The sequence below is a fragment of the Pantoea sp. ME81 genome, from assembly GCF_903970985.1.
Taxonomy (GTDB): domain Bacteria; phylum Pseudomonadota; class Gammaproteobacteria; order Enterobacterales; family Enterobacteriaceae; genus Pantoea; species Pantoea communis.
In genome coordinates this window covers 1-43,697 of the sequence record NZ_CAJCKS010000030.1, presented here as the reverse complement: position 1 = coordinate 43,697, position 43,697 = coordinate 1, and the positions used below count along the sequence as shown (strand labels likewise).

The window sequence follows — 43,697 nt, the reverse complement described above, 5'->3', positions numbered from 1 at the left end:
GGCGTGGCGCGTGGCGTGTGCGTTGGTATTCTGGTGACGGCGATTTCGCTGTTCTTTGTGCCGTTCCACGTGCACTCGTGGTCAATGGTGGCCCTGACGCTGCTGCTGACTGCGATTCTGTTCTCGCTGGCTGGCCTGCTGAATGCGGTGTTTGCGCGTACCTTTGACGATATCAGCTTGATCCCCACCTTCGTGCTGACACCGTTAACCTATTTGGGGGGCGTGTTCTATTCGCTGACGCTGCTGCCGCCGTTCTGGCAGGCAGTGTCGAAGCTGAACCCGGTGGTGTATATGATCAGCGGCTTCCGCTACGGTTTCCTCGGCATCAATGATGTGCCGCTGGTGTTTACCCTGTCAGTGCTGATTGCCTTTATCGTGGTGTTTTACGTACTGGTGTATGCGTTGATTCAGCGCGGTCGCGGATTGCGGACTTAAGTTTTACGGGGGCGGCCGAATGGCCGCCCTCGTTGTATCAAGCCACCTGAACCGGCAACGCTTTAGCGATGCGTTTCATCTCGTTGTCGCCTTCGAAATAAGCGACTTTGGGCTGCCAGCTACGGGCGACTTCATCTTCCACCTGCACATAAGAGCAGATGATCATGATATCACCTTCACAGGCACAACGGGCGGCGGCACCATTGACGGAGATGATCTTCGAGCCACGCTCAGCGGCAATCGCGTAGGTGGAGAAACGCTGACCGTTGGTGACGTTATAAATGTCGATGGCTTCGTATTGCAGAATGCCGGATGCATCAAGAAAATCCTGGTCGATGGCGCAGGAACCTTCGTAGTGCAAATCTGCCTGCGTAACTTTCACGCGGTGCAGTTTGCCCTGAAGTACGGTACGAATCATAACGGGATAACCTTATTAAGCTGCGATTAAACGACGGAGGTTACTCCGTCAGATCCACTTGCTGATTATCGATCAGGCGCGCATTCCCCAACCAGGCGGCCATCAGAATCACGGCGCGCTGGCTATCCACCGTCAGCGGCTGCAAATTGTCGGCATCGCAAATGGCCAGTCCATCAGGGCGGAAGCCTTTCTCACGCAATGCGGCCTCGGCCGTTTCGATAATCTCTTCAACATGGCGTTCGCCGTTGTTCAGACGCTCGGCCATGCTGTTCATCACCTGGCTCAGACCCGCAGCGATCGCGCGCTCTTCGCTGGTGAGATAACCGTTACGTGAGCTCAACGCCAAACCATCTTCCGCGCGTACAGTTGGCACGCCGACAATCTCGATATCGAAGCCCATGTCGGCCACCATCTTGCGGATAATGGCTAACTGCTGGAAATCTTTCTCACCAAAACAGGCAATATCGGGCTGCACCAGGTTAAACAGTTTGCTCACAATAGTGGACACACCGCGGAAGTGACCGGGACGACTGGCACCTTCCAGCAGTGATGATAACCCGGGGACTTCAACGAAGGTCTGGCTATCCAGCCCTTTGGGATACACATCCGCTGGCGCAGGGGCAAACACCAAATCGACGCTGTGACGATTGAGCTTCTCGCAATCGTCCTGCAAGGTACGGGGATAACGCGCCAGGTCATCGGCGCGTTCAAACTGCATCGGGTTGACGAAAATCGAAACCACCACGATATCGGCCCGCTCGCGCGCTTCATCCACCAACGTCAGGTGGCCGTCATGCAGGTTGCCCATGGTGGGCACCAGCGCGATACGTTTGCCTTCCTGCCGCCAGCGACGAATTTCTCGTCGCAGCATCGGCAGCGATTCAATAATCAGCACTGCAAATCTCCTGATTTACTGGAAACTGTGTTCGGCGGCAGGGTAGATGCCCGCCTCAACGTCGGCAATATACTGGCGAATTGCCGCGCGAATGTCGCCGGTTTCCGCGAGGAAATTTTTGGCAAATTTAGGAATATGACCGCCGGTAATGCCAAAGGCATCGTGCATCACCAGAATCTGTCCATCGGTGACGTTACCCGCACCAATACCGATGACCGGAATGCTCAACGCTTTGGTGATACGCTCTGCCAGCGCCACCGGCACACACTCCAGCACCATCAATTGTGCTCCTGCGGCTTCCAGCGCCAGTGCATCGGCCAGCAAACGCTCCGCGCCCGCTTCATCACGGCCCTGCACCTTGTAGCCACCAAAGATGTTCACTGACTGTGGCGTCAGGCCTAGATGACCACAGACCGGCACGGCGCGCTCGGTAAGCATACGCACGGTGTCTGCCAGCCATTCACCGCCTTCCAGCTTCACCATGTTGGCACCGGCACGCATCAGTTCAGCGGCGTTATCGAAGGTTTGCTGCGGTGTGGCGTAACTCATGAACGGCAGGTCGGCCATCACCAACGCATTCGGCGCGCCTCGGCGCACGGCCGCGGTGTGATAAGCGATATCCGCTACAGTGACAGGTAATGTGGATTCATGGCCTTGCACGGTCATGCCAAGGGAGTCGCCAATCAGCATCACCTGAATGCCTTCATCGGCAAACAGGCGGGCAAAGCTAAAGTCGTAGGCCGTCAGGGTGGCAAATTTGCGGCCACTGGCTTTGAGCTGGCGTAAATGGGAGATGGTTGTCGGTTTCATCGCACACTCCAGAGTTTTCTGATGCGCGCAGTGTACTGGATTGATTGAAAAGGCGATACGACCGTAGTGCGATTATTGCAGCCTACTCAGACCACAAGCTGATGGTGCTGCGATCCAGCGTGGCGAGGATGCCGGTCAGCGGCTGACCGTTGGGCAAGCGCAGGCCTGGCGCGATCTCTAACAACGGCACCAGCATAAACGCACGGTTCTGCATGTCGTAGTGTGGCACGGTGAGACGTGGGGTGTGAATCGTCTGCTGGCCAAACAGCATGATGTCGATATCGAGGGTGCGCGGACCCCAGCGCTCTGCTTTGCGCACTCGTCCGTGTTCCAGCTCGATACGCTGGGTATGATCGAGCAGCGCTTCAGCTTCCAGCGTGGTGTCCAGCGCGACCACCGCATTCAGGTAATCAGGCTGGTCTGGCGGGCCGTACGGTGGCGTGCGGTACAGTGAAGAGGTGGCGACGCGCGAGGTGTGCGGTATCGCATCAATCGCGGCCAGCGCTGCATCAACCTGATGCAGCGGGTCGGCCAGATTACTGCCTAAGGCGAGGTAAACGCGAATCATGATGCGCTATTGGTATCGCGGCGTGGGCCGGTTGGACGACGGCGCGGACGACGCGGTTTGCGGCGCGGTGCCACCGGATCATCCCCCAGCGTGTTCATCATGGTTTTCTGCTCGACCGGCGCCGCAGCCTGGAACTCACCCCACCAATGGGTCAGGCTTTGCAGTTCGCGGTTGTTTTCCACATCGGCACGCAGCGCCAGCAGATCATATGCAGCACGGAATTTTGGATGCTCCATCAGCTTCCATGCGCGCTTGCCATGACGACGCGACATGCGCAACTGCAGCTGCCAGATATCGCGAATCAGGGTGGTGATACGCTTAGGAATCGCCAGCGCACGGCAGGCTTCATCCAGCGTTTCGTTCATCGACAGCGCAAAGGCGTCGTAATAGGTCAGTCCGCTTTCCTGCGCAATGCGTTGGGCCGATTCCAGCTGCGGATACCAGAACATCGCGGCAAACAGGAAGGCCGGATTGACGCGCATATCGTTCTGAATGCGGTTGTCGGTGTTCTTCAGCACCTGAGCCAGCATTTTCTCCATCAGACTGTCGCTTTCGGCGGTGAAGCCACGCGTCAGGGTAGGGAACAGCGGCTGGAACAGATGGTACTCACGCATCATCTGATAGGTACGGAATCCGTAACCGGCTTGCAGCAATTTAAGGGATTCTTCAAACAGACGCGCAGGCGGAATGTCATTCAGCAGCGTGGCCAGGCGCGGAATCGGCTCGGCAGTTTCCGCGGCAATGCGCATCTCCAGCTTGGCGGCAAAACGCACCACGCGCAGCATACGTACCGGATCTTCGCGATAACGGGTTTCCGGATCGCCAATCAAACGGATCACGCCGTCTTCCAGATCCTGCAAACCGCCGACGTAATCACGTACGGAGAAATCCGCCACGCTGTAATACAGGCTGTTGATGGTGAGATCGCGGCGCTGGGCATCATCTTCGATGCTGCCAAAAATGTTATCACGCAGCAGCATGCCGTTCTGGCCGCGCTGGGAGTTGTTGCGATCGTCTTCAGCTTCTTCCTGGTGATGACCACGGAAAGTCGCGACTTCGATCACTTCAGGACCGAACATCACATGTGCCAGACGGAAACGACGACCGACGAGACGGCAGTTGCGGAACAATTTGCGCATCTGCTCAGGCGTGGCGTTGGTGGTGATATCAAAGTCTTTTGGCTTCTTACCCAGCAGCAAATCGCGCACGCCGCCGCCTACCAGGTAAGCTTCGAAACCGGCTTTATTCAGGCGATACAGCACTTTAAGGGCGTTTTCGCTGATATCTTTGCGTGAGATGTTATGGCTTTCACGGGGAATGACGGTCATCAGACTTTCAGTTTCCACCTCTTCAGGCGCCTCCTCGTCACGCTTGAGGACTCTCCGGCAAAAATTTGCGACTCGGGTAAAAATGGGACACCTCGACAGTGATAAAAGGGTGTTAATAAATCAGCGGCTAATCATAGCCTGTTGCGAACCATTTAGGAATGGCGATGTCGCCTCATCCGTGATTCGCGCGTTCTGTTGTGGGATCAGTTGGATACTCCACTGTGCCACCGCGTTATCGAGCAGTTGCTCCACTGTGGCATCTTGCCAACTCTCCAAAACCGATTGCCCCAGCAAGTGCAACGCGCATATCAGCAATGGGCGCGCATCCCCATCAGGTAGAGCGGGCGCATGATTCTGTTTAGAGAGCTTATTGCCATCGTCATTGATGGCCAGAGGCAGGTGCAGATACGCAGGCACCGGCCAGCCGAACTGCTGGTAGAGCGCGATTTGACGCACCGTGGGTTCAATCAAATCTGCCCCGCGTACGATTTCCGTCACACCCTGAAAATGGTCATCTACTACCACCGCCAGGTTGTAAGCAAACAAACCATCCCGGCGATGGATAATAAAATCTTCTTCTGCCAGCGAGCGCTCGGCCGCTAAATGACCGCGCAGGCGATCGTCAAAGCCATAAACCGGTGCATGCTGACGCAGGCGCAGCGCGGCGTTCTCTGCAGGGAGATGTAATTCCCGACAGTGACCGTCGTAGAACCCCCCAAGCTGCTGAATACGGCTGCGCGTGCAGGTACAAAAGTAGCTTTGACGGTGCTGTTGCAGCCAGCTCAGTGCTTCCCGGTAGGCATCATGACGCTGCGACTGCCACAACACGTCGCCATCCCACTGCAGGCCATAATGCTCCAGCTGTTTCAGGATGCGTGTCGCTGCGCCAGCCACTTCTCGCGGCGGATCGATATCTTCAATACGCACCAGCCAGCGGCCTTGTTGCGCACGCGCGCTCAGGTAGCTGCCTAAGGCGGCTATCAGCGAACCAAAATGCAGATCACCAGAAGGAGAGGGAGCGAAACGCCCGACGCAGGAAGAGGTTGAAGAGTTCATTTTGAGGTGCACCGCACGTCGGGAAAACAGTGGTTTTCCCGGCAGTGCGGCGACAGTCTGCTCACGGCCATTAGCCTGCCATCTGCTTCTCGCGGATTTCAGCCAGCGTTTTGCAGTCGATGCAGAGATCGGCGGTCGGACGCGCTTCAAGGCGACGAATACCAATTTCTACACCACAAGAATCACAGTAGCCGAAATCGTCGTCATCCACTTTCTTCAGCGTTTTTTCGATCTTTTTGATCAGTTTACGCTCACGATCGCGGTTACGTAATTCCAGACTGAACTCTTCTTCCTGTGCGGCACGGTCTACCGGATCCGGGAAGTTCGCAGCTTCGTCCTGCATATGCGACACAGTGCGGTCTACTTCATCCCGAAGTTGGTTGCGCCAGGCTTCCAGAATCTTGCGGAAATGGCTCAGTTGGGCGTCGTTCATATACTCTTCGCCCGGTTTCACCTGATACGGCTCCACACCAGCGATGGCGAGGATACTCAGGGACGATGTTTTACGGTTTTGCCCTTCTTGCATGTTGTTTCTCCTGGATAACACGCCCTTCCCGTCATACTTCAGGTTGCATGTGCATTGGCTAAATTGACCACCGACTGCCTGCAACGCGAATTATTAAGGGGTATATCGATTCCCATCAGGGAAAAAACAGGCCGCTATAAATAGCAGAAGCAGTCAAGGTTGGCAATTATTCATATTCGCACCTTGACAAGCCTGTGAGGAACAGCGTATTTAGCGCACCGCCCAGAACATTCCTATCACAGCAAATTGCTATAAATATTACAACTCTGCGTTAATCGTCACGGCGACGGGCTGAGTGAGTAACATTTGAGCAGGTGAAATCTGAGCCTGATACGCCAACACTTCCACTCCACAGCGTTGAGCCTGTCCCAGTAGTTCTGCGTAGTGTGCGTCGATATGGCGCGCCGGGGAGACGTCCTCAATCCCCGTATGCAGAACGGCGAACAACAAAACAGCTCGATGACCCTCTGCCGCGATAGCACTGAGTTCGCGCAGATGCTTCTGTCCTCGAGCCGTCACCGCATCCGGAAAAAAGCCTTTACCCTGCTGTAAAAGGGTGACGGACTTGACTTCAATATAGCAGTTTGATCTGCCCTCCGCTTGCAGCAGGAAGTCAATTCGGCTTTTTTCCGTACCGTATTTCACTTCAGGTTGGCAGTGGCTGTAAGCGGACAATTCTGGAATGGCGTCAAGGGTTAAGGCTTCACGCACCAGTTGATTGGCTCTGAGGGTGTTCACGCAGATCCAGTGGCCTTGTTGTGTCTCGGTCAGTTCCCAGCTATGCGGATACTTGCGCGTGGTGCTGTCTGACGTGGAATACCACACGGTATCCCCCGGCGTGGCGCAGCCGGTCATTGCCCCGGTATTGGCGCAGTGAATGGTCAGTGTCTCCCCCTCTGGTGTCACGACATCGGCAAGAAAGCGCTTATAGCGCGCGATAAGACGAGCGGGTTTTAGCGGTGGATCAAACTGCATTCAGGCTCCTGACGAAGAGGGCAATGGCCAGCGCGCCAGCCGCCGATAGCGGGTGCGTCCCTGGCTAAAGGTCGATGAGAACAGCGCAAAGTCACTGACATCGTACTGCCAGTGAAAGCCGCGCGGGGGTAAGGCCACTTTTTGCGTGGCGTGGCGCAACAAAGTGATATGCGGGTGAAAAGGCTGTGCACTCTGGGCGCAGCCATGGCGTGCCGCCTGAGCACGCAGCAGGCTCGCTAACTGCAACAAGCCGCGTGGTGCACGTTGGCAGCCAAGCCACACGACACCGGGGCGCGGCCAGTGTCCCGCATCATCCAAATCCAGGCTAAAACCGGGCTGAACAATGCGCGAAGCTAACTGCTGTAACTGCTGCGAGGTCTCGGCACTGACATCCCCCAGAAACGCCAGCGTCAGATGCAGATTGGCGGCGGCCACCGGTTTTCCTGCCCCTTCTGCAAAGTGATCTGCGCGCCACTGTACCAGCTGTTGCTGGAGTGGCGCGGGCAGTTCGAGGGCAAAAAACAGACGTTGTATCGACATGGTGACGTGGCCGTTGAGTGCTACAATGCGCGCCATGTTAGCACAGGCAGAGTGGGAGTTAAGTGTGAGTGAATTACCGGTAAGTGAGGTGCTGCCTGCATTGCTCGACGCATTGTCTCAGTCATCACAAGTTTTACTGGCGGCACCCACCGGCGCGGGAAAATCGACCTGGCTGCCGCTGCAACTGCTACAGCAGTCGGTGCTGCCGGGGCGCATCATTATGCTTGAGCCGCGTCGTCTGGCGGCGCGTAATGTGGCGCAGCGCCTGGCGGATCAGTTGGGGGAACAGCCCGGTGGTACCGTGGGATATCGCATGCGCGGTGAAAACTGCTGCGGCCCCCATACGCGACTGGAAGTGGTGACCGAAGGCATTCTGACGCGCATGTTGCAGCGCGATCCGATGCTCGAAGGTGTGTCGCTGGTGATCCTCGATGAGTTTCATGAGCGCAGCCTACAGGCTGATTTGGCGCTGGCGCTGCTGCTGGATGTGCAACAAGGGCTGCGCGATGACCTGAAAATTCTGCTGATGTCCGCAACGCTGGATAACGATCGGTTGCGTCAGCTGCTGCCTGCTGCGCCTTTTATTGTCTCTGAAGGACGTAGCTTCCCGGTGACGCGCCGTTATGCCTCGCTCAATCCGCAACAGCGTTTTGACGAAGCGGTGGCACGAGAAGTGGCGCAATTGCTGCGCGACGAAACGGGTTCGCTGCTGCTGTTCCTGCCGGGCGTCGCGGAGATTGAACGCGTGAAGCGCGAGCTGGAATCCCGCGTCGGCGATGACGTGGATCTCTCTCCTTTATATGGCGCGCTGTCTCTGGATGCGCAGCGTCGCGCGATTCTGCCTGCGCCCGCCGGTCGTCGCAAGGTGGTGTTGGCGACCAATATCGCCGAAACCAGTCTGACCATTGAAGGCATCCGTCTGGTAGTGGATAGCGCGCTGGAACGCTCAGCGCAGTTTGATGTACGCAGTGGCGTAACACGGTTGCAAACCCAGCGTATCAGCCAGGCATCAATGACGCAGCGAGCAGGTCGTGCGGGTCGTCTTGAACCCGGTATCTGTTTGCATCTGCTACCCCAGGAACAAGCGATGCGCGCGGTGGCACAGAGTGAGCCGGAAATCCTCAACAGCGATCTCTCTTCACTGCAAATCGATTTATTGCAGTGGGGTTGCCAGGAGGCGTCACAGCTTAGCTGGCTGGATGTGCCACGCGCGCGCAGCTTACGCGCGGCAAATGATTTACTGACCCGTTTGGGGGCGCTGGAAGGCGAGAAGCTGAATGCGCGTGGGCGGCAAATGGCGGCGCTGGGCAGCGATCCCCGCCTCACGGCCATCTTGTGCGCGGCACAGGATAAGGATGCGATCGCCAGTGCCGCCTTACTGGTGGCGATTCTGGAAGATCCGCCACGTAGCGGTAGCGCAGATCTGCGTGATGCACTCAACCGGCCTCAGCCTCACTGGCAACGCCGCGCCCGTCAGTGGCAGCAGCGACTCAATGCCAGCGGCGGCAGCGTCAATCCCGATCTGTTCCCCTCTTTACTGGCTGCGGGGTTTGCCGATCGGCTGGCACAGCGACGCGGCGAGAGTGCGCGCTATCAGCTGGCCAATGGGATTGGCGCCATGCTGGATGAGCAGGATGGCTTGAGCCGTTATGAATGGCTGATTGCGCCGACCTTATTACAAGGTGCCAGCGCGGCCGAAGCGCGCATGCTCTTAGCGCTGCCGGTGGAAATCGGCGAGTTACGCCAGCAATGTCCTGAACTGGTGTCGCAGCGCATTGATGTGGAATGGGATGAGGAGAAAGGGACATTGCGCGCCTGGAAACGGGAACTCGTGGGTGCGCTGGTCCTAAAAGCACAGCCGCAGGCGCGACCGGAACCGGAGATTTTACACCCGGCGATGTTGCGCTGGATCCGCGAAAAAGGGCTCTCGGTACTCGGCTGGACCCCCGAAGCGGAACAGCTGCGTTTGCGTTTGCATTGTGCCGCCGAGTGGCTGCCGGAAGAGGCGTGGCCGCCATTGGACGATGAGAGCCTGCTCGACTCGCTGGAGCGTTGGCTGTTACCCGAGATGGGTTCCGTGCGCGATCTCAGGAGCCTGCAGGCCGTCAATCTTGTCAGCGCATTATTACATTTGCTGACATGGTCACAACGTCAGCGGCTGGATACTGTGCTGCCAACTCATTACACTGTGCCGACCGGAAGTCGCCTGCCTATTCGTTACGATGCTGAAAAGCCTCCGGCGTTGGCAGTGCGTATGCAGGAGATGTTTGGGGAAGCGCAAAATCCCGCGGTGGCCGAAGGCCGCATTCCGCTGGTGCTGGAGTTGCTCTCACCCGCGCACCGGCCGTTGCAGATCACCCGTGATCTCACTGCGTTCTGGCGCGGAGCCTATCCTGAAGTGCAGAAAGAGATGAAAGGGCGCTATCCCAAACATCCCTGGCCCGACGATCCGGCAAACGCCTTACCGACAAGGCGCACCAAGAAATTTTCATCGTGACACTCTGTGGATCGAATTCAGAGGGTTCTGCCATGCGCAGCACGAGAAAGCAGTTAGAGTAACGGCCGTAGCCGTAGCTATGCCTGGAGAATAAAAGCATGTCTGGGAACGATCGCGAACCTATTGGGCGTAAAGGAAAAGCGCCAAAGCCGCCGCGCAGCACTGCGCGCCGGGGTCGCCGCAGGGAGCTTGATGATGATATCGATCAGGACGATTTTGACGAAGACGATGAGGAGAGCACACCGGTGCCACCAAAAGGTAAAGGGAAAGGAAAACGTCCGCCACGCGGCAAACGTCGTTGGTTAGGCTGGTTAATTAAGCTTTTCCTGGTCTTTGTGGTCGTGATGGTGGCCTGGGGCATCTATCTCGACTCTGAAATTCGCAGCCGCATCGACGGTAAAGTGTGGCAGTTGCCTGCCGCTGTTTACGGCCGCATGGTGAGCCTTGAGCCGGGGATGTCGTACGACAAAAAAGAGATGATTGCGCTGCTGGAAGGCACGCAGTATCGCGAAGTGTCGCGCATTACCCGTCCGGGCGAATTTAGCGTCAAAGGCAACACCATCGATCTGCTGCGTCGTCCGTTTGACTTCCCGGACAGCAAAGAGGGGCAGATCAACGCCCGTCTGACGTTCAGCAACAACGAACTGAGCGAGATTAAAAACCTCGATACCGGACGTGATTTTGGCTTCTTCCGCCTCGATCCACGTTTGATCACCATGCTGCAATCGCCGAACGGTGAGCAGCGGCTGTTCGTGCCGCGTGCGGGCTTCCCGGATCTGCTGGTCAGTACGCTGATCGCGACCGAAGACCGCCATTTCTACGAACACGACGGCATTAGCCCGTATTCGATTGGTCGTGCATTCCTTGCCAATATCACCGCCGGTAAAGCGGTGCAGGGCGGCAGTACCCTGACCCAGCAGCTTGTGAAAAACCTGTTCCTGACCAACGAGCGTTCACTGTGGCGTAAAGCACGTGAAGCTTACATGGCGGTGATCATGGATGCGCGCTATAGCAAAGATCGTATCCTTGAGCTGTATCTCAATGAGGTGTACCTCGGTCAGGCGGGCAACGATCAGATCCGTGGCTTCCCGCTGGCGAGTTTGTATTACTTCGGTCGTCCCGTCGATGAGCTGAGCCTCGATCAGCAGGCGATGCTGGTCGGCATGGTGAAAGGTGCTTCGCTGTATAACCCGTGGCGCAACCCGAAACTGGCGCTGGAGCGTCGTAATCTGGTGCTGCGTTTACTGCAGCAGCAGAACGTCATCGATCAGGAGCTGTATGACATGCTCTCGGCGCGTCCGCTGGGTGTGCAGCCGAAAGGGGGCGTGATCACGCCGCAGCCTGCCTTTATGCAGATGGTACGTAACGAGTTGCAGGCCAAACTGGGCGACAAGATTAAAGATCTGTCTGGCGTGAAGATTTTCACCACGCTCGATCCTATCTCTCAGGATGCGGCGGAAAAAGCGGTTGAAGATGGCATCCCGGCGCTGAAAAAACAGCGTGGTTTGAAGGATCTGGAAACCGCGATGGTGGTGGTGGATCGCTTCAGTGGTGAAGTGCGTGCCATGGTAGGCGGTGCCGATCCGCAGTTCGCGGGCTATAACCGTGCGCTGCAGGCGCGTCGTTCTATCGGTTCACTGGCTAAACCGGCGACCTATCTCACCGCATTGAGCCAGCCGAATACCTATCGTCTGAACACCTGGCTGGCGGATGAGCCGATTGCGCTGAAACAGCCGAACGGTTCCATCTGGAAACCGATGAACGACGACAAGCGTTTCAGCGGCAAAGTGATGCTGGTGGATGCCTTAACCAACTCCATGAACGTGCCTACCGTAAATCTGGGGATGACATTGGGTCTGCCTTCGGTGGTGGATACCTGGACGAAGCTGGGCGTGCCGAAAGATCAGCTGAATCCGGTGCCAGCGATGTTACTGGGAGCACTTAACCTGACACCGATCGAAGCGGCACAGGCGTTCCAGTCGATCGCCAGCGGCGGTAACCGCGCCGACCTGTCGGCGGTACGTTCGGTGATTGCTGAAGATGGCACGGTGTTGTACCAGAGCTTCCCGCAGGCGCAACGCGTTGAGCCGGCGCAGGCTGCTTATATGACCTTGTACACCATGCAGCAAGTTGCCGATCACGGCACCGCCCGTGCGCTGGGCGCGCGTTACCCGAATGCTCATCTGGCGGGTAAAACCGGTACCACCAATGATTTGATCGATAGCTGGTTTGCGGGTATTGATGGCAAAGAGGTCGCGATCACCTGGGTTGGCCGCGACAACAACCAGACGTCGAAGCTGTACGGTGCAAGCGGTGCGATGCAGATTTATCGCCGTTATCTCGACAACCAGGCGCCAATGCCGCTGGTGCTGACACCGCCAGAAGATATTACGCAGATGAACGTCGACTCTGCCGGTAACTTCGTGTGTGGTTCTGGCAGCAGCACCTGGCGTTCACTGCCGGTATGGACGTTGGATCCCAACGCGCTGTGCCAGCAACAGCAGCAACAGATCCAGCAACAGCAGCAGATCCAACAGCAGCAAGAGTCGCAACCTCAGCAGCAGTCACCTCAGCAGCAGCAGGGTGAGCAGAAAGATGCTGACGGCGTGGCGGGCTGGATTAAGGATATGTTTGGCAGCAAATAGTTAGCTGCAGAAAGCACAGGGCGCTTCGGCGCCCTTTTTTACGTCTGCACGATTGTTATTCGCGATCATGGATATGCACGATCTGGTCGCAAACGCACCGCCATCAGGCATTACATCTTGCGGATCTCGCCAAACTTCGCCTAAAATCCGTGCGTCTAATAATCATTCTCGTTTTCATTCGCCTGCATCGTTTCCTTTCGAGAGATCCTTTTTTATGAATGCGCGAAATTCTAATCCTTGTTCTGCACGTGCTGCGACCTCCCGTCGTCCGCTCGCTTTAATGATTTCTTTAACACTGGGTACGCTGAGCGCACAGGCGCTGGCAGAAGATACCGTGGTGGTGACCGCCAATGGCGGCAACACCGTCGCGCAGGAAAGCGCATGGGGTCCGGCTCCTACCATTGCCGCGAAACATAGTGCTACCGGCACCAAAACCGATACGCCGATTGAGAAAAACCCACAGTCGGTTTCGGTGGTGACGCAGGAAGAGATGGCGATGCACGCTGTAACCAGCGTAAAAGGTGCGTTTAACTACACGGCTGGCGTGCTGACGGGTAACCGCGGCAGCTCAAGCGTAATCGATGCGCTGTCGATTCGTGGCTTTAGCGAAACCAACACTAACCAATATCTTGATGGCCTGAAGCTGCAGGGGGATAACTACTCTGAGTTCGCCATTGATCCTTACTTCCTTGAGCGTGCGGAACTGCTGCGTGGCCCGGTGTCGGTGCTGTACGGCAAAAGCAACCCAGGCGGCGTGGTGTCGCTGGTGAGCAAGCGCCCGACGCAGGAAACACTGCGTGAAGTGCAGTTCCAGATGGGCACTGATAACCTGTTCTCTACCGGCTTCGATTTCGGCGGATCGCTGGATGATGACGGCGTGTACAGCTATCGCCTGACGGGTCTGGCTCGCAGCGCTGATGCGCAACAGGAGATGAACAAAGAGAAGCGCTATACCATCGCGCCTTCGTTCAGCTGGCGTCCTGATGCCAATACCCGCTTTGATTTGCTGACCTATTTCCAGAATGAGCCGGAAACCGGTTATTACGGCTGGTTGCCGCGTCAGGGCACCGTGGTGGGCATTACCCGCCCGGACGGTAGCAGCTACAAACTGCCAACCAACTTTGATGAAGGCGAAGACAGCAACAAGATTTCGCGCAACACCAAGATGGTGGGCTACAACTTCGAGCACAGCTTCAACGATACCTGGACGGTGCGCCAGAATCTGCGTTATGCGGACATGCGTACCGGATATCGCAGTATTTACGGTAATGGCTTTAGCGCGGCGACCAATGAAATTACCCGTGGTTCTGCAGTTTCAGATGAGAAGTTGAATGAGTTCGCCGTAGATACCCAAGCGCAGGCGAAATTCGCGACGGGTGCACTGGATCACACCTTGCTGATGGGTGTGGATTATCAGCAGATGCGTAATGATGTTAATGCGCAGTTTGGCTCAGCCAGCAATTTGAGTGCCATCAACCCGCAGTATGGCGACGATTTGGTCACGCCGTTTGACTCTCCTTATCAGCACCTGAATAAACAGCGTCAAACGGGTCTGTATGCACAGGACCAAATGGAGTGGGATCGCTGGGTACTGACCTTAGGGGGTCGCTACGACTACGCGATGACCTCGGTGTATGACCGTGTCGCCAGTTCACTGGATCGTCAAAACGATCAAGCCTTTACCTGGCGTGGCGGCCTGAACTATGTGTTCGATAACGGCATCGCACCTTATTTCAGTTACAGCGAAGCCTTTATTCCAAACTCAGGTTCAACGTTTGAAGGGCAGGCTTTCGATCCTTCGCGCGCCAAACAGTATGAAGCGGGCGTGAAGTACGTACCGAAAGATCGTCCAATTGTGATGACAGCTGCCGTTTATCAATTGACCAAAACCAAAAACCTGACCGCAGATCCTGATACGGTAAACCATCCATTTGCCAGCATTCAGAGCGGTGAAATCCGTTCACGTGGTGTTGAATTGGAAGCCAAGGCAGCACTGAACGCCAACATCAATATGACGGCGTCGTACACCTACACCGATGCGGAATACACCGAAGATACAACGCTGAAAGGCAGAACGCCGGTGCAAGTACCTAAGCATATGGCCACGTTGTGGGGCGATTACACCTTCCACGAGACTGCATTGTCCGGCGTTACGTTGGGAGCGGGTGTGCGCTATATCGGCGAGAGCAAAGGTTTGTATTCAACAGGCGACAACATCAACCAAAACTTCGACGTAGCGGGTTACACCACCGTCGACGCAGCGCTGAAATATGATCTCGGCCGTTTCGGTCTGCCGGGCTCTTCTGTGGGTGTTAATATCAACAACCTGTTCGATCGTGAATACGTTGCCAGCTGCTACCGTGATTACGCTTGCTACTGGGGCGCTGAACGTCAAATCGTTGGTACCGCCACCTTCCGCTTCTGATTCGTCAGGGCGAATATGTTGTGATTTTGGGCGGCCTCAGGGCCGCCCCCTTCAGAATCAGATCGGTTTTGTGCTAATTAACCAGGAATCACCATGCAGCATCCGCACCACGAAGAAACCACCTTCACGCTGGATAATGTCAGCTTTCGCGTACCTGGGCGCACGTTGCTGCATCCACTTTCACTCACCTTTGCGCCGGGTAAAGTGACGGCGCTGATTGGCCACAACGGCTCGGGTAAATCCACCTTGCTGAAAATGCTGGGGCGTCACCATGCGGCAAGTGAAGGTCAGGTGCTGTTGAACCGCGATGCGGTGGAGAACTGGGGCAGCAAAGATTTTGCGCGCCAGGTGGCGTATTTGCCGCAGCAGTTACCGGCGGCAGAAGGGATGACGGTGCGTGAGTTGGTGGCGATTGGTCGTTATCCGTGGCACGGTGCGCTTGGGCGCTACGGCCAGGAAGATCGCGATCGCGTGGAAGAAGCGATTACGCTGGTGGGACTAAAACCGTTTGCCGGGCGTCTGGTGGACAGTCTGTCAGGCGGCGAACGCCAGCGTGCGTGGTTGGCAATGCTGGTGGCGCAAAATAGCCGCTGCCTGTTGCTGGATGAACCCACTTCAGCGCTGGATATCGCACATCAGGTTGATGTGCTGGCACTGATTCAACGTCTCAGCCGTGAGCGCGGGTTAACGGTGATTGCCGTGCTGCATGACATTAACATGGCGGCACGTTATTGCGACCGTCTGGTGGCGCTGCGAGGCGGCGAAATGATTGCGGAAGGCGGGCCTGATGTCATCATGCAGGCCGATGTGCTGGGCAATATCTACGGTATTCCGATGGGCATCTTGCCCCATCCACAAGGCGGTGCTCCCGTCAGTTTTGTTTACTGAGGCCTCGCCATGTTCGACATTTCACGCCGTCGCTTGCTGACGGCGCTGGCACTGACGCCACTGATGAACGTTGCCCCATTGCGTGCGGCAACACCCGATCTGCAGCGCATCCTGGCGCTGGAATGGCTACCCGTTGAGCTACTGATGGCGCTCGGTGTATCGCCGCTCGGTGTGGCTGATTTGCGCAACTACAACATCTGGGTTGGTGAGCCGATGCTATCCGCCAGCACCATCGATCTCGGCCTGCGCACCGAACCCAATCTGGAACTGATGACGCAGCTCGAACCTTCCTTAATCCTGCACTCCAACGGCTACGGTCCGGGATTAGATAAACTCGATCGCATCGCGCCGACCATGGGCTTTGATCTGAATAGCGGGGACGGTAAACCGTTAAGTACTGCCCGTAAATCACTGCATGCGCTCGGTGCCCGGCTGGGCCGGGAAGCGCAGGCGGTACAGCATCTGCAATTCCTGGATGAGCAGCTAGCGGCAGCGCGCGAACGTCTCAAACCCTGGGCAGATCGTCCGGTGCTGCTGATGTCATTGATGGACAGCCGTCACGCCATCACGTTTGGCACCAACAGTCTGTTCCTCGAAGTGATGGAAATCCTTGGCCTGAGTAACGCCTGGCAGGGTGAAACCAATTTCTGGGGCAGTGCCGTGGTTGGGCTTGAGCGGTTAGCCGATGTCGGCGATGTACAGGTGATCTGTTTTGATCACGATAACGATCGTGACATGCAGCAGGTGATGAAAACTGCGCTGTGGCAGGCGCTGCCGTTTATCCGCGCGGGCCGCTTCAAGCGTGTGCCTGCCGTCTGGTATTACGGCGCGACCTATTCAGCGCTGAAATTTGTCCGCGTGCTGGAACACGCGCTGGAGTCGCACTGATGCGCCATCGTCTCTTTCCTGTGATGCTGCTAAGCAGCATGTTTTTACTGGCGCTGGCGCTGACCTTTATCAATCTGCGTGACGCGCTGCCAACGGCGCAGTGGTCACAAGCCTTCTTTGCGCCGGACATCAACAGTATCCAACAGGTGGTGTTCCATCACAGCCTGTTATCGCGTCTGGCGCTGGCGCTGTTGGTGGGGGCGGGTCTCGGATTGGCCGGTTTACTGTTTCAGCAGGTGCTGCGCAATCCGCTGGCGGAACCGACCACGTTGGGTGTGTCATCCGGTGCACAGCTCGGTATTACGGTCGCCACGCTCTGGCATTTGCCGGGTGGTGAGCTGACACAGCAATTTGCTGCGATGGCGGGCGCAGTGCTGGTGGGCATCCTGGTATTTGGCGTGGCCTGGGGCAAACGGCTGTCACCCGTGACACTGATCCTCGCCGGGTTGGTCCTGAGCCTGTATGCCGGTTCGGTGAATCAAATCTTTGCCATCTTCAATCATGATCAGCTGCTGAATATGTTCTTGTGGAGCACCGGCACACTGAATCAGATGGATGGGCACAACGTCGCCATGCTGTGGCCGCGTCTGCTGTTGGCTTTTGTCGTGGCGCTGGCATTGCTGCGCCCCTTGACGCTCATGGGGCTTGATGACGGCGTAGCAAAAAATCTCGGTCTGGCACTGTCTGCTGCTCGTGTCGGCGCACTCGCTCTGGCGATTCTGTTAAGTGCGCAATTGGTGAACGTCGCCGGGATTATCGGTTTTATCGGGCTGTTTGCACCACTGCTGGCGAAAATGCTCGGGGGGCGTCGCTTACTCAGCCGTATGCTGCTGGCTCCGCTGATTGGTGCCTTACTGCTGTGGCTGGCCGATCAGTGCGTATTGTGGCTGACCAGCCACTGGCGCGAGGTTTCCACCGGCACAGCGACCGCGTTGATTGGCGTACCGATTCTGCTATGGCTGTTGCCGCGTTTACGTACCGGCTCGGTTCCACCGGCAATGAATATGGGCGACAAGGTGCCGGCAGAGCGCCAGAAGGTGGTGCTGTGGTGTGGCATTGGCCTTGGGGTGCTGGCGCTGCTGAGCGTTATCGGCATCTCCTTTGGTCGTGATGCACACAGCTGGACGTGGGTGAGTGGTGAGATGCTGCATCAACTGCTGCCGTGGCGTGCACCTCGCGTGCTGGCGGCGTTAGTCGTGGGGATGATGCTGGGTGTTGCAGGTGCGTTGATTCAGCGCCTCACTGGCAACCCGATGGCCAGCCCGGAAGTGTTAGGCATCAGTTCCGGCGCGGCCTGTGGTGTGGTTGTGATGATGTTCTTTGTGCCGGGTGACGCCGTGGCGTGGTTGCTGCCCGCTGGCGCATTAGGCGCGGCGCTGACGCTGCTGGTCATTATGCTGGTCGCCAGTCGCGGAGGTTTCTCACCGGAGCGTATGTTGCTGGCGGGCATGGCGCTTAACAGTGCCTTTGTCACCTTACTGATGGTGTTAATGGCGAGTGGCGATCCGCGCATGGGCGGCCTGCTAAGCTGGATTTCCGGTTCGACTTACAACATCAATATGCCGCAGGCAGTGCAAAGCGCCGTGGTGGGTATCGTATTTATTGCGCTCGCGCCACTGGCGAGCCGCTGGCTCACACTGCTGCCGCTGGGTAGTGCGACGGCACGTTCAGCGGGGATGGCATTAACAGGTTCGCGTCTGGCCCTGCTGCTGCTGGCGGCGGCGTTAACGGCCACGGCGACCTTGACCATCGGCCCGTTGAGTTTTGTCGGTTTGATGGCGCCGCATATCGTGCGCATGCTGGGCTTCAGGCGCGCATTACCGCAGGTGTTGATGGCGGGATTATTAGGCGGCGGATTGATGGTGTTTGCAGACTGGTGCGGCAGGATGCTGGCGTTCCCGGATCAGATCCCTGCAGGTTTAATGGCGACCTTCTTCGGCGCGCCGTATTTTATCTGGCTGTTGCGTCGCGCATAAACGCGCAACCTACGTCAATCGGCGCTTACAGGGCAGCTGCGCATAATTGTGCAACCTAACGGAAATGGGTGTAAGCGTGTAGCTGAGCATAACGATGCGAACGAACGGCAAGGGTGTCTTTAGGGGACGTTGTGCCTCAAGGGACAGCCGGGCACATCAATGAAGGGGCGCCATTCCTGGCGCCCGCTAATGGCTTAAAGCTTCGCGAAACTGCGGCGTGCCGCATCAATGGTGCGCTGAATATCTTCCTGGCTGTGTGCCAGCGACATAAAGCCCGCTTCAAAAGCAGAAGGTGCGAGGTAAACGCCTTCTTCCAGCATCAGGTGGAAGAAGCGCTTAAAGCGCTCAACGTCGCATTTTGTCACGTCGGCATAGCAGGTTACGCTTTCGGCATCGGTAAAGAAGATACCGAACATGCCGCCAACGTGGTTGATCACCAGCGGAATGTTTTCTGCTTTTGCCGCTGCCAGCAAGCCTTCAGACAGTTGGGTGGTGAGGTCGGTCAGAGTGCTGTGCGTGCCCGGTTGAGCAATCTGCGTCAGGCAAGCAAAACCGGCCGCCATGGCAATCGGGTTACCGGAAAGCGTACCCGCCTGGTAAACCGGACCCGTTGGTGCCAGTGCAGCCATCACATCACGACGACCACCAAATGCGCCCACCGGCATGCCGCCACCGATGATTTTGCCGAGACAGGTCAGATCCGGCGTGACATCGTAATAAGCCTGAGCACCGCCCAGCGCCACACGGAAGCCGGTCATCACTTCATCGATGATCAGCAGCGCACCAAACTCATCACAGAGTGCACGCAGGCCCGGCAGGAAGTCCGGCTGCGGTGGGATGCAGTTCATATTGCCCGCAACGGGTTCAACGATGATACAGGCGATATCTTCTGGATATTGCTCGAAGGCTTCGCGTACTGACGCCAGATCGTTGTAAGTGCAGGTCAGGGTGTGTTTAGCGAAATCAGCCGGAACACCCGGTGAGTTCGGTTGGCCCAGGGTCAATGCGCCGGAACCCGCTTTCACCAGCAGACAGTCGGCGTGGCCGTGGTAGCAGCCTTCAAATTTGACGATCTTGTCACGATGGGTAAAGCCACGAGCCAGACGAATCGCGCTCATGGTGGCTTCGGTGCCGGAGTTCACCATGCGCACCATATCCATACCTGGCACCAGCTCACACACCAGCTCGGCCATTTTCACTTCCATTTCGGTTGGGGCACCGAAACTTAAACCACGAGATGCCGCTTCAATCACCGCATTGCGGATATTGGCGTTGTTATGCCCCAGCACCATTGGGCCCCATGAACCGACATAGTCGATGTAGGCTTTGCCATCGGCGTCATACAGATAAGCGCCGTCGGCGCGTTCGATGAACAGCGGCACGCCGCCCACACCGGTAAAAGCACGTACCGGGGAGTTCACACCGCCAGGGATCAGGCGTTGCGCTTCGGCATACAGGTTTTCAGACTTACTCATTGCTCGGCTCCTGCTGTTCTGGAAAAAAATTCTGGCGCCATTCTAAGGGAAGAGTCGCCCGATTAGAAAGGCAAGCGGGTGCGAAAGCCTTTTAAAGCTATACTTTAGCGCAGCGCAGGCGGCACACAGTGTCAAGCGCAGTACTTGATTGCACTGGGCGGCTGGCAGATAATAGTGAAATTAAGGTCGTTTTCTGACCTGGACGTTTACCCGGAGTAAAACATGAGTGACGACGTAGCAGCGCTGCCTTTGCAATTCACTGAAGCAGCAGCGAAAAAAGTGAAAAATTTGATCGCGGATGAAGAGAATCCTGAGCTGAAACTGCGCGTGTACATCACCGGTGGCGGTTGCAGTGGTTTCCAGTACGGTTTTACTTTTGATGATCAAATGAATGACGGCGACATGACCATTGAAAAGCAGGGCGTGGCGCTGGTGGTTGATCCAATGAGCCTGCAGTATCTGGTGGGCGGCTCGGTTGATTATACCGAAGGTCTTGAGGGTTCACGTTTTATCGTGACAAACCCGAACGCGAAAACGACTTGCGGTTGTGGTTCTTCCTTCAGCATCTGATCCCCTTTTCTGACCGCCGTTCTGGCGGTCAGAACGTTACCACTCTACGGTCACTAATCGTGACGACTCACGACGCTTCGCATCGCGCTTTAACACGCTTTCGGTCACGCGCGGCTGTGCACTGAAGTGACGTCCACAATCAATCGATGGCAATGTTTGTTCGCTTTGCCGTGAGATATCGCAGCGGGAAAATATGGTCAACGTGACGGCAATAGAGCCGGTGGAGGTCGCCGCGCCAATTGGCGCAGCCATCGCAAGCCCTATGGCCAGGAGCAGTGCTCTGGTCATTGATAATTCCTGGTGAAGTCAAAAGTTGCGCGTTGCGCAAAAAGGGCACTGAGCATACGTGGCCGCAGTGCCTTGTATTTTGATTTTCGACAATTTTTGCCGAATCTTTAATCTTTTTTGGTGCTATTTTTCGCCGGATGTAAATCTGCACACAGCTGTTTGGCTGCCAGCAGGATACGTGGACCCGGTCGACTCAGCCAGTCATCGTTAATGGCAATCACCGGCACCGTCAGTTGTGGCTGCCAGAATTTCACAATATTCGCGGCTTGCGCACGGTCACCGCCAATCACAATCGCCTCGGGATGGCGCGCCAGCACTTGCTCGCGGCTCACCTGTGGCCAGCTTACGCGACTGTCAGCAAAGATATTTTTACCGCCACACAGCGTGATCACTTCGTTTTGCAACGTATTACGCGATGCAGTAAACAGCGGCTGTTGACCAAACTGCAAAAACAGAGGGATCGGCGTGCGTTGTTGATACTGTTTACGCAGATCATCCTCTTGCTGGCGCAGCGCCTGTGCGGCAGCCGCCGCCTGCTGAGGTTGTGGACTCCACGGTTTGAGCGCTGCTAACGCATCAATCATCTGATCAATGGTCTGCGGATCAATCCATTCGACTTTAATGCCCAGACGTTGCAGTTGATCGATCTGCCGCTGCGGATTGCCGCCGCGCCAGGCTAGCACCACATCCGGTTTCAGTTGCAGGATGCGTTCAACGTTGATGCCCTGCCAGTTTGCCACCTGCTCCAGCTGGTTGGCCTGCGCCGGAAAATCTGAATAGGCGCTGACCGCTACCGGCGTAATGCCTGCAGCGAAAGCCAGTTCAGTGAGATGGGGCGATAGCGTGATAACGCGCGGGGCAGCGGCAAACAGGCTATTGCCGATCAGCAATAGCCCCAGTAGCCAATATTTAGCCACGCGCCAGTTGTGCCAGCAGGTTTTCAACCATCAGCGACGATTGTTTAGCGGCAACAACCAGGAACTCATCAAAGCTCAGGTGGGATTCTTTGTCCGCGACATCGGAAATTGCACGCACCACAACAAACGGCACCTTGAACTGATGGCAAACGTGACCGATGGCGGTGGCCTCCATCTCCACGGCGATCGCCAGTGGGAAGGTGGTGCGAATGCGTGCCAGTGGCTCAGCACCGTTGATGAAGGCATCACCGCTGACCACTAAACCGCGCACCGCGTTGAGATCCAACTGCTTAATCACCTGCTCTGCAGCGGCGATCAGTTTTTCATCCGCCACAAAGGCTGCGGGGCAACCGGCCATCTGACCCGGTTCGTAACCAAATGCGGTCACGTCGGCATCGTGATAACGCACTTCATCGGAAACCACGATATCGCCCACTTTCAGTGAAGCGGCCAGACCACCCGCAGAGCCGGTATTGATCACCAGGTCGGGTTTGCACAGCTCCAGCAACAGGGTCGTGCCGAGCGCTGCTGCGGTTTTACCGATGCCTGACTTCAGCAGAGCAACCTCAACACCGTTCAGCGTGCCGGTATAAATTTCACAACCAGCCAGCGTCAGCGTCTGACGGTTTTCGATTTTGTCACGCAGCAGGGTGACTTCCTGCTCCATCGCGCCAATAATGCCTGCTTTCATAAAGAATCTCGCTGTAGTTATGGATGTAAAGCTTAAAAGTGAGGCATAGTCTACCATGGCTGGCAGAGGATGAATTCACCAAAAAATAAGGGGTAATGATGGCGCCGATCAATTTCAAAAATAAGATCAGTTTCACCCGCCCTTATACCAGCCGCAAAGATCCAGAGGGCGAATACTTTATTACACGGCACTTTGAGAGTGACCGTGGCCGCATCATCAATTCTGCCGCGATCCGCCGCCTGCAACAAAAGACTCAGGTATTTCCTCTGGAGCGTAATGCAGCGGTGCGTTCACGTTTGACCCACTCGCTGGAAGTGCAGCAAACCGGGCGCTATATCACCAAAGAGATCCTGCAATACCTGAAAACGCAGGGCGGTGGACTGGCAAATTACGGGCTGGATGAGTTTGAAGGCGCGTTTGAGAGTCTGATTGAGATGGCCTGCCTGCTGCATGATGTGGGGAATCCGCCGTTTGGTCACTTTGGTGAAGCCGCGATCAATGACTGGTTTGACGACAATCTGCCTCTTGAACTCGTGGACCCGCTGGTGGCGGGCGTGGCAGATGAGTATCAGCGCACTGATTTTGACCAGCTAAATGCAATGATTCGTCAGGATTTGTGCCACTTCGAAGGCAATGCGCAGGCGATTCGCCTGGTGCATACGCTGCTGCAGCTCAATCTTAGCTATGCGCAGGTGGCCTGTATTTTAAAATATACCGCCCCCGCATGGTGGCAGGGCGATAAGCCTGCAGAATTTAGCGTGCTGATGAAGAAGCCTGGTTTTTATTTGTCCGAGCGTGAATATGTGGCTGACTTACGCGCTGCGACCCATATTAAGGAGCATCATCGCTATCCTCTCACCTGGATTATGGAAGCCGCGGACGATATCTCCTACTGTATTGCCGATTTAGATGATGCGGTCGAAAAAGACATTTTTGATGTTGAGACCTTGTATAAGTCTCTGCTCAAAGCCTGGGGGCCGGTAAATAGTGGTGATGCGTTCAGTCGCACAGTGAGCGAGGCATGGAAAGAAGCCAACCAGAAAAAACGCCGTAGCCTGAGCGATCAATTTTTCATGTCATTACGGGTTAACGTGCAAAATGTGTTGGTTAGCCATGCCGTGCGCCGTTTTGTCGATAATCTCCCGGCTATTTTTGAAGGAAACTTCAATCATGCGCTGCTGGAAGATGACGGTGATGAAGGCCGTCTGTTGAAATTATTTAAAACCGTGGCGCGCCAGCAGGTATTTAATCATCCGGAAGTTGAGCAACTCGAATTACAAGGTTATCGGGTAATAAAAGGGTTGCTGGAAATCTATCAGTCATTAATGTTGCTGGATTATGAACAATTTACTACGCTGATGAACGACGATTTTCTGCCGAAATATCCGATAGAAACGCGACTGTTTCATAAGCTTTCAGGAAAACATCGCAAAGCTTATCAGCAGCAGATGCGTACACTGATTGTCGAGCATAAATATCAACGTTTGTTGTGGGAGCGTTATTACCGTTCGCGCTTGATTCAGGACTATATCAGCGGAATGACAGACAATTATGCGTGGGATGAGTATCGTCGTTTGATGGCCGTGGAATAAGCCGAGTTTTGTAAAGATGAAGAATAAATTTTTACCTTTGCCCAAAACTTTATTAGGAACTTCGCGCTAAAAACTTAATCTCACCATCACGACCACAGCAATGGTCTGGCCGTAAATCTTAGAGAGACACAGACAAATGAAAAAAAGCACATTAATGTTAAGTGCGCTGGCGCTTAGTCTGGGCATGGCATTGAGCCCTGTCAGTTTCGCGGCGGAAAGTGCTTCCTCCTCGAATCAACAGTTGCCAAGCCTGGCGCCGATGCTGGAAAAAGTGATGCCTTCCGTGGTGAGTATTAGCGTTGAAGGCAGCACCACGGTGAAAACCCCGCGCATGCCGCAGCAATTCCAGCAATTTTTTGGTGATAACTCGCCATTCTGCCAGGACGGTTCGCCATTCCAAAGCTCGCCAATGTGCCAGGGCGGCGGTGATGGTAGCCAGGGCGGTGACAACGGCGGCGCCAACACCCAGCAGCAAAAATTCCGTGCACTCGGTTCGGGTGTCGTGATTAATGCCGATAAAGGCTATGTCGTCACCAACAACCATGTGGTAGATAACGCCACCAAAATTCAGGTGCAGCTGAGCGATGGCCGTCGCTATGACGCCAAAGTGATTGGTAAAGATCCTCAGTCTGATATTGCTCTAATTCAACTGCAGGACGCCAAGAACCTGACGGCGATTAAGATCGCTGACTCCGATGACTTACGTGTCGGTGATTACACGGTAGCGATCGGTAACCCGTATGGACTCGGCGAAACGGTGACCTCCGGTATCGTTTCAGCGTTGGGCCGCAGCGGCTTGAACGTCGAGAACTACGAGAACTTCATCCAGACCGATGCCGCCATCAACCGTGGTAACTCTGGTGGTGCGCTGGTGAACCTGAACGGTGAACTGATTGGGATTAACACCGCGATTCTGGCGCCAGACGGCGGCAATATCGGTATCGGCTTTGCTATCCCAAGCGCGATGGTGAAAAACCTGACGGCGCAGATGATCGAGTATGGTCAGGTGAAGCGTGGCGAGCTGGGTATTATGGGTACCGAGCTTAACTCTGAGCTGGCGAAAGCGATGAAAGTCGATGCCCAGCGCGGTGCCTTTGTGAGCCAGGTCCTGCCTAACTCGGCAGCGGCAAAAGCGGGTGTGAAAGCCGGCGATGTCGTGGTGTCGATGAATGGCAAACCGCTGACCAGTTTTGCCGCACTGCGTGCAGAAGTGGGTTCACTGCCAGTGGGCACTAAACTGCAGCTGGGTCTGTTACGTGACGGTAAACCGGTGACGATTACGGTTGAACTGCAGCAGAGCTCGCAGGAAAAAGTGCAGTCCGCCACGATCTACACCGGCATTGAAGGTGCCGACCTGAGCAACATCGACAGCAACGGCCAGAAAGGCGTGCGCGTGGATAATGTGAAGGCAGGTAGTGCTGCAGCGCGTATTGGTCTGAAGAAAGGTGACGTGATTAGGGGCGTTAACCAGCAGGCGATTGCCAACCTTGGTGAACTGCGCAAAATCCTCGATACCAAACCGTCCGTGCTGGCCCTGAACGTGCAGCGTGGCGACAGTAGCCTCTATCTGCTGATGCAGTAAGTCTTAGATAATTGAGTACAGGCGAGCTTCGGCTCGCCTTTTTTGTTTTTGTCTGACGCAGCTGCGCTCCTGGCTAGCATCAACACCTTTTTAGTGTGGTCCACATTGTGCAGATGTCCGTTTCGCAATGTGACGCCTACCGCAATTCCCGTATTCTCTATCCGGCTATGTGCAGTTGCACAATGCCAGGCGTGCGTGGGATGCGTATTCTGTCAATTCTTCCCTTTCTCTGGAGTGATTGATGGCCACCTATCATCTCGATGCGCGACTGGCTCAGGATATTGTTGCCCGCACCATGCAAATTATTGACAGTAATGTCAACGTGATGGATGCACGCGGCCGCATTATTGGCAGCGGCGATCGTGAGCGTATTGGCGAATTGCACGAAGGTGCGCTGCTGGTGTTGTCACAGGGAAGGGTGGTGGACATTGATGAGGCCGTGGCGAAACATCTGCATGGCGTACGTCCGGGCATCAACCTGCCGTTGCGTATTGACGGCGAGATTGTCGGCGTTATCGGCCTGACCGGCCAGCCAGCAGCGCTGCGTCACTACGGTGAACTGGTGTGTATGACCGCCGAAATGATGCTGGAACAAGCGCGGCTGTTGCACATGCTGGCGCAGGATAGCCGTTTGCGCGAAGAGCTGGTGCTGAACCTGATTCGCAGCGATACCCTTTCACCGGCGTTGAGCGAGTGGGCGCAGCGCCTGGGCATCGATCTCAATCAACCGCGCGTGGTGGCGGTGGTGGAAGTCGACAGCGGCCAGCTTGGCGTTGACAGTGCGATGTCGGAATTGCAGCATTTACAAACTCTGCTGACAACGCCGGATCGTGACAACCTGATTGCTATCGTTTCACTCACTGAAATGGTGGTGTTGAAGCCGGCGCTCAATGCCCACGGCCGTTACGATCAAGACGATCACCGCCGTCGCGTGGAGCAGTTATTACAGCGTATGAAAGAGAGTGGGCAGGTGCGGATGCGCATCGCGCTCGGCAATTTCTTTACCGGTCCCGGCAGTATTGCACGTTCCTACCGTACGGCGCGTACTACCATGATGGTGGGCAAACAGCGCATGCCGGAACAGCGCAGCTTCTTCTATCAGGATTTGGTGCTGCCCGTACTGCTGGATAGCCTGCGCGGTGGCTGGCAAGCGAATGAACTGGCGCGTCCGTTGGCGAAACTCAAAGCCAATGATAATAATGGATTATTGCGACGTACGCTGGTGGCGTGGTTCAGTCATAACGTGCAGCCCAGCGCCACGGCACGCGCACTATTTATCCATCGTAATACGCTCGAGTATCGCCTGAACCGCATCTCCGAGCTAACCGGATTAAACCTCGGCAATTTTGACGATCGATTGTTGCTGTATGTGGCGCTGCAACTGGATGAACAGAGCTAACCCTTAGCAGGGCCAGGAGAGGAAGATGCCCCGTTTGAATGTGCGCCTGATCTGGCTATTGGCCGGCTTGCTGATGACCGCGACCTGTCATGCCAAAGCTGTTTCGCTGGCCTTTTTATCTGGCGAAGAGATGCAACAGACGCGAACTGCGCTGCAAAATCATCAGGCTGCGCCACAGACTGAGCAGGCGTGGCAGCAACTCAAGCAGGCTGCCGATCGCGCGCTTAAACAGCCCAATCCCAGCGTGACGCAGAAAGGGATGTTACCTCCCAGCGGTTCCCGCCATGATTATCTCAGCCTGAGTGCCTACTGGTGGCCGAATCCTGACAAGCCCAATGGCTTGCCATGGGAACGCCGTGATGGTGCGGTCAATCCGGCGAGTAAAAACGACCAAAGCGATGGTGTGCGTCTGGCTCGTTTCACCGCAGACGTGCAGGCATTGGCGCTTGCCTGGTATTTCTCCGGCGAAACCCGTTATGCAGCCAAAGCCCAATCGATGATTCGCAGCTGGTTCATCGATCCCACCACCCGCATGAATCCCAATCTTAATTATGCTCAGGGTGTGCCCGGTAAGGCTGAGGGCCGGCACACCGGTGTGCTGGATGGGCGTTACTTTGCCACGCGCATAGTGGATGCACTGCAGCTACTGCACGATTCGCCCGGCTGGCACCCGCAGGATCAGGCTGCGATACATGCATGGTTTAGCGATTATCTCGGCTGGCTATTGCACAGTCAGTTGGCACAAGGCGAGCGTGATGCACCTAATAATCATGGCAGTTGGTATGCCGCACAGGTGGCGGGCATCGCGTGGTATTTGCATCAACCTCAGGTGATTAAGCAGATGGTGGTTTTAGCTCAGGATAAAATCGCCGGGCAAATTCGTGCGGACGGAACGCAGCCAATGGAACTGGTACGCACACGCTCGTTCCACTATAGCTATTTCAATTTGCAGGCTCTGACCAGCCTCGCGCAACTGGCACAGCGAAGCGGCGCGGGCGATCTTTGGCACTATCAACAGCAGAGCGGTTCATTGTTGAGTGCGCTGAATTATATGGCACCGTTTAGTGATGACAGCAAAACCTGGCCATGGAAAAATCGCGATCGTGTCAGTCTGCGCTTGATTCCACTGCTCTCGCTCACGGATCGCAGCCTGAACAGCGACCGTTTTCAGCCCTGGATTCATCGCGCGATCGAAACGCAATCGACGGCCCCTATCAGCCCAGCAGCGCGCGGTGCGGAAAGAGAAGCGCTGCGTGATCTGTGGTTGTTATCGCGCCCACCCACGTATCGGTGAGGGGAAAGTTATAGCCGAGGCTGTGTGCTGTTAAGCATTAGATTCATCGACGCCCTGTGCGCCGCATCGGCATCGCCGATCATAATCGCTTCATAAATCTTGCGGTGTTCGTCCAAAAAAATATCCTGCGCGCTAGAAGGCCAGGTAAAAAAGCATTTAAAGATGGTTTCCAGCAAATTACCGAACGGGATGTAAAAACAGTTGTCGGTAGAGTGAAAGATCAGGCGATGAAAGGCACTGTCTGCCTCCAGCCAGCGAGCAAGATCGAAGTTACTCGCAGCGCAAACAGCGATCATTTCGCGAAATAACAGAGAAAGTTCGGTGCGTTGTGCCTGCGTAGCGTGTAGTGCAGCCAGTCTGGCAGCCTGCGGTTCGATAGCCTCACGGAAGTCCAGAAACTGTTGATACATCTCTGCCGTAGATTCGATTCCCTGCATCCATTCCAGCAGTTGCACATCAAGCAGATTCCAGTATGTGCGATCGCGCACATGCGTGCCGAGTTTGGGACGCGATTCTATTAATCCCTTCGAAGAGAGGAGTTTAAGCGCCTCACGCACGGCAGTTCGGCTGACGCCAAAGTGGCTACACAACTCGACTTCGCTGGGCAGAACATCACCAGCCTTTAGCGTTCCAGAGAGAATTTTTTGCGCGAGGTCACCGGCGATATGAACATCCAGACCGCGCTGTCCTGAGGTGATGGCTGCAAATTGCATGGATTTTGTGATACCTGAAGTCAGACATAACCCGATACTAGCCAGGGATTATGAATTCAGATAGGTGAAACAGGTCCAGATAAAACTGAATTAAGGCAAAAAAAAGGCCAGCATAAGCTGGCCCTGGGAACGCGGGGAGGAAATTAACGACCGTTGCGGGTCAGTTGATCCAGATCGGATTCAATTTCAGCGATCTTATTGGATACCACGTTTTCCAGATGACGCAGATCAGCAAGGATTTTGCGTTTCAGATCGACTTCGACTTGATCGCGCTGGCAGATCTGATCCAGTTCGTCGATCACGTAACGCAGGTTCGGGCTGATTTCCTGTACTTCTTTATAGCCCTGGCTGGTGTGATCGGCGACGACAGTTTTGCGCTGACGCGGGTATTTGAATTTCACGCTTTTGGCGAAGAATTCACCTTTGTCTTTGCGGAAGTAGATTTTCAGAATGTCGTTGCTGGCTTCCTGACGCAGGCTGTAACGGTCGATGTCTTCAGGAGAGCTGATACCTAAGCTTTTCAGGTTGTCGTACATAGCGTTTATATTCCATCTAAGAGTGGGTGAGCGCGCAGGACTATCATCATCATTCGGGATGCGGCAGATACGCAGCAACCGGAACGCTTACGGCATACTTAATCAACTGTAGACACAAAAACCGGGATGAACAGTGCGCGACCGGAGTTAACTGGCGCGGATTATGAACTGTTTGAAAAATAAACGCACCAGATAATTCGCGGCGCGAAGCAGGTAGTTTAGGTCAGAGTGTAAAGAAAAAATTACGGGCCAGAATACAGGCCCGTTGGCAGGGTAACCGGACTAATTTCTCACTTAGTCGATGGTACGCAGCAGTTCGTTGATGCCGGTTTTCGCCAGCGTTTTAGCGTCCACTTTCTTCACAATTACGGCGCAGTACAGGCTGTAGCTACCATCTTTAGACGGCAGGTTGCCCGATACCACCACTGAACCCGCTGGCACGCGGCCGTAATGCACTTCGCCGGTTTCACGGTCGTAAATTTTGGTGCTCTGACCGATGTAAACGCCCATGGAGATCACTGAACCTTCTTCCACGATCACGCCTTCAACGATTTCAGAACGTGCGCCGATGAAGCAGTTGTCTTCGATGATGGTTGGGTTAGCCTGCAGTGGCTCCAGAACACCGCCGATGCCGACGCCGCCAGACAGGTGAACGTTTTTGCCGATCTGCGCACAAGAACCCACGGTGGCCCAGGTGTCAACCATGGTGCCTTCATCAACGTAAGCGCCGATGTTAACGTAAGAAGGCATCAGCACGGTGTTACGTGCAATGAACGCGCCCTGACGCACGGCAGCAGGGGGGACAACGCGGAAGCCCGCATTTTTGAAGCGTGCTTCATCCCAGTTCGCGAACTTCATTGGCACTTTGTCGTAGAAACGGGTTTCTGCGCCTTCCATCACCTGGTTGTCATTGATGCGGAACGACAGCAGCACTGCTTTCTTCAGCCACTGATGCGTTACCCACTCTCCGTTGATCTTTTCAGACACGCGCAGTTCGCCGCTATCCAGCAGGCCAATAACCTGTTCGATGGCTTCACGGGTCACGCTGTCCACGCTGGCTGGCGTGATATCGGCGCGGCGCTCAAAGGCAGATTCAATAACGCTCTGTAACTGTTGCATAATAATTTCCTGAGTCTGTCATACGGGTGCCAGCGTCGCGCTGACACAGAGAATTAAGTCGATAAATCGATTGCGGTCACACTTTATCGTTTGGATTGAGGGCCTCTGTCAACCGTTGTTGCAGCACATTGCGCATTTCGACATCAAGTGCGCGCCGTTCGCTGTCCGCCAGGATGAAAAGATCCTCAACTCGTTCGCCAATCGTACTGATGCGCGCGCCGTGCAGTGACACACCGAGGTCGGCAAACACTTCCCCTACACGCGCCAGCAGGCCTGGTTGATCCAGCGCGACCAGTTCCAGATAGCTACGACGATCGGTGTGCGTCGGCAGGAAATTCACTTCGGTATCGACACTGAAGTGCTTAAGTCGTGCAGACTGGCGACGCGTGCGCGGCGGCACCCACTCGGTTTGGGTAATCGCTTGCTCCAGTGCCTGCATAATCATCGGATGACGATCGGCGGCCAGCGGACTGCCATCCGGTTCCAGCACAATAAAGGTATCCATCGCCATGCCGTCGCGGCTGGTAAAGATCTGGGCATCGTGCACGCTCAGATTGCGGCGGTCCAGCTCACCGGCTACTGCGGCAAACAGGTGAGGGCGGTCCGGGCTCCAGATAAAGATTTCAGTCCCGCCGCGAGTGGCCTGCGGGCTGACCAGCACCAGCGGCTTTGTAAGGTCATGGTCGATCAGATGACGCGCGTGCCATGCCAGTTGATTCGGCGTGTGACGCAGGAAATAGTCAGCACGGCAGCGGCTCCAGATATGGTGCAGGCGCTCTTCGTTAAGGTTTTCCATCCGCAACAGCGCGAGAGCCTGTAAGCGATGATGACGCACGCGTTCGCGCAAGTCCGGGCTGTTTTCCATACCGCGACGCAGCTGTTTTTCGGTCGCGAAGAACAATTCACGCAGCAGGCTCTGCTTCCAGCTGTTCCACAGACTTTCGTTAGTGGCGCAGATGTCGGCCACGGTGAGACACACCAGATAACGCAGGCGGTTTTCATTCTGCATGACTTCAGCGAATTGCTGAATCACCGTCGGGTCCTGAATATCACGGCGCTGGGCGGTGACCGACATCAACAGATGATGGCGCACCAGCCAGGCCACCAACTGCGTTTCCCGCGAGTTGAGCCCGTGCAATTCGGCAAAATCAAGCGCGTCCTGCGCCCCCAGAATCGAGTGGTCACCGCCGCGCCCTTTGGCAATATCGTGCAACAAGGCAGCCATCAGCAGCAGTTCGATTTGTGGCAAACGCGGCCAGAGTTCTACACACAATGGGTGCATCGGACGCGTGGTTTCGTTGGCGAAACTTTCCAGCTTTTGCAGGACGCGAATGGTGTGCTCATCCACCGTGTAAGCATGGAACAGGTCAAACTGCATCTGGCCGACAATATTGCCCCACAGCGGCGTATACGCCCAAAGGACACTGTGGCGATGCATCGGCACCAGCGCCCGCTTCACCGCGCCCGGATGGCGCAGAATTGCCATAAAGGTGTCACGCGCTTCGGCAATCTGGCACAGCGGCTGCTTCAGATGACGACGCGCATGGCGTAAATGACGTAGCGTGGTGGAGTAAATGCCGGTGATGTTCTCATTACGTACCATCACATAAAACATGCGCAGAATGGCCTGCGGTTCACGTTCGAACAACGTGGGGTCACGCAGATCAATCAAATTGCCGCGCAGTTGGAAATCATCATCAATGCTGCGCGGTTTCTCGGTGGTGGAGAGCGCGAGGATCGCTTCATCAAACAGCTGCAGCAGCATCTGATTGAGCTCACCAATGCGGCGCGTCACCCGGTAAAAATCTTTCATCATGCGCTCAACCGGCTCATTGCCTTCGCCGAGATAGTTGAGCCGCTGTGCCACCGTGAGCTGGCGATCAAACAACAAGCGATTGTCGTAGCGTGTGAGCGTTAAGTGCAGCGCGAAGCGAATTCGCCAGAGGAACTCCTGGCATTCATTGATCTCATTACGTTCGGCTTCCGTGATAAAGCCAAAACCGACCATTTCATCCATGGTGGTGGCACCGAAATGGCGGCGCGCCACCCACTGTAAGGTGTGGATGTCGCGCAGGCCACCCGGGCTGCTTTTAATATCGGGTTCGAGATTGTAGCTGGTGCCGTGGTAGCGCTGATGACGTTCCTGCTGCTCTTCAATCTTGGCCGCGAAAAAGCGAGAGGACGGCCAGAAGCCATCGCTGAAAATGTTCTTCTGCAACTCAAGGAACAGGGCGACATCGCCTGTCAGCATGCGGGATTCGATCAGGTTGGTCGCGACAGTAAGATCGGACAACCCCTCCAGTAAGCACTCTTCCAGCGTGCGCACACTGTGGCCAACTTCGAGTTTTAAATCCCACATCAGCGTCAGGAGTTCGCTGGTGCGTTGCGCGGCCGCATCATCCAGGGGCTGGCGGCTGAGTATCAAGACATCGATATCGGAGAGCGGATGCAGTTCACCACGGCCATAGCCGCCCACCGCAACCAACGCAATCTCTTTCATTTTATCGAAGCCGAAGAAGCGCCACAGTCGGCGCAACAGACGATCGATAAATAGCGTGCGGGCATCAATCAGTGATTCAACGTCAGTACCGGCATCAAAGGCCATACCGAGATGCTGCTGGAATTGCTCCAGATAGAGTTTTAATTTGTCACGCGTCAGGGCTTCATCGGGCCAGCTGGCGGGGGAATCAGTCAGGCCTTTGTGTACTGCTTCGGTCACGCTACCACTCATCGACATGCCTCGTAAGCGCCATAAAAAAGGCCGGCATTATGCCGGCCTGGTACTGTCTTGAAGAACGTTACGCGTTGTTTTCGAGCACCGCAGCAATGGTGTCATCTTCACGCAGCGTAAGAATCTCACAGCCGTTTTCTGTCACCACAATAGTATGCTCATACTGCGCGGACAAGCTGCGATCTTTGGTTTTTACGGTCCAGCCATCCTTCATGGTGCGGATACGATAATCACCGGCATTGACCATCGGCTCAACGGTAAAGGTCATCCCCGCCTGCAACACCACGCCGCCGTCATCGGCATCATAGTGCAACACTTGTGGTTCTTCGTGGAAACCTTTGCCGATGCCGTGGCCGCAGTATTCACGTACCACAGAGAAATCCTGTGCTTCAACATATTGCTGAATCGCACGGCCCAGCTCACGCAGGCGGATGCCCGGTTTAACCAGACGCAGTGCAATGTAGAGGCTTTCCTGGGTGACACGGCACAAGCGCTCGCCTTGAATAGTCGGTTTGCCGACGATGAACATCTTCGAGGTATCGCCGTGATACTCGTCTTTGATCACCGTGACGTCAACGTTGACTACATCGCCATCTTTTAAAACGCGGTCATCGCTCGGGATGCCGTGGCACACCACTTCGTTAACCGAAATACACACCGATTTCGGGAAGCCGTGATAGCCAAGGCAGGCTGAGATAGCCTGCTGCTTATTCGTGATGTGATCGTGGCAGAGGCGGTCGAGTTCACCTGTGGTCACACCCGGCACCACGTGCGGGGCGATCATTTCCAGCACTTCAGCAGCCAGACGGCCCGCCACGCGCATTTTTTCGATTTCTTCAGGGGTTTTGATTGAAATGGCCATTAAATAATCCGCAATTGCCGACATTTTCGACAATAATGAGTTCTGTGGCAGTCATGTTAGCAGTCAGTCATTAGGCTGCCAAATCGGGATGACTCCTCGCTCACGCTGCTAACAACTGTTGGCGTATTCCTGCGCGTTATGGTATAAAGCGCGCCGACGATTCTCTGTCACCTTCGTTTCGTTGGCTGGCAGGAAACGCATAAAACTCATTATGTGTACTAAAACACACATGTATCGACACATACGCCGGGGTGCCTTGAAAGAGGTCGGTTGTATGGGATACATGGAGGCCCAACCCCAATCATACTTTAGAGGTAATCATGGCAACTGTTTCAATGCGCGACATGCTCAAGGCTGGTGTTCACTTTGGTCACCAGACCCGTTACTGGAATCCGAAAATGAAGCCATTCATCTTCGGTGCTCGTAACAAGGTTCACATCATCAACCTTGAGAAAACTGTACCAATGTTCAACGAAGCTCTGGCTGAGTTGCAGAAGATCTCTTCACGTAAAGGCAAAATCCTTTTCGTTGGTACTAAGCGCGCTGCTGCCGAAGCGGTAAAAGAGTCAGCTCTGAGCTGCGACCAGTTCTTCGTTAACCACCGCTGGTTGGGTGGTATGCTGACCAACTGGAAAACTGTTCGTCAGTCAATCAAGCGTCTGAAAGATCTGGAAACTCAGTCTCAGGACGGTACTTTCGACAAACTGACCAAAAAAGAAGCACTGATGCGTGCTCGTGAACTGGCCAAGCTGGAAAACAGCCTGGGCGGTATCAAAGATATGGGCGGTCTGCCGGATGCACTGTTCGTTGTTGACGCTGACCACGAACACATCGCAATCAAAGAAGCAAACAACCTGGGTATCCCAGTATTTGCTATCGTTGATACCAACTCTGATCCAGATGGCGTTGATTTCGTTATCCCAGGTAACGACGATGCGATCCGTGCTGTAAGCCTGTACCTGACTGCTGTTGCGACCACCGTGCGCGAAGGCCGTTCACAGGATCTGGCTGAGCAGGCTGAAGAAGCTGCTGAAGCTTAATAAGGTTCGCTCTTTCTAAGAGCCCTTAGACATCAGATGTTATCTGTTAAGGGGGCCGCACAGGCCCCTTTTATTTATCTAAGTTTGTCACGCTTCTTTCGGGTAAGCGGGGCAGAGTAAATTTTCCGCAACAAGTTTCTGACAGTGTTAACGCACACAGAGACGAATCGAGGATTCTGGAATGGCTGAAATTACCGCTGCATTGGTAAAAGAACTGCGTGAGCGTACTGGCGCAGGCATGATGGATTGCAAAAAAGCGCTGACCGAAGCGAACGGCGACATCGAGCTGGCGATTGAGAACATGCGTAAATCTGGCGCGATCAAAGCCGCTAAGAAAGCAGGCAACGTTGCTGCTGACGGCGTGATCAAAACCAAAATCGCTGATGGTTTCGCACTGATTCTGGAAGTTAACTGCCAGACTGACTTCGTTGCTAAAGATGCTGGTTTCCAGGCTTTCGCTGACAAAGTGCTGGATGCAGCTGTTGCTGGTAAAGTGACTGATGTTGAAGCTCTGAAAGCGCAGTTCGAAGAAGAACGCGTAGCGCTGGTTGCTAAAATCGGTGAGAACATCAACATCCGTCGTGTTGCTATCCTGGAAGGTGCTCAGCTGAACAGCTACCAGCACGGCGCACGTATCGGCGTAGTGGTTTCTACCACCGGTGCTGATGAAGAGCTGAGCAAGCAAGTTGCGATGCACGTTGCGGCAAGCAAGCCAGAATTCGTTAAGCCAGAAGACGTGTCTGCTGATGTGGTTGAGAAAGAGTACCAGGTTCAGCTGGACATCGCCATGCAGTCTGGCAAGCCTAAAGAAATCGCAGAGAAAATGGTTGAAGGCCGCATGAAGAAATTCACCGGCGAAGTTTCTCTGACCGGTCAGGCTTTCGTTATCGATCCAAGCAAAACTGTTGGCCAGGCTCTGAAAGAGAAAGGCGCAGACGTGATTAACTTCATCCGCTTCGAAGTGGGCGAAGGCATCGAGAAAGTTGAAGCTGACTTCGCAGCAGAAGTTGCTGCAATGTCCAAACAGTCTTAATGCTCCGAAAGAACCGCCGGAAGGCGGTTCTTTTTTGTCTGCGTTTTGCGTGGACCACTTTTCAGTCTCATCCCAATAGCTTTTTTCGTTCGCTAAGCGGATGATCGATCAGATTTAACTTCTCATTCATCATATCTTCCAGGAAGAATTGACCATGGCGACCAACGCAAAACCTGTATATCAACGTATCCTGCTAAAACTGAGTGGCGAAGCACTGCAAGGTGCCGAAGGTTTTGGTATTGACGCGAGCGTGCTTGACCGTATGGCGCAAGAGGTGAAAGAGCTGGTTGAGCTGGGCATCCAGGTGGGTGTGGTTATTGGTGGCGGTAACCTGTTCCGTGGCGCTGGCCTGGCACAGGCAGGCATGAACCGTGTGGTCGGCGATCACATGGGTATGCTGGCAACCGTGATGAACGGTCTGGCAATGCGAGACGCATTGCACCGTGCGTATGTTAACGCGCGTCTTATGTCCGCGATTCCGCTGAATGGCGTGTGTGATAACTACAGCTGGGCAGAAGCGATCAGTTTGCTGCGCAATAACCGCGTGGTGATTTTCGCCGCCGGTACTGGCAACCCGTTCTTTACCACTGACTCCGCCGCTTGTCTGCGTGGCATCGAAATCGAAGCCGATGTGGTATTGAAAGCGACCAAAGTTGACGGTGTTTATTCAGATGATCCGGTGAAAAACCCGGACGCGACGCTGTATGAACAGCTGACCTATGGCGAAGTACTGGATAAAGAGCTGAAAGTGATGGATCTGGCGGCCTTTACATTGGCTCGCGACCATCAACTGCCGATCCGCGTCTTCAACATGAACAAGCCTGGCGCACTGCGTCGCGTAGTGATGGGTGAAAAAGAAGGCACTCTGATTACGCATTAATACCCGACGCAAGATAAAATAAGGTATATTCTGTTGGCGCGATGCAGTGGCATCGCGCAGCTTTCAGGATGATCGATGTTTATCGATACCACTTCCGGGCTGCCCGGAGATGGCCAGGTCAAACCGAATCCAAGGGTTTTAACGTGATTAACGACATTAAAAAAGATGCCGACACGCGCATGGAAAAATGCGTGGAAGCATTCAAAAACCAAATCAGCAAAGTGCGCACCGGTCGTGCTTCGCCTTCACTGCTCGACGGCATTATGGTGCCTTACTACGGTACACCTACGCCATTGCGTCAGCTGGCTAGCGTCACGGTAGAAGATTCTCGTACGCTGAAAATCAACGTGTTTGACCGCTCACTGAGCCCGGCCGTTGAAAAAGCGATTATGGCATCTGACCTGGGTCTGAACCCAAGCTCAGCAGGTACCGATATTCGTGTGCCACTGCCAGCGCTGACCGAAGAGCGTCGTAAAGATCTGATCAAGGTCGTGCGTGGTGAAGCGGAGCAGGGGCGTGTTTCTGTTCGTAACGTGCGCCGCGATGCTAACGACAAGATCAAAGCGCTGCTGAAAGACAAAGAGATCAGCGAAGACGACGAACGTCGCTCGCAGGATGAGATCCAGAAAATGACCGATGGCTACATCAAAAATGTTGATGTCGCATTGGCCGAAAAAGAAAAGGAACTGATGGATTTCTAATTCCATCAGATTACCTATACCCAAAATAATTCAGGGTGCAGGAAGGCGGCAAGGGAATGAATCTCCAGGAGCTTACTCAGGTAAGTGACTGGGGTGAATGAGCTTAGCCCACACACTTGCAACTTAAAGTATGACGGGTATAAAACGCCGTTCAGAGACGTTGTGCGACTCTGGCGGCGTTTTACATTGTGCCTGGCGCTGTTGCAGGCACGATCCACGACGTCACAGGGATAGCATGATGAAGCGATTAACTCTGCTGGGTTCCACCGGCTCGATTGGTACCAGCACACTGGCAGTCATCGCAGCCAATCCAGACTTGTACCAGGTCACCGCGTTGGTGGCGGGTCAAAACGTAGCGCTGATGGCTGAACAGTGTCAGCAATTTACCCCACGCTATGCGGCGATGTCTGATGAAGCCTCCGCACAAGCGCTGCGTGAGCGACTGAGAGCATTGAATCTTCCTACCGAAGTGCTCTCCGGCGTTCAGGCGGCTTGCGAGCTGGTGGCACTCGATGAAGTGGATCAGGTGATGGCGGCTATTGTTGGCGCCTCCGGGCTGCAACCCACACTTGCCGCAATTCGTGCTGGCAAAACCGTTTTACTCGCGAATAAAGAGTCACTTGTCACGTGCGGCCGCCTGTTTATGGAGGCCGTGCGTCATCACAAGGCACAGCTGTTGCCTGTCGACAGCGAGCACAACGCCATTTTTCAGAGTTTACCCGCTTCCATACAGCATCAGTTGGGGTACGCTGATCTGCGAGAGAATGGCATTGATTCTATTCTCCTTACGGGATCGGGTGGTCCTTTTCGTGACACGCCATTAGCGGATTTGGCCGCTATGTCGCCAGATCAAGCGTGCGCACATCCGAACTGGTCAATGGGGCGTAAAATCTCCGTTGATTCGGCCACCATGATGAATAAAGGTCTTGAATACATTGAAGCCCGCTGGCTATTTAATGCCACTGACGCACAGATGGAAGTCATCCTGCATCCGCAGTCGGTGATTCACTCCATGGTGCGTTACTGCGATGGCAGTGTGCTGGCGCAGCTAGGGTCGCCTGATATGCGAACCCCTATCGCGCACAGCATGGCATGGCCAGCACGTATTTCGGCCGGTGTGACGCCACTCGATTTCACGCGAATGAAGTCACTGACGTTTGCTGAGCCGGACTATGAGCGCTATCCCTGCCTGAAGCTGGCAATCGATGCTTGCTCAACAGGGCAGGCCGCCACCACCACGCTGAATGCGGCAAACGAAGTGGCCGTTGCGGCATTTCTGCAGCATCAGATTCGCTTTACCGACATCGCCGCCATCAACAGCGAAGTGCTGGCGTCCCTGATATGCCAGGAGCCGGGCAGCATTGAGGATGTGATGGAGATCGATCGGTTAGCGCGTATCTGTGCCACAGAATTGCTACCACGCTTTCGTTTAGCAGGTTGATACTTCCCGCTATTTGTTCGCTCAGGGTGAAAATGGTATAGTCGCTCGCTCGCGTTTTCGGCCCGACATTGTTTCGATGTCATCTGGTAGCGATGCCGGGGTTTGCCGCAGGCGCAATGTATTCAGAAACCACAGCATTTCTGATGAAAGGAATTATTACGCGTTATGTCGTCCAACAATCACAACACAATCGATGACGAGTCGTACTGCACGCCACGTCACGTGGCCATCATTATGGATGGTAATGGTCGCTGGGCAAAAAATCAGGGCAAACTGCGTATTTCAGGCCACAAAGCCGGGGTAAAATCAGTACGCCGGGCCGTCAGCTTTGCGGTCAGCCATAAACTGGAAGCGCTCACGCTCTATGCGTTCAGCAGTGAAAACTGGAGCCGACCGGTACAGGAAGTGACGGCCTTAATGGAATTGTTTGTCTGGGCGCTCGACAGCGAAGTCAAAAGCCTGCACAAGCATAACGTGCGTCTGCGCGTGATTGGCGATATCAGTCGTTTCAATAATCGTATTCAGGAACGCATTCGTCGCGCCGAGGAACTGACTCAGCAAAATAATGGACTCACCCTCAACATTGCTGCCAACTATGGCGGCCGTTGGGATATTATCCAGGGTGCCAGAAAACTGGCTGAACAGGTTCAGGAAGGTTTATTACGTCCTGACCAGATAACCGAAGAAAGTCTGGCTCCCTATCTGTGTATGCAGGAGCTGGCGCCGGTGGATTTAGTGATAAGGACCGGGGGAGAGCATCGGATTAGCAACTTCCTGCTGTGGCAGATTGCCTATGCTGAGTTTTGGTTTACCGATGTTCTTTGGCCTGATTTTGATGAACACGTTTTTGAAGGTGCACTGAATGCATTCTCTTCGCGGGAGCGACGCTTTGGCGGCGCGGCACCAGGCGGCGCCTGAGCAATCTGGGGGTAACCTTTGCTGAAGTCTCGTCTGATCACCGCGTTTATTCTGATTCCGCTGGTGATCGCTGCTCTGTTTTGGTTACCGCTGTCCGGATTTGCGATTACCACTATCATCATCTGTATGCTTGCCGCCTGGGAATGGGGGCAGCTGGCGGGTATGAAGACACGTCAGCAGCGTATCTGGCTCGCCGTGTTATGCGGTTTATTGCTCTCAGTGATGCTGTTCACCCTGCAACCCTATCAACGCAATCTGCACCAGTTCCAGATGGAGGGCTCACTTTGGGCCGCGCTGGGATGGTGGATTGTCGCCCTGTTTCTCGTGCTGTTTTATCCTGCCTCTGCGGCGTTGTGGCGCACTTCGCGCCCACTCCGCGTGTTATTCGGCATCCTGACCGTGATTCCCTTCTTCTGGGGCATGATGGCGCTGCGCCAGTATCATTACGATACCGATCACTTTGCGGGAGCATGGTGGTTGCTGTTTGTGATGCTGCTGGTCTGGGGCGCAGATTCTGGCGCTTACATGTTCGGCCGTTTGTTTGGTAAACATAAGCTGGCGCCAAAAGTGTCACCGGGTAAAACCTGGGAAGGCTTCTTTGGCGGCCTGCTGTCATCCGCGATTATCGCCTGGCTGTTTGCGCTGCTGGCTCCGCTTTCTGTGGCGCCGGGTACGCTGATTATCTGTGCCGTTATTGCTACGCTGGCTTCGGTTCTGGGGGATTTGACCGAGAGTATGTTCAAACGTGAAGCGGGCATCAAAGACAGCGGTAACTTGATTCCGGGTCACGGTGGTATCCTCGATCGTATCGACAGCCTGACCGCTGCGGTGCCGGTTTTTGCCTGCCTGCTGCTGCTGGTGTTCCGCACCCTCTGAGGATTAGCGACAATGTTGAGCATACTCTGGAGTTTTGTCGCCTTTATCGTGGCACTTGGCGTACTGATCACCGTGCACGAATTCGGCCACTTTTGGGTCGCCCGCCGCTGCGGTGTCAAAGTCGAACGTTTCTCGATTGGCTTTGGCAAAGCGTTGTGGCGTCGTAGCGACCGTCAGGGCACGGAATACGTCATTGCCCTGATCCCGCTCGGCGGCTACGTCAAAATGCTCGACGAACGCGTAGAGAGCGTTCCCGCTGAACTCCGCCATCAGGCCTTCAACAATAAAACTGTGCTGCAGCGTGCTTCGATCATTGCGGCCGGCCCCATTGCTAACTTTATCTTTGCCGTCTTCGCTTATTGGGTCGTCTTTATCCACGGCGTACCTGGTGTGCGTCCGGTTGTTGGCGAAATTCTGAACGGTTCCGTCGCAGCTGAAGCGCAAATTACCTCCGGTATGGAACTTAAAGCGGTAGATGGTATCGAAACGCCTGATTGGGATGCAGTGCGCATGGCGCTGATCGGAAAAATCGGCGACAGCAGTACCACGCTTACCGTCTCGCAATTCGGTGAAGATGCCACGCAGCAGAAGCAGGTCGATTTACGCGAATGGCAGTTTGAACCGGATAAACAGGACCCGGTTGTGGCATTAGGGATTCGTCCTCGTGGGCCACAAATCGAAACGACCTTAGCTGAAGTGCAGGCAAATTCGCCGGCCAGTGCTGCCGGTTTGCAAGCTGGCGACAGGATCGTTAAAGTCGATGGTCAGCCGTTAACACAATGGCAGGCTTTTGCGGCGCAGGTGCGCGATAATCCGCGCAAAAACATGGCGCTGGATGTGGAACGTAACGGCGAACTCGTGGCGTTGACGTTAACGCCAGAAGCGAAACCGGGCAATGAAGCTGAAGGCTTTGCGGGAGTGATTCCGCGCGTCATTCCGCTGCCGGATGAGTATAAAACGGTTAGGCAGTATGGGCCCTTTGCCGCTATCGGTGAAGCCAGTGTCAAAACCTGGCAACTGATGAAGTTAACGGTCTCAATGCTGGGCAAGTTGATTACCGGGGATGTGAAGCTGAATAATCTGAGCGGGCCAATTTCGATTGCGCAAGGTGCAGGGTTATCAGCGGAATACGGGGTGATTTATTATCTGATGTTCCTGGCGCTGATCAGCGTCAATCTGGGGATCATCAACCTGTTCCCTCTGCCGGTATTAGATGGTGGACATCTGCTCTTTCTGGCGATCGAAAAGATCAAAGGTGGACCGGTGTCCGAGCGAGTTCAGGACTTCAGTTATCGCATTGGCTCAATTCTGCTGGTGTTATTAATGGGGCTTGCACTTTTCAATGATTTCTCACGCCTGTAATAGCTGGACTGCGGACAGGCGCGGGATGTGTTAGGAAAACGCATAACAACGATGGCGATGAAAAAGTTGCTCATAGCGTCGCTGCTGTTTAGCAGCGCCACCGTTTACGGTGCAGACGATTTCGTAGTGAAGGACATTCATTTCGAAGGTCTCCAGCGAGTCGCCGTCGGCGCGGCTCTGCTCAGCATGCCCGTACGTGTCGGTGATACCATTTCTGATGATGACGTCAGAAACACCATTCGCTCTCTGTTCGCCACCGGCAACTTTGAAGATGTTCAGGTTCTGCGTGATGGAACAACCCTGATTGTTCAGGTGAAAGAGCGTCCGACCATTGCCAGCATCACTTTCTCCGGCAACAAAGCGGTGAAAGAAGATCAGCTGAAGCAGAACCTTGAAGCTTCTGGTGTGCGCGTCGGTGAAGCACTCGACCGCACCACGCTTTCTTCGATTGAGAAGGGCCTGGAAGACTTCTACTACAGCGTCGGTAAATACACCGCCAGCGTGAAAGCGATTGCGACACCGCTGCCCCGTAACCGCGTGGATCTGAAATTCGTCTTCCAGGAAGGCGTGTCAGCTCAGATTCAGCAGATCAACATCGTTGGCAATAAAGCCTTTAGCTCTGACGAATTGATCTCGCGCTTCTCACTGCGTGATGAAGTGCCATGGTGGAACGTGGTTGGCGATCGTAAATACCAGAAACAAAAGCTGGCCGGGGATCTTGAGACCCTGCGTAGCTTCTATCTGGATCGCGGTTATGCGCGCTTCAACATCGATTCCACTCAGGTGAGCCTGACGCCAGATAAAAAA

At 54.9% G+C, this 43,697-nt stretch carries 39 protein-coding genes; 21 read left to right on the top strand and 18 right to left on the bottom strand.

Annotated elements, in window-relative coordinates:
• Positions 1–435: ABC transporter permease (locus H7A81_RS08130; protein WP_182057205.1), on the top strand; the 435-nt coding region annotated here is incomplete at its 5' end.
• Between the two features lie 37 nt (positions 436–472).
• Here the strand turns inward: H7A81_RS08130 and panD are convergent.
• From panD to thpR, 9 genes are all read right to left on the bottom strand, one after another.
• Positions 473–853, bottom strand: coding sequence for an aspartate 1-decarboxylase (panD, locus tag H7A81_RS08125; protein WP_034829560.1), 381 nt, complete (start codon positions 851–853; stop codon positions 473–475).
• Positions 854–893: 40 nt separating this feature from the next.
• Positions 894–1,748, bottom strand: coding sequence for a pantoate--beta-alanine ligase (gene panC / locus H7A81_RS08120; RefSeq protein WP_182057204.1), 855 nt, complete (start codon positions 1,746–1,748; stop codon positions 894–896).
• A gap of 15 nt (positions 1,749–1,763) precedes the next feature.
• The gene (panB, locus tag H7A81_RS08115) at positions 1,764–2,558 is read right to left on the bottom strand and encodes a 3-methyl-2-oxobutanoate hydroxymethyltransferase (protein ID WP_182057203.1); all 795 of its coding nucleotides are present in this window, start codon (positions 2,556–2,558) and stop codon (positions 1,764–1,766) included.
• Between the two features lie 82 nt (positions 2,559–2,640).
• Complete coding sequence (gene folK / locus H7A81_RS08110) at positions 2,641–3,126, bottom strand: 2-amino-4-hydroxy-6-hydroxymethyldihydropteridine diphosphokinase (protein ID WP_182057202.1); 486 nt, start codon at positions 3,124–3,126, stop codon at positions 2,641–2,643.
• On the bottom strand, positions 3,123–4,538 hold the full coding sequence (gene pcnB / locus H7A81_RS08105; protein ID WP_205625007.1) for a polynucleotide adenylyltransferase PcnB: 1,416 nt from the start codon (positions 4,536–4,538) through the stop codon (positions 3,123–3,125). Before pcnB ends, folK begins: the two co-directional genes overlap by 4 nt.
• 36 nt (positions 4,539–4,574) lie before the next feature.
• On the bottom strand, positions 4,575–5,510 hold the full coding sequence (gene gluQRS / locus H7A81_RS08100) for a tRNA glutamyl-Q(34) synthetase GluQRS (protein WP_182057201.1): 936 nt from the start codon (positions 5,508–5,510) through the stop codon (positions 4,575–4,577).
• Positions 5,511–5,580: 70 nt separating this feature from the next.
• The gene (dksA, locus tag H7A81_RS08095) at positions 5,581–6,036 is read right to left on the bottom strand and encodes an RNA polymerase-binding protein DksA (protein WP_034829547.1); all 456 of its coding nucleotides are present in this window, start codon (positions 6,034–6,036) and stop codon (positions 5,581–5,583) included.
• A 258-nt stretch (positions 6,037–6,294) separates the two neighbouring features.
• Positions 6,295–7,011, bottom strand: coding sequence for a DNA/RNA nuclease SfsA (gene sfsA / locus H7A81_RS08090; RefSeq protein WP_166934101.1), 717 nt, complete (start codon positions 7,009–7,011; stop codon positions 6,295–6,297).
• The gene (gene thpR / locus H7A81_RS08085) at positions 7,012–7,551 is read right to left on the bottom strand and encodes an RNA 2',3'-cyclic phosphodiesterase (protein WP_097118377.1); all 540 of its coding nucleotides are present in this window, start codon (positions 7,549–7,551) and stop codon (positions 7,012–7,014) included.
• A 25-nt stretch (positions 7,552–7,576) separates the two neighbouring features.
• Between thpR and hrpB the strand changes: the two genes are divergently transcribed.
• The 6 genes from hrpB to fhuB all read left to right on the top strand — a co-directional run bounded on the left by hrpB (position 7,577) and on the right by fhuB (position 18,870).
• On the top strand, positions 7,577–10,048 hold the full coding sequence (hrpB, locus tag H7A81_RS08080) for an ATP-dependent helicase HrpB (protein ID WP_182057200.1): 2,472 nt from the start codon (positions 7,577–7,579) through the stop codon (positions 10,046–10,048).
• Between the two features lie 98 nt (positions 10,049–10,146).
• The gene (mrcB, locus tag H7A81_RS08075) at positions 10,147–12,693 is read left to right on the top strand and encodes a bifunctional glycosyl transferase/transpeptidase (protein WP_058960863.1); all 2,547 of its coding nucleotides are present in this window, start codon (positions 10,147–10,149) and stop codon (positions 12,691–12,693) included.
• Positions 12,694–12,907: 214 nt separating this feature from the next.
• Positions 12,908–15,118 (top strand): ferrichrome porin FhuA, encoded by a 2,211-nt coding sequence (gene fhuA, locus H7A81_RS08070; RefSeq protein WP_182057199.1) that lies wholly within the window; start codon positions 12,908–12,910, stop codon positions 15,116–15,118.
• Between the two features lie 93 nt (positions 15,119–15,211).
• Positions 15,212–16,006, top strand: a complete 795-nt coding sequence (gene fhuC / locus H7A81_RS08065; RefSeq protein ID WP_038648971.1) for a Fe3+-hydroxamate ABC transporter ATP-binding protein FhuC — start codon at positions 15,212–15,214, stop codon at positions 16,004–16,006.
• Positions 16,007–16,015: 9 nt separating this feature from the next.
• The gene (gene fhuD, locus H7A81_RS08060; RefSeq protein WP_097118381.1) at positions 16,016–16,894 is read left to right on the top strand and encodes a Fe(3+)-hydroxamate ABC transporter substrate-binding protein FhuD; all 879 of its coding nucleotides are present in this window, start codon (positions 16,016–16,018) and stop codon (positions 16,892–16,894) included.
• The gene (gene fhuB, locus H7A81_RS08055; RefSeq protein ID WP_160833512.1) at positions 16,894–18,870 is read left to right on the top strand and encodes a Fe(3+)-hydroxamate ABC transporter permease FhuB; all 1,977 of its coding nucleotides are present in this window, start codon (positions 16,894–16,896) and stop codon (positions 18,868–18,870) included. Before fhuD ends, fhuB begins: the two co-directional genes overlap by 1 nt.
• A 194-nt stretch (positions 18,871–19,064) precedes the next feature.
• Here fhuB and hemL read toward each other — a convergent pair whose 3' ends face one another.
• Positions 19,065–20,345, bottom strand: coding sequence for a glutamate-1-semialdehyde 2,1-aminomutase (gene hemL, locus H7A81_RS08050; RefSeq protein ID WP_058960858.1), 1,281 nt, complete (start codon positions 20,343–20,345; stop codon positions 19,065–19,067).
• Positions 20,346–20,567: 222 nt separating this feature from the next.
• On the opposite strand from hemL, the gene erpA reads away from it, so the two are divergent.
• On the top strand, positions 20,568–20,915 hold the full coding sequence (gene erpA / locus H7A81_RS08045) for an iron-sulfur cluster insertion protein ErpA (RefSeq protein ID WP_034829523.1): 348 nt from the start codon (positions 20,568–20,570) through the stop codon (positions 20,913–20,915).
• A 36-nt stretch (positions 20,916–20,951) separates the two neighbouring features.
• On the opposite strand, the gene H7A81_RS08040 is transcribed toward erpA, so the two are convergent.
• The 3 genes from H7A81_RS08040 to mtnN form a co-directional block, all read right to left on the bottom strand.
• The gene (locus tag H7A81_RS08040) at positions 20,952–21,203 is read right to left on the bottom strand and encodes a hypothetical protein (protein WP_034829521.1); all 252 of its coding nucleotides are present in this window, start codon (positions 21,201–21,203) and stop codon (positions 20,952–20,954) included.
• Positions 21,204–21,310: 107 nt separating this feature from the next.
• Complete coding sequence (btuF, locus tag H7A81_RS08035; RefSeq protein WP_182057198.1) at positions 21,311–22,120, bottom strand: vitamin B12 ABC transporter substrate-binding protein BtuF; 810 nt, start codon at positions 22,118–22,120, stop codon at positions 21,311–21,313.
• Complete coding sequence (gene mtnN, locus H7A81_RS08030; protein WP_166934113.1) at positions 22,113–22,811, bottom strand: 5'-methylthioadenosine/S-adenosylhomocysteine nucleosidase; 699 nt, start codon at positions 22,809–22,811, stop codon at positions 22,113–22,115. The genes btuF and mtnN overlap by 8 nt, the downstream gene beginning before the upstream one ends.
• A 98-nt stretch (positions 22,812–22,909) precedes the next feature.
• Between mtnN and dgt the strand changes: the two genes are divergently transcribed.
• From dgt to H7A81_RS08010, 4 genes are all read left to right on the top strand, one after another.
• A complete protein-coding gene (gene dgt / locus H7A81_RS08025; RefSeq protein ID WP_166934115.1) occupies positions 22,910–24,403 on the top strand; it encodes a dGTPase in 1,494 nt (497 codons plus the stop codon).
• Positions 24,404–24,539: 136 nt separating this feature from the next.
• The gene (gene degP, locus H7A81_RS08020; protein WP_034829511.1) at positions 24,540–25,985 is read left to right on the top strand and encodes a serine endoprotease DegP; all 1,446 of its coding nucleotides are present in this window, start codon (positions 24,540–24,542) and stop codon (positions 25,983–25,985) included.
• A 241-nt stretch (positions 25,986–26,226) separates the two neighbouring features.
• The gene (locus H7A81_RS08015) at positions 26,227–27,384 is read left to right on the top strand and encodes a CdaR family transcriptional regulator (protein ID WP_182057197.1); all 1,158 of its coding nucleotides are present in this window, start codon (positions 26,227–26,229) and stop codon (positions 27,382–27,384) included.
• Between the two features lie 25 nt (positions 27,385–27,409).
• Positions 27,410–28,678 carry an alginate lyase family protein gene (locus H7A81_RS08010; protein ID WP_182057196.1) on the top strand — a complete coding sequence of 423 codons (1,269 nt, stop codon included), beginning with the start codon at positions 27,410–27,412 and terminating at the stop codon, positions 28,676–28,678.
• Positions 28,679–28,686: 8 nt separating this feature from the next.
• Here H7A81_RS08010 and H7A81_RS08005 read toward each other — a convergent pair whose 3' ends face one another.
• The 5 genes from H7A81_RS08005 to map all read right to left on the bottom strand — a co-directional run bounded on the left by H7A81_RS08005 (position 28,687) and on the right by map (position 34,639).
• On the bottom strand, positions 28,687–29,391 hold the full coding sequence (locus H7A81_RS08005; RefSeq protein WP_166934119.1) for a FadR/GntR family transcriptional regulator: 705 nt from the start codon (positions 29,389–29,391) through the stop codon (positions 28,687–28,689).
• Between the two features lie 143 nt (positions 29,392–29,534).
• Entirely contained in the window at positions 29,535–29,927 is a 393-nt protein-coding gene (locus H7A81_RS08000) for a DUF3461 family protein (RefSeq protein ID WP_034829501.1), read from the bottom strand.
• A gap of 294 nt (positions 29,928–30,221) precedes the next feature.
• On the bottom strand, positions 30,222–31,046 hold the full coding sequence (dapD, locus tag H7A81_RS07995; protein ID WP_038648942.1) for a 2,3,4,5-tetrahydropyridine-2,6-dicarboxylate N-succinyltransferase: 825 nt from the start codon (positions 31,044–31,046) through the stop codon (positions 30,222–30,224).
• 76 nt (positions 31,047–31,122) lie between these two features.
• A complete protein-coding gene (gene glnD / locus H7A81_RS07990; RefSeq protein WP_182057195.1) occupies positions 31,123–33,777 on the bottom strand; it encodes a bifunctional uridylyltransferase/uridylyl-removing protein GlnD in 2,655 nt (884 codons plus the stop codon).
• 67 nt (positions 33,778–33,844) lie between these two features.
• Positions 33,845–34,639: a type I methionyl aminopeptidase gene (gene map, locus H7A81_RS07985; RefSeq protein ID WP_034829494.1), complete on the bottom strand. Its 795-nt coding sequence runs from the start codon at positions 34,637–34,639 to the stop codon at positions 33,845–33,847.
• 320 nt (positions 34,640–34,959) lie between these two features.
• On the opposite strand from map, the gene rpsB reads away from it, so the two are divergent.
• From rpsB to H7A81_RS07940, 9 genes are all read left to right on the top strand, one after another.
• A complete protein-coding gene (rpsB, locus tag H7A81_RS07980; protein WP_034829491.1) occupies positions 34,960–35,679 on the top strand; it encodes a 30S ribosomal protein S2 in 720 nt (239 codons plus the stop codon).
• Between the two features lie 181 nt (positions 35,680–35,860).
• Positions 35,861–36,712, top strand: a complete 852-nt coding sequence (gene tsf, locus H7A81_RS07975) for a translation elongation factor Ts (RefSeq protein ID WP_166934125.1) — start codon at positions 35,861–35,863, stop codon at positions 36,710–36,712.
• A 154-nt stretch (positions 36,713–36,866) separates the two neighbouring features.
• Positions 36,867–37,592: a UMP kinase gene (gene pyrH, locus H7A81_RS07970; protein WP_034829488.1), complete on the top strand. Its 726-nt coding sequence runs from the start codon at positions 36,867–36,869 to the stop codon at positions 37,590–37,592.
• 143 nt (positions 37,593–37,735) lie between these two features.
• Positions 37,736–38,293: a ribosome recycling factor gene (gene frr / locus H7A81_RS07965; RefSeq protein ID WP_034829486.1), complete on the top strand. Its 558-nt coding sequence runs from the start codon at positions 37,736–37,738 to the stop codon at positions 38,291–38,293.
• Positions 38,294–38,531: 238 nt separating this feature from the next.
• On the top strand, positions 38,532–39,734 hold the full coding sequence (ispC, locus tag H7A81_RS07960; RefSeq protein ID WP_182057194.1) for a 1-deoxy-D-xylulose-5-phosphate reductoisomerase: 1,203 nt from the start codon (positions 38,532–38,534) through the stop codon (positions 39,732–39,734).
• Positions 39,735–39,899: 165 nt separating this feature from the next.
• Entirely contained in the window at positions 39,900–40,652 is a 753-nt protein-coding gene (ispU, locus tag H7A81_RS07955; RefSeq protein ID WP_034829480.1) for a (2E,6E)-farnesyl-diphosphate-specific ditrans,polycis-undecaprenyl-diphosphate synthase, read from the top strand.
• Positions 40,653–40,670: 18 nt separating this feature from the next.
• A complete protein-coding gene (gene cdsA, locus H7A81_RS07950) occupies positions 40,671–41,528 on the top strand; it encodes a phosphatidate cytidylyltransferase (RefSeq protein WP_034829478.1) in 858 nt (285 codons plus the stop codon).
• A gap of 12 nt (positions 41,529–41,540) precedes the next feature.
• On the top strand, positions 41,541–42,890 hold the full coding sequence (rseP, locus tag H7A81_RS07945) for a sigma E protease regulator RseP (protein WP_038648921.1): 1,350 nt from the start codon (positions 41,541–41,543) through the stop codon (positions 42,888–42,890).
• Between the two features lie 51 nt (positions 42,891–42,941).
• Positions 42,942–43,697: POTRA domain-containing protein (locus H7A81_RS07940; protein ID WP_304622185.1), on the top strand; the 756-nt coding region annotated here is incomplete at its 3' end.

Excerpts from the sequence above, each read along its gene's own strand:
- H7A81_RS08010 (WP_182057196.1), top strand. The coding sequence starts at position 27,410 with ATGCCCCGTTTGAATGTGCGCCTGATCTGGCTATTGGCCGGCTTGCTG.
- ispC (WP_182057194.1), top strand. The coding sequence starts at position 38,532 with ATGAAGCGATTAACTCTGCTGGGTTCCACCGGCTCGATTGGTACCAGC.
- dapD (WP_038648942.1), bottom strand. The coding sequence starts at position 31,046 with ATGCAACAGTTACAGAGCGTTATTGAATCTGCCTTTGAGCGCCGCGCC.
- ispU (WP_034829480.1), top strand. The coding sequence starts at position 39,900 with ATGTCGTCCAACAATCACAACACAATCGATGACGAGTCGTACTGCACG.
- map (WP_034829494.1), bottom strand. The coding sequence starts at position 34,639 with ATGGCCATTTCAATCAAAACCCCTGAAGAAATCGAAAAAATGCGCGTG.
- H7A81_RS08040 (WP_034829521.1), bottom strand. The coding sequence starts at position 21,203 with ATGACCAGAGCACTGCTCCTGGCCATAGGGCTTGCGATGGCTGCGCCA.
- panD (WP_034829560.1), bottom strand. The coding sequence starts at position 853 with ATGATTCGTACCGTACTTCAGGGCAAACTGCACCGCGTGAAAGTTACG.
- fhuC (WP_038648971.1), top strand. The coding sequence starts at position 15,212 with ATGCAGCATCCGCACCACGAAGAAACCACCTTCACGCTGGATAATGTC.
- mtnN (WP_166934113.1), bottom strand. The coding sequence starts at position 22,811 with ATGAAAGCAGGCATTATTGGCGCGATGGAGCAGGAAGTCACCCTGCTG.
- fhuB (WP_160833512.1), top strand. The coding sequence starts at position 16,894 with ATGCGCCATCGTCTCTTTCCTGTGATGCTGCTAAGCAGCATGTTTTTA.
- hrpB (WP_182057200.1), top strand. The coding sequence starts at position 7,577 with ATGCGCGCCATGTTAGCACAGGCAGAGTGGGAGTTAAGTGTGAGTGAA.
- folK (WP_182057202.1), bottom strand. The coding sequence starts at position 3,126 with ATGATTCGCGTTTACCTCGCCTTAGGCAGTAATCTGGCCGACCCGCTG.
- glnD (WP_182057195.1), bottom strand. The coding sequence starts at position 33,777 with ATGAGTGGTAGCGTGACCGAAGCAGTACACAAAGGCCTGACTGATTCC.
- pyrH (WP_034829488.1), top strand. The coding sequence starts at position 36,867 with ATGGCGACCAACGCAAAACCTGTATATCAACGTATCCTGCTAAAACTG.
- thpR (WP_097118377.1), bottom strand. The coding sequence starts at position 7,551 with ATGTCGATACAACGTCTGTTTTTTGCCCTCGAACTGCCCGCGCCACTC.
- H7A81_RS08005 (WP_166934119.1), bottom strand. The coding sequence starts at position 29,391 with ATGCAATTTGCAGCCATCACCTCAGGACAGCGCGGTCTGGATGTTCAT.
- panB (WP_182057203.1), bottom strand. The coding sequence starts at position 2,558 with ATGAAACCGACAACCATCTCCCATTTACGCCAGCTCAAAGCCAGTGGC.
- degP (WP_034829511.1), top strand. The coding sequence starts at position 24,540 with ATGAAAAAAAGCACATTAATGTTAAGTGCGCTGGCGCTTAGTCTGGGC.
- rseP (WP_038648921.1), top strand. The coding sequence starts at position 41,541 with ATGTTGAGCATACTCTGGAGTTTTGTCGCCTTTATCGTGGCACTTGGC.
- dksA (WP_034829547.1), bottom strand. The coding sequence starts at position 6,036 with ATGCAAGAAGGGCAAAACCGTAAAACATCGTCCCTGAGTATCCTCGCC.
- H7A81_RS08000 (WP_034829501.1), bottom strand. The coding sequence starts at position 29,927 with ATGTACGACAACCTGAAAAGCTTAGGTATCAGCTCTCCTGAAGACATC.
- erpA (WP_034829523.1), top strand. The coding sequence starts at position 20,568 with ATGAGTGACGACGTAGCAGCGCTGCCTTTGCAATTCACTGAAGCAGCA.
- mrcB (WP_058960863.1), top strand. The coding sequence starts at position 10,147 with ATGTCTGGGAACGATCGCGAACCTATTGGGCGTAAAGGAAAAGCGCCA.
- dgt (WP_166934115.1), top strand. The coding sequence starts at position 22,910 with ATGGCGCCGATCAATTTCAAAAATAAGATCAGTTTCACCCGCCCTTAT.
- H7A81_RS08015 (WP_182057197.1), top strand. The coding sequence starts at position 26,227 with ATGGCCACCTATCATCTCGATGCGCGACTGGCTCAGGATATTGTTGCC.
- sfsA (WP_166934101.1), bottom strand. The coding sequence starts at position 7,011 with ATGCAGTTTGATCCACCGCTAAAACCCGCTCGTCTTATCGCGCGCTAT.
- fhuA (WP_182057199.1), top strand. The coding sequence starts at position 12,908 with ATGAATGCGCGAAATTCTAATCCTTGTTCTGCACGTGCTGCGACCTCC.
- gluQRS (WP_182057201.1), bottom strand. The coding sequence starts at position 5,510 with ATGAACTCTTCAACCTCTTCCTGCGTCGGGCGTTTCGCTCCCTCTCCT.
- hemL (WP_058960858.1), bottom strand. The coding sequence starts at position 20,345 with ATGAGTAAGTCTGAAAACCTGTATGCCGAAGCGCAACGCCTGATCCCT.
- rpsB (WP_034829491.1), top strand. The coding sequence starts at position 34,960 with ATGGCAACTGTTTCAATGCGCGACATGCTCAAGGCTGGTGTTCACTTT.
- tsf (WP_166934125.1), top strand. The coding sequence starts at position 35,861 with ATGGCTGAAATTACCGCTGCATTGGTAAAAGAACTGCGTGAGCGTACT.
- fhuD (WP_097118381.1), top strand. The coding sequence starts at position 16,016 with ATGTTCGACATTTCACGCCGTCGCTTGCTGACGGCGCTGGCACTGACG.